The sequence below is a fragment of the Streptomyces sp. NPDC048650 genome, from assembly GCF_043199095.1.
Classification (GTDB): Bacteria; Actinomycetota; Actinomycetes; order Streptomycetales; family Streptomycetaceae; genus Streptomyces.
On record NZ_JBICVM010000001.1, the window covers coordinates 1,068,807 to 1,126,477 of the forward strand.

Annotated in this window: 47 protein-coding genes (2 of these 47 cut by a window edge); 29 read left to right on the top strand and 18 right to left on the bottom strand. The window is 72.1% G+C overall.

Annotated elements, in window-relative coordinates:
- Window positions 1-449 carry the 5' portion of a Scr1 family TA system antitoxin-like transcriptional regulator gene (locus tag ACGFML_RS04905; RefSeq protein ID WP_393540005.1) on the bottom strand. It extends 376 nt beyond the left edge of the window, so the window shows 449 of its 825 coding nt (coding positions 1-449); the start codon lies at window positions 447-449; the stop codon falls past the left edge of the window.
- 112 nt (window positions 450-561) lie between these two features.
- Between ACGFML_RS04905 and ACGFML_RS04910 the strand changes: the two genes are divergently transcribed.
- On the top strand, window positions 562-996 hold the full coding sequence (locus ACGFML_RS04910) for an ATP-binding protein (RefSeq protein WP_393540007.1): 435 nt from the start codon (window positions 562-564) through the stop codon (window positions 994-996).
- 64 nt (window positions 997-1,060) lie between these two features.
- Here the strand turns inward: ACGFML_RS04910 and ACGFML_RS04915 are convergent, their stop codons facing one another.
- Window positions 1,061-2,011 (bottom strand): DMT family transporter, encoded by a 951-nt coding sequence (locus tag ACGFML_RS04915; protein WP_393540010.1) that lies wholly within the window; start codon window positions 2,009-2,011, stop codon window positions 1,061-1,063.
- Between the two features lie 720 nt (window positions 2,012-2,731).
- Between ACGFML_RS04915 and ACGFML_RS04920 the strand changes: the two genes are divergently transcribed.
- From ACGFML_RS04920 to ACGFML_RS04935, 4 genes are all read left to right on the top strand, one after another.
- Complete coding sequence (locus ACGFML_RS04920; RefSeq protein ID WP_393540012.1) at window positions 2,732-4,981, top strand: MMPL family transporter; 2,250 nt, start codon at window positions 2,732-2,734, stop codon at window positions 4,979-4,981.
- Window positions 4,982-5,076: 95 nt separating this feature from the next.
- A complete protein-coding gene (locus ACGFML_RS04925; protein ID WP_393540014.1) occupies window positions 5,077-5,694 on the top strand; it encodes a hypothetical protein in 618 nt (205 codons plus the stop codon).
- A 136-nt stretch (window positions 5,695-5,830) separates the two neighbouring features.
- A complete protein-coding gene (locus tag ACGFML_RS04930; protein WP_393540016.1) occupies window positions 5,831-6,085 on the top strand; it encodes a hypothetical protein in 255 nt (84 codons plus the stop codon).
- Between the two features lie 74 nt (window positions 6,086-6,159).
- Entirely contained in the window at window positions 6,160-9,243 is a 3,084-nt protein-coding gene (locus tag ACGFML_RS04935; protein WP_393540423.1) for an AAA family ATPase, read from the top strand.
- Between the two features lie 60 nt (window positions 9,244-9,303).
- Here the strand turns inward: ACGFML_RS04935 and ACGFML_RS04940 are convergent, their stop codons facing one another.
- From ACGFML_RS04940 to ACGFML_RS04950, 3 genes are all read right to left on the bottom strand, one after another.
- Window positions 9,304-9,489, bottom strand: coding sequence for a DUF6191 domain-containing protein (locus tag ACGFML_RS04940; protein WP_393540018.1), 186 nt, complete (start codon window positions 9,487-9,489; stop codon window positions 9,304-9,306).
- A gap of 86 nt (window positions 9,490-9,575) precedes the next feature.
- The gene (locus ACGFML_RS04945; protein ID WP_393540019.1) at window positions 9,576-10,760 is read right to left on the bottom strand and encodes a PQQ-dependent sugar dehydrogenase; all 1,185 of its coding nucleotides are present in this window, start codon (window positions 10,758-10,760) and stop codon (window positions 9,576-9,578) included.
- Between the two features lie 75 nt (window positions 10,761-10,835).
- A complete protein-coding gene (locus ACGFML_RS04950; RefSeq protein WP_393540021.1) occupies window positions 10,836-11,873 on the bottom strand; it encodes an aldo/keto reductase in 1,038 nt (345 codons plus the stop codon).
- Between the two features lie 90 nt (window positions 11,874-11,963).
- Between ACGFML_RS04950 and ACGFML_RS04955 the strand changes: the two genes are divergently transcribed.
- The 7 genes from ACGFML_RS04955 to ACGFML_RS04985 all read left to right on the top strand — a co-directional run bounded on the left by ACGFML_RS04955 (window position 11,964) and on the right by ACGFML_RS04985 (window position 23,134).
- Window positions 11,964-12,941 (top strand): 2-hydroxyacid dehydrogenase, encoded by a 978-nt coding sequence (locus ACGFML_RS04955; RefSeq protein ID WP_393540023.1) that lies wholly within the window; start codon window positions 11,964-11,966, stop codon window positions 12,939-12,941.
- A gap of 291 nt (window positions 12,942-13,232) precedes the next feature.
- On the top strand, window positions 13,233-16,169 hold the full coding sequence (locus ACGFML_RS04960; RefSeq protein ID WP_393540024.1) for a putative bifunctional diguanylate cyclase/phosphodiesterase: 2,937 nt from the start codon (window positions 13,233-13,235) through the stop codon (window positions 16,167-16,169).
- A 210-nt stretch (window positions 16,170-16,379) separates the two neighbouring features.
- Window positions 16,380-18,239 (top strand): acetolactate synthase large subunit, encoded by a 1,860-nt coding sequence (locus tag ACGFML_RS04965; RefSeq protein WP_393540026.1) that lies wholly within the window; start codon window positions 16,380-16,382, stop codon window positions 18,237-18,239.
- 41 nt (window positions 18,240-18,280) lie between these two features.
- Complete coding sequence (ilvN, locus tag ACGFML_RS04970) at window positions 18,281-18,805, top strand: acetolactate synthase small subunit (RefSeq protein ID WP_393540028.1); 525 nt, start codon at window positions 18,281-18,283, stop codon at window positions 18,803-18,805.
- A 112-nt stretch (window positions 18,806-18,917) separates the two neighbouring features.
- Entirely contained in the window at window positions 18,918-19,916 is a 999-nt protein-coding gene (gene ilvC / locus ACGFML_RS04975) for a ketol-acid reductoisomerase (protein WP_393540031.1), read from the top strand.
- A 281-nt stretch (window positions 19,917-20,197) separates the two neighbouring features.
- Window positions 20,198-21,787 (top strand): phosphoglycerate dehydrogenase, encoded by a 1,590-nt coding sequence (gene serA / locus ACGFML_RS04980; protein ID WP_393540033.1) that lies wholly within the window; start codon window positions 20,198-20,200, stop codon window positions 21,785-21,787.
- A 300-nt stretch (window positions 21,788-22,087) separates the two neighbouring features.
- On the top strand, window positions 22,088-23,134 hold the full coding sequence (locus ACGFML_RS04985) for a PRC and DUF2382 domain-containing protein (protein ID WP_393540035.1): 1,047 nt from the start codon (window positions 22,088-22,090) through the stop codon (window positions 23,132-23,134).
- A gap of 699 nt (window positions 23,135-23,833) precedes the next feature.
- Here the strand turns inward: ACGFML_RS04985 and ACGFML_RS04990 are convergent.
- Window positions 23,834-25,162: a PucR family transcriptional regulator gene (locus ACGFML_RS04990; RefSeq protein WP_393540037.1), complete on the bottom strand. Its 1,329-nt coding sequence runs from the start codon at window positions 25,160-25,162 to the stop codon at window positions 23,834-23,836.
- A 203-nt stretch (window positions 25,163-25,365) separates the two neighbouring features.
- On the opposite strand from ACGFML_RS04990, the gene ACGFML_RS04995 reads away from it, so the two are divergent.
- Window positions 25,366-26,292, top strand: a complete 927-nt coding sequence (locus ACGFML_RS04995; protein WP_393540039.1) for a proline dehydrogenase family protein — start codon at window positions 25,366-25,368, stop codon at window positions 26,290-26,292.
- A gap of 111 nt (window positions 26,293-26,403) precedes the next feature.
- Window positions 26,404-28,035 (top strand): L-glutamate gamma-semialdehyde dehydrogenase, encoded by a 1,632-nt coding sequence (pruA, locus tag ACGFML_RS05000; protein WP_393540041.1) that lies wholly within the window; start codon window positions 26,404-26,406, stop codon window positions 28,033-28,035.
- A gap of 70 nt (window positions 28,036-28,105) precedes the next feature.
- Here the strand turns inward: pruA and ACGFML_RS05005 are convergent, their stop codons facing one another.
- From ACGFML_RS05005 to ACGFML_RS05020, 4 genes are read right to left on the bottom strand one after another with little or no spacing between them, the layout of a single operon-like run.
- A complete protein-coding gene (locus ACGFML_RS05005; RefSeq protein ID WP_393540043.1) occupies window positions 28,106-28,444 on the bottom strand; it encodes a Uma2 family endonuclease in 339 nt (112 codons plus the stop codon).
- Window positions 28,445-28,466: 22 nt separating this feature from the next.
- A complete protein-coding gene (locus ACGFML_RS05010; RefSeq protein WP_393540044.1) occupies window positions 28,467-29,942 on the bottom strand; it encodes a lysophospholipid acyltransferase family protein in 1,476 nt (491 codons plus the stop codon).
- On the bottom strand, window positions 29,939-30,802 hold the full coding sequence (locus ACGFML_RS05015; protein WP_393540425.1) for a phosphatidate cytidylyltransferase: 864 nt from the start codon (window positions 30,800-30,802) through the stop codon (window positions 29,939-29,941). Before ACGFML_RS05015 ends, ACGFML_RS05010 begins: the two co-directional genes overlap by 4 nt.
- 35 nt (window positions 30,803-30,837) lie before the next feature.
- On the bottom strand, window positions 30,838-31,446 hold the full coding sequence (locus ACGFML_RS05020) for a phosphatidate cytidylyltransferase (RefSeq protein WP_393540047.1): 609 nt from the start codon (window positions 31,444-31,446) through the stop codon (window positions 30,838-30,840).
- Between the two features lie 349 nt (window positions 31,447-31,795).
- Here ACGFML_RS05020 and ACGFML_RS05025 point away from each other — a divergent pair, with 349 nt between their 5' ends.
- Window positions 31,796-31,927 carry a hypothetical protein gene (locus ACGFML_RS05025; RefSeq protein WP_393540049.1) on the top strand — a complete coding sequence of 44 codons (132 nt, stop codon included), beginning with the start codon at window positions 31,796-31,798 and terminating at the stop codon, window positions 31,925-31,927.
- A 36-nt stretch (window positions 31,928-31,963) separates the two neighbouring features.
- Here ACGFML_RS05025 and ACGFML_RS05030 read toward each other — a convergent pair whose 3' ends face one another.
- Window positions 31,964-33,559, bottom strand: a complete 1,596-nt coding sequence (locus ACGFML_RS05030; RefSeq protein ID WP_393540051.1) for a fibronectin type III domain-containing protein — start codon at window positions 33,557-33,559, stop codon at window positions 31,964-31,966.
- A gap of 128 nt (window positions 33,560-33,687) precedes the next feature.
- Between ACGFML_RS05030 and ACGFML_RS05035 the strand changes: the two genes are divergently transcribed.
- Both ACGFML_RS05035 and ACGFML_RS05040 read left to right on the top strand, forming a co-directional pair.
- Window positions 33,688-34,728 carry a 3-isopropylmalate dehydrogenase gene (locus tag ACGFML_RS05035; RefSeq protein WP_393540053.1) on the top strand — a complete coding sequence of 347 codons (1,041 nt, stop codon included), beginning with the start codon at window positions 33,688-33,690 and terminating at the stop codon, window positions 34,726-34,728.
- Window positions 34,729-35,082: 354 nt separating this feature from the next.
- The gene (locus ACGFML_RS05040; RefSeq protein ID WP_393540055.1) at window positions 35,083-36,171 is read left to right on the top strand and encodes a branched-chain amino acid aminotransferase; all 1,089 of its coding nucleotides are present in this window, start codon (window positions 35,083-35,085) and stop codon (window positions 36,169-36,171) included.
- A gap of 71 nt (window positions 36,172-36,242) precedes the next feature.
- Here the strand turns inward: ACGFML_RS05040 and ACGFML_RS05045 are convergent, their stop codons facing one another.
- Entirely contained in the window at window positions 36,243-37,688 is a 1,446-nt protein-coding gene (locus ACGFML_RS05045) for a cytosine permease (protein WP_393540057.1), read from the bottom strand.
- Window positions 37,689-38,015: 327 nt separating this feature from the next.
- Between ACGFML_RS05045 and ureA the strand changes: the two genes are divergently transcribed.
- The 7 genes from ureA (at window position 38,016) to cimA (ending at window position 46,171) form a co-directional block, all read left to right on the top strand.
- A complete protein-coding gene (gene ureA / locus ACGFML_RS05050; RefSeq protein WP_393540059.1) occupies window positions 38,016-38,732 on the top strand; it encodes an urease subunit gamma in 717 nt (238 codons plus the stop codon).
- Window positions 38,729-40,420: an urease subunit alpha gene (locus ACGFML_RS05055; RefSeq protein ID WP_393540061.1), complete on the top strand. Its 1,692-nt coding sequence runs from the start codon at window positions 38,729-38,731 to the stop codon at window positions 40,418-40,420. Before ureA ends, ACGFML_RS05055 begins: the two co-directional genes overlap by 4 nt.
- A gap of 71 nt (window positions 40,421-40,491) precedes the next feature.
- Window positions 40,492-41,532: an agmatine/peptidylarginine deiminase gene (locus ACGFML_RS05060; RefSeq protein ID WP_393540063.1), complete on the top strand. Its 1,041-nt coding sequence runs from the start codon at window positions 40,492-40,494 to the stop codon at window positions 41,530-41,532.
- Between the two features lie 35 nt (window positions 41,533-41,567).
- Complete coding sequence (locus ACGFML_RS05065; protein ID WP_393540065.1) at window positions 41,568-42,200, top strand: TetR/AcrR family transcriptional regulator; 633 nt, start codon at window positions 41,568-41,570, stop codon at window positions 42,198-42,200.
- A 157-nt stretch (window positions 42,201-42,357) separates the two neighbouring features.
- Window positions 42,358-42,696 (top strand): hypothetical protein, encoded by a 339-nt coding sequence (locus ACGFML_RS05070; protein WP_393540067.1) that lies wholly within the window; start codon window positions 42,358-42,360, stop codon window positions 42,694-42,696.
- 230 nt (window positions 42,697-42,926) lie between these two features.
- Window positions 42,927-44,255, top strand: a complete 1,329-nt coding sequence (locus ACGFML_RS05075; RefSeq protein ID WP_393540069.1) for an MFS transporter — start codon at window positions 42,927-42,929, stop codon at window positions 44,253-44,255.
- A 305-nt stretch (window positions 44,256-44,560) separates the two neighbouring features.
- A complete protein-coding gene (gene cimA, locus ACGFML_RS05080) occupies window positions 44,561-46,171 on the top strand; it encodes a citramalate synthase (RefSeq protein WP_393540071.1) in 1,611 nt (536 codons plus the stop codon).
- A gap of 75 nt (window positions 46,172-46,246) precedes the next feature.
- On the opposite strand, the gene ACGFML_RS05085 is transcribed toward cimA, so the two are convergent.
- The gene (locus ACGFML_RS05085) at window positions 46,247-46,867 is read right to left on the bottom strand and encodes a YceI family protein (RefSeq protein WP_393540073.1); all 621 of its coding nucleotides are present in this window, start codon (window positions 46,865-46,867) and stop codon (window positions 46,247-46,249) included.
- A 244-nt stretch (window positions 46,868-47,111) separates the two neighbouring features.
- On the opposite strand from ACGFML_RS05085, the gene ACGFML_RS05090 reads away from it, so the two are divergent.
- The 4 genes from ACGFML_RS05090 to ACGFML_RS05105 all read left to right on the top strand — a co-directional run bounded on the left by ACGFML_RS05090 (window position 47,112) and on the right by ACGFML_RS05105 (window position 52,447).
- Window positions 47,112-49,535, top strand: a complete 2,424-nt coding sequence (locus ACGFML_RS05090) for a polysaccharide lyase 8 family protein (RefSeq protein ID WP_393540075.1) — start codon at window positions 47,112-47,114, stop codon at window positions 49,533-49,535.
- 187 nt (window positions 49,536-49,722) lie between these two features.
- Window positions 49,723-51,306 (top strand): acyl-CoA carboxylase subunit beta, encoded by a 1,584-nt coding sequence (locus ACGFML_RS05095; protein WP_393540077.1) that lies wholly within the window; start codon window positions 49,723-49,725, stop codon window positions 51,304-51,306.
- Window positions 51,307-51,360: 54 nt separating this feature from the next.
- Window positions 51,361-51,561, top strand: a complete 201-nt coding sequence (locus ACGFML_RS05100) for an acyl-CoA carboxylase epsilon subunit (RefSeq protein WP_393540079.1) — start codon at window positions 51,361-51,363, stop codon at window positions 51,559-51,561.
- A 226-nt stretch (window positions 51,562-51,787) separates the two neighbouring features.
- A complete protein-coding gene (locus tag ACGFML_RS05105; RefSeq protein WP_393540081.1) occupies window positions 51,788-52,447 on the top strand; it encodes a DUF4360 domain-containing protein in 660 nt (219 codons plus the stop codon).
- 47 nt (window positions 52,448-52,494) lie between these two features.
- Here ACGFML_RS05105 and ACGFML_RS05110 read toward each other — a convergent pair whose 3' ends face one another.
- Complete coding sequence (locus tag ACGFML_RS05110) at window positions 52,495-53,775, bottom strand: MFS transporter (RefSeq protein ID WP_393540082.1); 1,281 nt, start codon at window positions 53,773-53,775, stop codon at window positions 52,495-52,497.
- 206 nt (window positions 53,776-53,981) lie between these two features.
- On the opposite strand from ACGFML_RS05110, the gene ACGFML_RS05115 reads away from it, so the two are divergent.
- Window positions 53,982-55,754: a dihydroxyacetone kinase family protein gene (locus tag ACGFML_RS05115; RefSeq protein WP_393540085.1), complete on the top strand. Its 1,773-nt coding sequence runs from the start codon at window positions 53,982-53,984 to the stop codon at window positions 55,752-55,754.
- 112 nt (window positions 55,755-55,866) lie between these two features.
- Here ACGFML_RS05115 and ACGFML_RS05120 read toward each other — a convergent pair whose 3' ends face one another.
- The 4 genes from ACGFML_RS05120 to ACGFML_RS05135 form a co-directional block, all read right to left on the bottom strand.
- Window positions 55,867-56,445, bottom strand: coding sequence for an ATP/GTP-binding protein (locus ACGFML_RS05120; RefSeq protein WP_073760799.1), 579 nt, complete (start codon window positions 56,443-56,445; stop codon window positions 55,867-55,869).
- On the bottom strand, window positions 56,426-57,040 hold the full coding sequence (locus tag ACGFML_RS05125; protein WP_393540087.1) for a DUF742 domain-containing protein: 615 nt from the start codon (window positions 57,038-57,040) through the stop codon (window positions 56,426-56,428). Before ACGFML_RS05125 ends, ACGFML_RS05120 begins: the two co-directional genes overlap by 20 nt.
- Before the next feature lie 84 nt (window positions 57,041-57,124).
- Window positions 57,125-57,538, bottom strand: a complete 414-nt coding sequence (locus ACGFML_RS05130; RefSeq protein ID WP_136742879.1) for a roadblock/LC7 domain-containing protein — start codon at window positions 57,536-57,538, stop codon at window positions 57,125-57,127.
- A 10-nt stretch (window positions 57,539-57,548) separates the two neighbouring features.
- Window positions 57,549-57,671: the final stretch of a nitrate- and nitrite sensing domain-containing protein gene (locus tag ACGFML_RS05135; protein ID WP_393540089.1), read on the bottom strand. It continues 3,000 nt past the right edge of the window; only the last 123 of its 3,123 coding nucleotides appear in the window; its start codon lies off the right edge, out of view — the gene reads right to left on this strand; the stop codon is at window positions 57,549-57,551.

Consider the following 57,671-nt stretch of genomic DNA (forward strand, 5'->3'; position numbering starts at 1 on the left):
AGCTTCTGTCGGCTGATCCGCGCGGAGACCCACTCCTCGGCCTGGTCCTCGTCCAGTGGCGGATAGAGGGAGTCGAAGGTTGCTCGTGCGTACTGCTCGGTCTGCAGCAGACCAGGCACCACCTGATTTTCGTACGACAGCAGCGTCAGCGCCTCCTCCTCGTGCTCCACCAGGCCCTGAACGAACGCGGGCAGCTTCTCCCGCTCGGGCACCTTCGCCACCGCGACCGCCAACGCCCCTTTGGTGTCGAGAAGTTCGTCCAACGTCTCGGCCAGGTCGATCTTCAGTGGTCTGCGGCCCTGCTCGATGGAGCCGATGGTGTCCTCATGGAGGCCCACCCGCTCGGCCAGGCCGGGCTGGGTGATGCGGGCGGCCTTCCGGAAGTGACTCAGTTGGGCGCCGATCACATGCCAGGACGTGATCCTCTTCGGTTTGTTCGCCGGGTGCATGCCGGTTGCCTTCCCCCCGTCGTGACGGCCTGATGCGGCGGGAAGTCGTACATCGCATCTGTACGACCTCACACTGTGGCTCAGTGTAGTGACGCACTGTGACAGTGCTGTCATGCAAATGGAGATTCAGGCCGTGTGCATCCGTGCCGCGTTCTACCGGCGCGAGCGCCGATCCGTGCCGTTGGCCAGGGAGTTCGCCCGTAACGCGCTCGCCGACTGGGGTATTCGGAGGCGTGCGGACGACGTTCTGCTGTGTGTGAGCGAACTGGCCACCAACGCCCTGCTGCACGGCGTTCCGCCGGGGCGCGGTTACCGGCTGTGGCTGGCGATGGGTGCGGAGGACGGGCTGCTGCGCGTCGAGGTGCACGACAGTGGGGGAGGGGAGCCGCGGGCTCTGGCGCCGTACGACGGTGAAGAGGGCGAGTCCGGGCGCGGGTTGCTGCTGGTGGCCGCGCTCGCCGATGCGTGGGGCGTCGGCGAGCGCGTACCGGGGAAGGTCGTGTGGTGCGAGTTCCGCGGTGACCGCGAGGGTTACGGCGGGCCGTGAACGTGCGGGCCGACCGCGTTCGACCAGGCGTTGCCGCTCGCCGCGTCCCAGTCGGCCGACCAGGTCATGGCGCCTTCGCCACGGGGGCCGGCGGCGCCGTGGCCCGCCGGCCCCACGTCGTGCCGATGAGTACGAGGACCGCCCCGGCCGCGCCGAGCGGTCCGGGCCGGTCCCCGCCGGCGGCGACACCGATCACGGCGGCCCAGAGCGGCTCCGTACCCAGCAGCAGGCTCACGCGGGACGGCGAGGTCCGGCGGACCGCCCACATCTGAACGAAGAACGCGAAGAGCGTGCACATCAGCGCCAGGTAGAGGAGCGCCGTCCACTGCTGAGGGGAGTAGGCGGCCGCGACGTCCACAGGTGAGACGCCGGCGAACGGCGACGCGAGCGCGAACACGGCGATGGCGCCGGCGAATTGGACGACGGTCAGCGCTCCGGAGTCGGTCGAACGGACCGACCTGATGCGGCTCATGGCCATGACGTGCACCGTGCGCGCGACGGCCGCGAGCAGCATCAGCAGGTCGCCGGACGACGGGGCGGTGAACCCCGACCCCTGGGTCAGCAGGGCCACGCCGGTCACCGACAGTGCCGCCGCGCCGACGAACGCCCCGGTGGGGCGGGTGCGGGTCGCCACGGCCTCGGTGAGCGGGGTGAAGATCATGGTCAGGCTGATGATGAGGCCCGCGTTGGTCGCCGAGGTGTGCACCACCCCGTAGGTCTCCAGCACCAGCACGGCCGACAGGAGCATGCCAAGGAAGGCGCCGGCGCCGACCTCCCGGCGGTTCAGCCGGGTGATCCCGCGGCCCGCGACCGCCGCCATCACCGGTGTGGCCACCAGGAACCGCAGCAGGAGCAGGGCGATGACGGTGGTACCGGTGGCCAGTTCCTTGGCGGCCAGATAGCTGGAACCCCAGACAACCGCCACCAGGACGACGGGTATGTCGATCAGCCAGAGGGGGCGGCTTCCGAGGGGGCGGTTGCCGGGGCGTGCGGTGCGCGGAGGGGCGGTGGTCATGGTGGTGGGGGGTCCTTGTCCGACGAGTGAAGCCGTTCGGTGGAAGCCGTTCGGTCGAGGCCGTTCGGTCGAGGCCGATCGAGGGAGACCGATCGAGGGAGACCGATCGAGGGAGACCGATCGATGGGGTCGATCGAGGGAGGCTGTTCGATGTGTGGCGGCCGGATCCCGGCGGGCGGGGACCGATCGGCGACGCTGCCGGCGGCCACCAGGACGTCCCGGTGCACGGGGGCTACCGGATCCGCCGGGGGCAGTGGGGTGACGAGCCTACTGATCATGAACGAGGCGGCCGGACGGCGGGGCGGTTGTGTCGGTGGTTGTGTCGGTGATTGCGTCGGTGGTCATGGCGGTGGTCATGTCGGTGGTCAACCGCGGGGGCACCGCTCTCACGGTCACCCTCGAGCCGCCGACCCGCACCGGTAGGGGGCACGTGGAGAACGGCGAGGAGTCCGTTACCAGGCGATGATCCCGTTATGCTGCGGTAGTTTCGTTTAGTCGAATTGCCATGCAATTCACCGGAGATAATGGGCCTGTTGCCGCGTCGGCCCCTTTGTGGGGAAGTCCACAAAGGGGCCTATGGATCTTTTCGGGCTGGCACGCTGCTCGGCGAGGCGGGCCCGCCGGAGAACCGTGTGGCCCCCGTCCCCGTACATCCGCGCTCGGCACCACCCGTCCCCGGGAGTTATCGACGCCCAACCCGGGAAGCAGACGACGAGGTCCGTGACCGCTCTGGCTCGGTGGTGCCTCAGGCGCCGCATCGTGGTGATCGTCCTCTGGCTCGCCGCCTTCGCGGGTGTCGCGACTGCCGCGGGCGTGCTGGGCTCCGCCTACTCGACCGACTACGACGTGCCCGGAACCGAGTCCGGCCGCGCCGCCGCCCTGATGGCGAAGGCGTTCCCCGGGCAGTCCGGGGACACCGACACCATCGTCTGGCACACGGACACGGGGCCGGTACGGGCCGCCCCGGTCCGCAAGCGGATGCACCACACACTGCGGGAGGTCGCCGCACTGCCGGGAGTCTCCGAGGTGCACGGCCCCTACGGCCGCTCCGGCGACGGCTCCCGGCAGCGCCGGATCAGCCCGGACGGGCGCACCGCATACGCCTCCCTCGTCTTCGACCGGCCGACCGACCAACTGGCGGCGGCCCAGGTCGAGAAGGTCGTCGACACCGCGCGGGCCGCCGCCGGCGACGGCCTCCAGGTGGAGCTGGGCGGCGCCGGGATCGCGCTCACCGAGGCGCCGCGCGCCCAGCTCCCCGAAATCGTCGGGCTGTGCGTGGCGGCCGTGGTGCTCTTCCTCGCCTTCGGCTCGCTCGCCGCGACGCTGCTGCCGATCATCACCGCGCTGGCCGCCGTCGGCACCGCCTCGGCCGGCATCGCCCTGCTCGGCCACGCCATGACCGTGGCCGACTTCGCGCCCATGCTGGGCATGCTCATCGGCCTCGGCGTCGGCATCGACTACGCGCTGTTCATCGTCACCCGGCACCGCAAGGGACTGCGCGCGGGGCTGTCCGTCCAGGAGGCCGCCGAACGGGCCGTGTCGGTGTCCGGGCGCGCCGTCGTCTTCGCGGGCGCCACCGTCTGCATCGCGCTGCTCGGCATGCTGATCCTGCGGCTGAGCTTCCTCAACGGCGTGGCCCTCGCCGCCTCCCTCACCGTCGTGCTGACCGTCGCCGCCTCCGTCACCCTGCTGCCCGCGCTGCTCTCCCTGATCGGGATGCGGGCGCTCGGGCGGCGCGAGCGCCGGCGGCTGGCCGAGCGCGGCCCGTGGCCCGAGCAACCGACCGGTATCGCCGCCCGCTGGTCCGCCTTCGTCGAGCGGCACCCCAAACTGCTGGGGGTGACCGCGGCCGCCGTCATGGCCGCCCTCGCGCTGCCCACCTTCGGTCTCCACCTCGGCACCTCCGACCAGGGCAACAACCCGGCCGCCTCGACGACCCGCAAGGCGTACGACCTGCTGGCGGGCGGCGCCCACGGGGACGGCTTCGGGCCCGGCTTCAACGGCCCGCTGACCCTGGTCGCCGGCCTGGACGGCCCCCGGGACCGGCTGGCCTTCGACGCACTGCCGCACCGCCTGCGGGACACACCCGGTGTCGCCCAGGTGGGCGCCCCGGAATTCGACGGCGGTCGCACCACCGGCGTGATCACGGTCGTACCGACCGGCTCCCCCCAGTCCCGGCAGACCTCGGACCTGGTGCAACGGCTGCGCGACGACGTCCTGCCGCGGGCCGCGGACGGGACGACGATGCGGGTCCACGTCGGCGGGATCACCGCCGGTTACGACGACTTCGCCGCCGTCATCATCGGCAAACTGCCGCTCTTCGTCGGCGTCGTCATCGCGCTCGGCTCGCTCCTGCTGCTGCTCGCCTTCCGGAGCATCGGCATCCCCCTCAAGGCCGCCCTGATGAACGTCGCGGCCGTCGCCTCGTCGTTCGGCATCGTCGTCGCGGTCTTCCAGTGGGGGTGGGGCAGCGAACTGCTCGGACTGGGCAGCCCCGGCCCGATCGAGCCGTTCCTACCGGTGATCATGGTCTCCGTGCTCTTCGGGCTGTCCATGGACTACCAGGTGTTCCTGGTGTCGCGGATGTACGAGGAGTGGCGGCTGACGCACGACAACCGCCGGGCGGTCCGGGTCGGCCTCGCCGAGACCGGCCGGGTGATCAACTCGGCGGCGGTCATCATGATCGCGGTGTTCGCGGCGTTCGTCCTCAGCGGCGACCGGATCATCGCGATGTTCGGGATCGGACTGGCCACGGCCGTCGCCCTGGACGCCTTCGTGCTCCGTACGCTGCTGGTCCCCGCCCTGATGCACCTGCTCGGCGGCGCCAACTGGTGGCTGCCCGCCCGGCTGGACCGCCGACTGCCCCGGATCAGCATCGAACCCCCGCCGATCGGACCCTCGACGGAAGACAACGATCCGGTTGCGCTCCCCGGACCCGGCGAGGGGGACCATTCGCTGGTCAGGGCGTAGGAGGCGGAGCACGTCAAGGGCGTGTCACGGTGTGCCGCCCGCCCGGTGGCCCCGCTCTCATCGGACTCTCATACGCGGCACCTACGGTCGCGCCCATGGGAACGACGACTACGGACAAGCGCACCGACGACGAGACCGCCCCGGAGGCGGACGCGGCCCGGAAGACCGAGACCGAAACCGTCAGCGACGAGAACACCGCACCGCAGGACACGGACCCGGCCGAGACCGACGGCACGACCGCTGAGCGGGACGAGGACTCGGCCGCCGACGGCAGCGAGGACACCGGGGAAGCCGGACGACCCGCCGGCATCGCCGCCGGTGCCGGAGCCGTGGTGGCCGCGGGGCTCGGCCTCGCCTCCGTCACCGGCACCTGGCTCGGCACGACGCTGGCCGAGCGGGCGAATCTGCTGGGCCAGATCAAGCTCCAGTCGGGCAAGGCCCAGGCCGCCGAGCAGATCTCCGCCGTCTACGGTGCCTCCTGGCACACCAACGCCCTGGTCAACGGCGTCATCGCACTGCTGGCCGCGATCACCGCCGCGGTGGTGCTGACCCGCCACAACGCCACCTGGGTGCGGGCCGTCGCCTGGGGCGGGCTGGCGCTCGGTGTGCTGGGCATCCTGATCTCCGCGGGCATGTACCTCGACCTGTTCGCGAGCATGCCCACCGTCCCTAAGGCCCCCGCCGGAGCGGGAGCCGGCCCCTCGGCTCCGTAAGGCCACCCACCCGGCTCCTCTCAGCACGTACGCGTACCGCGGGCGGTACCTAAGGAACTCCTGAGGCCGCAGCGCGGGGTTTCTGAGCACCGGCCGGCCCGGAGATCGGGAACTCTCCCGATGTGGCGGACCCCCCTTGGCGACGAGGCTTGAGCACATCGACAAGCCGTCGAGACACCACCTCATCGCCGCCAGGGGAGAGACCATGTACCGCTCCGAGCTGGAGATCCGCGTCCGTTACGAAGAGCTGCGCCGCGAGGCCGACCGGCAGCGTCTGATCCGGCAGGCGGTCGAGGGACATGCCGCGGCCGGTTCCGGTCAGCACGAACCCGAAGGGCGGGTGAGTGCCAAGCGGGGCCGGTGGGCGCGGGTACGCCGCGCCCACGCCTGACACTCCGGCACCGCGCGCACCGGGCCGGGCGATCCGGAATGAAACACAGTGCCGGACCGCCCGGCCCCTGTGCGATGCTCAGCAGCGTGGAGACCAGGTCCGTCAGTCCCGTGTTCGTCGGCCGTACGGCCGAACTCGCCGCGCTCCGCGAGGCCCTCGCCCGACTCGCGGCGTCCGGTGCCCCCCAGGCGGTGCTCATCGGTGGCGAGGCGGGCGTCGGCAAGACCCGCCTGATCGAGGAGTTCACCGACTCCGCCCGCGCCCAGGGCGCCCTCGTCGCCCTGGGCGGCTGCATCGAGATCGGCTCCGAGGGCCTGCCGTACGCACCGTTCTCCGCGATCCTGCACACCCTCAACGCGCATCTGCCCGACGAACTGGCCGCCGCCGTCGCCGGCCAGGAGGGGGAACTCGCCCGCATCCTGCCCGAACTGGGCGAGACCGCGGGCGAGACGCACGACGAGGAGATCGGCCGGGCCCGCCTCTTCGAGCTCACCGCCCGCCTCCTGGAGCGCCTCGCCGCACAGCGCAGCCTGGTCATCGTCATCGAGGACCTGCACTGGGCCGACCGCTCCACCCGCGAACTCCTGGCCTACCTCCTGCGGGCGCTGCACGACGCCGACGTCCTCCTGGTGGCCACCTACCGCTCCGACGACATCCACCGCCGCCACCCGCTGCGCCCCTTCCTCGCCGAGATCGACCGGATGCGGACGGTCCGCCGGGTCGAGCTGGCCCGCTTCAACCGCGCCGAGGTCCGCTCCCAGCTCGCCGGAATCCACGGCACCGAGCCCGAAGAAGCCACCGTCGACCACGTCTTCAAGCGCTCCGAGGGCAACGCCTTCTTCGTCGAGGAGCTCGCCCGCAGCCTCGTCGACGGCTGTCTGCACGGCCTCAGCGATCCGCTGCGCGACCTGCTGCTGGTGCGCGTCGAGGCGCTGCCCGAGGACGCCCAGCGAGTCGTGCGCATCGCCTCCGAGGGCGGCTCCACGGTCGAACACGAACTCCTCGCCGCCGTCAGCGAGATGTCCGAGGACGGCCTCATCGAGGCGCTGCGGGCCGCCGTCGGCAGCAACACCCTCGTCCCCACCCAGGACGGCACGGGCTACCGCTTCCGGCACGCCCTGGTCCGCGAGGCCGTCGTCGACGATCTGCTCCCCGGCGAGCGGACCCGCCTCAACCGCCGCTACGCCCAGGCCCTGGAGGCCAACCCCTCCCTGGTGCGCGCCGACGCCTGCGCCGCCCGCCTGGCCAGCTACTGGTACAAGGCCCACGACGCCGCCAAGGCGCTGCCCGCCGTCCTCGCCGCCTCCGTCCAGGCCCGCCGCCGTCACGCGTACGCCGAACAGCTGCGGCTCCTGGACCGCGCCCTGGAACTGTGGGACGACGCGCCCATGGAGGTCCGCCAGGGAGTGCGCCCGGTCGACTACGCCGAGGCGTACCCCGCCTGCGGCTGCGACGACGACGCACTGCGCTTCCTCGACCTGCTCGCCGAGATCGCGGTGGCCGCCCGGCTGTCCGGCGACGGCGAGCGCGCCTTCACCATCACCAAGCGGGCCCTGCGCTCGCTGCGCGACCAGAACGACCCCCTGCGCGAGGCGTGGTTCCTGGTGCAGCGCTCCCGGCTGTGCCAGGGCACCGGCCGCGGCGACGGCTGGGCGGACCTGGGCAAGGCGCAGGACCTGATGCGCGGCCTGCCGCCGTCCTCCGTGCACGCCGCCGTCATGGCCGGGGTGGCCAGCTGGGCGGTGCTGCACGAACCGGGCCCGGGCACCTTCGCCACCGCCGAACGGGCGGTGGAACTGGCCATGCTCGTCGGCGACGAGGAGGCCGAGCTCAATTCCCGGCTGACGCTGGCGGGGCTGCGGATCGACGGCGGCGAGATCGACGACGGCCTCGCCGACTTCCGCCAGGCCCTCGAAGTGGCCGTGGAGCGCGGCTACTTCGCCGTCATCGGCCGCGGACACATCAACCTCCCCTCCGCCCTGGAAGGCGTCGGCCGCTCCCGAGAGGCCGTCGAGGTCACCGACCGGGGCGTCGAACTGACCACCCGCTACGGCCTGAAGGACACCACCAGCTGGGTGGCCGGCAACCGCGCCGAATCGTTGCAGTCGCTGGGCCGCTGGGAGGAGGCCGCAGGGGCCGCCGCCGAGGCCCGCCGGCTGTCCCAGAGCCCCCGCTCCACGGCCCTGGCCGTCAGCCGGCTCACCCACCTCGCCCTGGACCGGGGCGAACTCGCCGACGCCGAGCGCGAACTGACCGTCGCCCGGGAGAACTACGGCACCCACGACCCCCAGCCCCAGCACGCCATCCCCATGGCGCGGCACGCCCTGCGCATCGCCACCGCCCAGGGCCGGCTCCTCGACGCCCGGGGCATCCTCCAGCAGACCCTGGACGCCGGCTTCCCGCCCGGCACCCAGCGCTACGCCTGGCCGCTGCTCTGGTCCGCCTCGGTCGCCGAGTCGGACGCCCGCGGACTGCCCGCCGCCGAGCCCGGCCGGCCCGCGGTGCTCGCCCGCATCCGGGACGCCGCCAAGAAGCTGCCCCGCCTCACCCCGGTCTGGGACGCCTTCGGTCTCGCGGTCGAGGCCGAACTGCGCCGCGCCGAGGGCCGCGAGGCGCCGGACGCCTGGGCCGCGACGGTCGGCGCCTTCGAGCCCCTGGAGCGCCCGCACGAGCTGGCCTGGGCGTGCTACCGCTGGGCCGAATCGCTGCTGCACGGCGCCGAACGGGCCACCGCCGGGCTGGCGGGCCGCACCCCGCGCGAGGCCGCCGTGCTCCTCCTCGCCCAGGCCCACACCGCGGCCGCCGCGATGGGTGCCCGGCCCCTGTCCGGCGAGGTGGAACTCCTCGCCCAGCGCGCCCGCATCCCCCTGCCCGGCCCGACCGAGGCCGCCGCCCCGGCCCCGAGCGCGGCGCCCTCCGCACCGGCAGGCGCCGCCCCCGCCGACTCCCTCGGCCTGACCCCGCGCGAACGCGACGTCCTGCGCCTGGTCGCCGACGGCCGCAGCAACCGCCAGATAGCCGACACGCTGTTCATCTCACCAAAGACCGCCAGCGTCCATGTCTCCAACATCCTCGCCAAACTCGGCGTCTCCGGCCGCGGCGAGGCGGGAGCGGTGGCCCACCGGCTGCGGCTCTTCGGGGAACCGACGACCCGCTGACGCCGCGGGGCCCCGGCGGGCGGCGCCCACCGGGGCCCGGATCGGCCCGCGGCGTCCGGTTCAGTCCGCGGCGTCCGGCGCCGGCCGCGGACGCGGCCGGACGACGACGGTCCCGGACGACAGGTCTATCGGGCCCTGCCCGGGATCGCCGTCCCCGACGTCGTCGACGACGAGCGACATCCTCTGCCGCTCCTCGTCGGTGTGCTTGCGGCCGGGCGCGAACAGTTCCTCGGCGACGTTGAACAACGTGCCCCCTCTCGGAAAGCCCCGTCCCCCGGTTCCCGAGTGTAGGCAGGGCAGTCGAAAAAGGGTTCAGTTCGCCCGGACGGGGATCAGCTCACCTTCAGACGGAGAATCCGGTCATCGCCCTTACGGGGCCGCCCCCGCCCGTCGGTGTTGCTGGTGACCAGCCACAACGATCCGTCGCCCGCCGCGACGACGGTCCGCAGTCGCCCGTACTTCTCCGTCAGGTAGGGCTGCGGCGCCGCCACCGGCCGGGTGCCGTTCAGCGGGATCCGCCACAGCCGCTCGCCGCGCAGCGACGCCATCCACACCGAGCCCTTGGCGTACGCGATGCCGCTGGGCGAGGCGTCCGCGGTCCGCCACGCCTCGACCGGGTCCACGAATCCGGCGCGGCCCTCGCCCCCCTTGGCCTTGCCCTCCACCTCCGGCCAGCCGTAGTTCCGGCCCGGCTCGACGAGGTTGAGCTCGTCCCAGGTGTCCTGCCCGAACTCCGAGGCCCACAGCCGCTTGTCGTCGTCCCAGGCGAGGCCCTGCACATTGCGGTGGCCGTAGTCGTAGACCACCGAATCCGCCCGGGGGTTGCCGTGCACCGGTTCGCCGTCCGGCGTCATCCGCAGGATCTTGCCGCCGAGCGAGTCCTTGTCCTGGGCCAGCCCGGTGTCACCGGTCTCGCCGGTGCCGGCGTAGAGCATCTTGTCCGGGCCGAAGGCGATCCGGCCGCCGTTGTGGATCCGGCCCTTGGGGATGCCCCGCAGGATCGTGTCGGGCGCGCCGAGCTGATCGCCCTCGGGGCGCTTCTCGTCGTAGATCAGCCGCGCGATGCGGTTGTCGGACGCGGTGGTGAAATACGCGTACACCTCGTGGTCCGCCCCGAACGTCGGGGACACCGCGATCCCCAGCAGCCCGCCCTCACCGCCGGGGTCCACCCCCGCCACCGAGCCCAGTTCCGTGGTCTTCCCGTCGTCCGCCGCCACCCGGACGATCTTCCCGGTGTCGCGGGAGGCGACGAGCAGATCGCCGCCCGGCAGCACCGCCACGCCCCAGGGCGACTTCAGCCCCGTGGTCAAGGTGGCGACCACCTTCGCCGACCCCTTGGCGGGCGGGGCGGTGGCCGACGGCGTCGCGCGCGGCGACGCGGGCGCGCCGGAGCCCTTGCCCTTGGAGGTGGCGGTGGAACCTCCGCCGCCCCCGGCCGGCGCGCCACCGGAGGAGCACCCCGCCGCCAGAAGCAGCGAGGCGACGGCCAACAGGGCGGTCTGGGAACGGCGTTGCACGGCAGGAGTCCTCTCGTCGGCGGGCGGGACAAGCAGACCACACCGCGGCGGGTGGGACTCCGGGCGGCGCGCCCCTCAGTACCAGGACCCGCGGGCGGGCGGCAGTCCCGCGATCTCCGCCAGGTCCTCCCCACTCAGCACCAGCTCCGCCGCATGGGCGTTCTGGGCCGCCCAGCGTTCCTTCTTGGTGCCCGGTACGGGGACCACATGGCGGCCCTGGGCCAGCACCCAGGCCAGCGCCACCTGCCCGGGCGTCGCGCCGTAGCGGGCGCCGATCCGCCGCAGCCCCGCCACCACCGGCTGGTTGGCCGCCATCATCTCGGCGGTGAAGCGGGGGTGGCGGGCCCGTGCGTCCTCCGGTTCGAAGCCCTGGCCCGGAGTGAGGGTGCCGGTCAGATAGCCGTTGCCCAGTGGCATCGCCGCCAGGAAGCCCACGCCCCGGGACTCGCACCACGGCAGCAGTTCCTCCAGCGCCTCCGGCGACCACACCGAAAGCTCCGCCTGCACGCTGCTGACCGGGAACACCTGCTGGATGCGCTCCAGCTGGCGCAGCGTGCCGTCATGCATCCGTGACGCCGCCCGACGCCCGGCGCCGCCCCGGTGGGCGATTCGGCTCGCACGGGGCGGCCGTACCGCCCGCGCGCCCACCGCACACAGGCCCAGGGACCGCACCTTCCCCATCGCCACCAGCTCCGCCATCGCGCCCCAGGTCTCCTCTATGGGCACCTCCGGGTCGGCCCGGTGGAGCTGGTAGAGATCGATCCGGTCGGTACCCAGGCGGCGCAGCGACGCGTCACAGGCGCGTTTGACGTAGCCGGGGCGCCCGTTGGCGACGATGTGCTGCTCGCCGACCAGCAGGCCGCACTTGGTCGAGACGAAGGCGTCCTGGCGCCGCTGGCGGAGCGCCCGGCCGACCAGCAGCTCGTTGGTGAAGGGGCCGTACATGTCGGCGGTGTCCAGCAGGCTGCAGCCCCGGTCGAGCGCGGCGTGCACGGCGCGCAGCGAACCCTCCCCGCTGCGCTGCGACGCGGTGTACCCCCAGCTCATCGGCATACAGCCCAGTCCGATAGCACCCACTTCGAGGGCCGCCGCACCGATTGTCCTGCGCTCCACCTGGTCGTGCCTCCGTCCCCTCGCCCCCCGATCAAGGGCCTCGACCAAACTAACGTCTGAACCAAACGCCTCTTCGCATAGCCTCTGACCATGGCATCAGCACACCGGCGCACCGGCGCGAGGGACGTCTGGCTCCCCATCCCGCCCGACGAGATCGACGGCCTCCCCGAGGGCTTCCGCTACCGCCACTGGGACGCGGGGCCCAACTGGCCCGCCGACCCGGCCGAGTGCGTCTTCTATGCCGTCCCCTACATGAAGGGCGCCGAGGTCTGCCTGCGCCCGCTGCCGCTGATGCGCCGGGTCGAGGCCGTGCAGACACTGACCGCGGGAATCGAGCACATGCTGCCCGGGCTGTCCTCGATGCCGTCCGGCGTCGAACTGTGCAACGCCCGGGGGCTGCACGACGCCAGTACGGCCGAGCTCGCGCTCACCCTGACGCTGGCGGCACTGCGCGACATCCCCGGGTTCGTCCGCGGCCAGGACGCCGAGGAGTGGCGGGCGGGTTTCCAGCCGGCGCTGGCCGACAGGTCCGTCCTCATTGTGGGCTATGGTTCGATCGGCAGTGCCATCGAAGACCGGCTCACTCCTTTCGAGTGCGCGCGGGTGACGCGCCTCGCACGCACCGCTCGTGACACCGTGCGCGGTCCCGTGCACCCACTCTCCGAACTGTCCGCCCTCCTGCCCGACGCGGACGTCGTCATCCTGGCCACGCCGCTCACCGAAGAGACCCGTGGCCTGGTGGGACGCGATTTCCTGGCCCGGATGAAGGACGGCGCACTCCTGGTGAACGTCGCCCGCGGCGCGATCGTCGACACCGCGGCGCTGCTCGCCGAATCGGCGTCCGGACGGCTGCGCGCGGCACTTGATGTCACCGATCCCGAACCGCTGCCCGCCGGGCATCCGCTGTGGCACGCTCCCGGCGTGCTCATCACTCCACACGTCGGTGGCCCCAGCTCTGCCTTCCTGCCCCGTGCGAAGCGGCTCCTGCGCGACCAGTTGACGCTTTTCGCGGCCGGGGAGCCGCTGCGGAACGTCGTGGCCACCGCCGGCGGAGAGGGTTGCGGGTAGCTGTACGAGGCCGTACGACTGCATGGAGTGTTCACAATTCACAGATAGTCACGCTGCGTAGAGACCCTATGTCCCTGAGTGACCGACTGGTGTATCGTCCGGATTGGGGACGGCGCCGGGGATGTGTGCGGCGCGGTGCGAAGGATCCGGAACTCGAGGGGGGCGACGGGCGATGTACAGCCGATGGGCGAATCGCGAGACGCACGGTCCACGAGCGCCAGAGGGAATAGTGCTGGACCCCCAGGTGCACCGATCGCGATGTGGTCGCGCACGGGCGAGCGGGAGAGTGCGGTGAGCGCCCCGGGGGCGGTGCTCGCCCGACCGCCGGTCCCCGCCGGCGGTCCGCCGAGCGTGGTGCCGCAGATCGCCCTGGCGGTCGTCTGCGGCGGCTATGCCGTCGGCGCCGCGCTCGGCTGGGGGTCGCGCGAAGTCTCGCTGTTCATGGGGGACTTCGGCCTCAGCATCGCCGCCCTGGTGGCGGCCGTCTCCTGCGGACTGTACGCCCGCCGGCACCACAGCCGCTTCCGGCCGGCGTGGATTCTCTTCGCCGCCTCCTCCGGGATGGCCGGCCTCGGCAACGGCGTATGGGGCTGGTACGAAGTCGTACTGCGGGCCCCGGTGCCCAGCCCGTCCCTCGCCGACTTCTGCTTCCTGCTGTTCGCGCCGCCGGCCATCGTCGGCCTGCTGGTGCTCGCCAAGCGGCCGGTCACCAGGGCCGGTTGGGTCTGCCTCGGACTGGACTCCTGGCTGATCGCCGGCTCGCTGCTCACCCTCTCCTGGAGCCTCGCGCTCGCCCACACCACCCACTTCGCCAGCGTCGCCCGGGGCGCGCTGTCGCTGGCCTATCCGCTGCTGGACATCGTGTTGGTGAGCATGGTGCTCGCACTGCACTTCCGGCGCTCGTCGGTGCACCGCTCGGCGATCAACACCGCCATCGCGGCTCTGGCGCTGACGGTCCTGTGCGACGCCCTCTTCAGCTCGCCGATGCTGCGTGACCACTACCGCTCCGGCCAGATCCTGGACGCCGGCTGGTTCGCCGGCTCGATACTCCTCGCGTACGCGCCGTGGGTCGCCCGCCGCACGGCCGGGGCCGACGAAGGCCCCCAGCGCACCGCCGACGACCTCCAGCGCGCAGCGCGCCGCGTCCAGCCGCCCGGCAGCCGCCCCATCGCAGGCTCGCTCGCCGCGCTGACCCCGTATCTCGCCGCCGCCGTCTGCACGCTGGGCATCCTCACCAACGTCCTGGACGGCCGGCGGCTCGACCGTGTGGTGCTCTTCACCGGCTGCACGGTCGTGCTGGCACTGGTCGTCCGTCAGGGCATCATGCTGCTCGACAACATCACGCTCACCCAGGAACTCGCCCAGAAGGAGAACCACTTCCGCTCCCTGGTGCAGGGCTCCAGCGACGTCATCATGATCGCCGCACCGACCGGTGTGCTGCGTTATGTCAGCCCTGCGGCGGCGGGCGTCTACGGCCGCGACGCGGAGGAGCTGGTCGGCTCCGAGCTGGCCTCGCTGATCCATCCCGAGGACCTGGGGCGGGTGGTGCACGAGGTGCGCAGGTTCCTCGCGGCCTCTCCCGACAAGGAACCGACCACCCGCATCGAGTGCCGCTTCCGGGCCGGCGAGCGGCGCTCCGGCGGCGACGGCTGGCTGAACGTCGAGTCCACGGTCAACCGCCATCACGGCGGCCTGATCTTCAACTCGCGGGACGTCACCGAACGGGTCCGCCTCCAGGCCCAGCTCCAGCACAACGCCTCGCACGACGCGCTCACCGACCTGCCCAACCGCGCGCTGTTCACCGAGCGGGTCAGCAAGGCCGTCACCGGCCGCCGCGCCAGCGACCACGACACCGCCGTGCTCTACATCGACCTCGACGGCTTCAAGCAGGTCAACGACACTATCGGGCACCAGGCGGGCGACGAACTCCTGGTGCAGGCCGCCCGCCGGCTCGGCGACTCGGTGCGCTCGGGGGACATAGCGGCGCGGCTCGGCGGCGACGAGTTCGCCGCGCTGATCACCGGCGACGGCACCACCGACCACGCCGCCCGGGAGTTCCGCGTCCATGAGATCGCCGACCGGCTGCGGATCACACTCTCCGAGCCGTACCGCATCGACGGCCGGGACGTCCGCGTCGCGGCCAGCATCGGCGTCGCCTTCGCCGACCCGGGCGTCTCCCCGTCCGCGCTGCTGCGCAACGCCGACATGGCGATGTACCGCGCCAAGCAGGCCGGCAAGGGCCGGGTGGAGATGTACGCCCCGCAGATGCAGGCCGAGGTGGTGCAGCGCGCCGAACTCGCCAGCAAGCTGCGCACCGCGCTGCACGACGGCGAGTTCGCGCTGCTGCACCAGCCGGTGGTGGAGCTGTCCAGCGGCAAGGTCACCGCGGTGGCCGCGCACGCCCGCTGGCGCTCCGCCGAGGGCATTCTGTTCACCCCCGCCGAGTTCCTCCGCGTCGGCGACCGCGGCCGCCGGATGGAGGACGGCGAGCGCGCCGCCGAGCTGAGCCGCTGGCAGCTGGCGGCGGCCGTCGAGCAGGCCGCGGCCCGGCAGTGCGCGGGGCACACGGTGCCGGTCGCCATTCGGCTGACCGCCCGCCGCCTGCTGGCCGGCGACCGCAACGGGCTGTCCCCCCAGGCCGTCGAGGCGCTGCTGACCCGGCACGACCTGCCCGCGGGCGCACTCGTCGTGGAAGTGGCCGAAAGTGACCCCCGCGTCCCGCTGGACGAGCTGGAGCGCCGCCTGGTAGCGCTGCGCCGGGTGGGCGTACGGATCGCCCTGGACGGATTCGGCAGCGGATACGCCGCGATGAGCGCGCTGCGCCGGCTCCCGATCGACGTCCTGCGCCTCGACCGCGGCCTGGTCGACGGCGTGGTGGAGTCGCCCCGCCTGCACAAGATCACCGCCGGGCTGCTGCGGATCGCCGCCGATCTGGGCATGCAGTCCGTCGCCGACGGCGTCGATCTGCCCGAACAGGTCCTGGCACTGCACGCCATGGGGTGCACTCACGGTCAGGGCCTGGCCTTCGCCGGCCCGCTGGACGAACACCGGCTGCGGCGCGCCCTGGAGCGCGGCAGCTACCCGGTGCCCGACCTCACGGCGGAGGGCCGTGCGGTGGTGCTCAGCGGCAGCGGAGTGCCCGCCCGTCGGGGCGGTGCGACGGGTCCGGATTCGCTCGCGCATCCGCCATTGCGCTCAAATAGTGAGACCTCCGTCCCACCCACTTGACACTCGGTGCACGGCGGGGGGAGGGTCAGTGCCATGCGCACCCGAATTCTCGTACTTGGAAAGCGCGTCGGCTGAAAGCTTGGGCCCCTGACGATGCCCAGCGAACCGCTCCGACGCGCTCCCCTCGCTTGCCATTAGGCACGGGGGGTTTTTTGTTGCACAGCTACTCACAAATCCCGTCAAAACCCTCAGCTTCGAGAAGAGACGCAGATGACCGAGCAGGCCTCCGGGGCCCACCATCCGCAGCCGCGGGCCCGTAACGCCGGCGGACCGCAGCAGCCCGCCGCCGTCGAGCACGTCACGGGCGCGCAGTCCCTGATTCGTTCGCTGGAGGAGGTCGGGGCCGACACCGTGTTCGGTATCCCCGGCGGTGCGATCCTTCCCGCGTACGACCCGATGATGGACTCCTCGAAGGTCCGCCACGTCCTGGTCCGTCACGAGCAGGGCGCCGGTCACGCCGCCACGGGATACGCGCAGGCCACCGGCAAGGTCGGCGTGTGCATGGCCACCTCGGGGCCGGGTGCCACCAACCTCGTCACCCCGATCGCCGACGCCCACATGGACTCCGTCCCGCTGGTCGCGATCACCGGTCAGGTCGCCTCCAAGGCGATCGGCACGGACGCCTTCCAGGAGGCGGACATCTGCGGCATCACGATGCCGATCACCAAGCACAACTTCCTGGTCACCGACCCGGCCGAGATCCCCCGGACGATCGCCGAGGCGTTCCACATCGCCTCCACCGGCCGCCCCGGCCCGGTCCTGGTCGACATCGCCAAGGACGCCCTCCAGGCACGGACCGTCTTCAGCTGGCCGCCGCACACGGAGCTGCCCGGCTACCGCCCGGTGACCAAGCCGCACGCCAAGCAGATCCGCGAGGCCGCCCGGCTGATCGTCGAGTCCAAGCGCCCGGTCCTCTACGTCGGCGGCGGCGTGCTCAAGGCCGGCGCCACCGCCGAGCTCAAGGTGCTCGCCGAGCTGACCGGAGCGCCGGTCACCACCACCCTGATGGCGCTCGGTTCCTTCCCCGACAGCCACCCGCAGCACGTCGGCATGCCGGGCATGCACGGCGCCGTCACCGCGGTCACCGCGTTGCAGAAGTCCGACCTGCTGATCACCCTCGGCGCCCGTTTCGACGACCGCGTCACCGGCAAGCTGGACTCCTTCGCGCCGTACGCCAAGGTCGTGCACGCCGACATCGACCCGGCGGAGATCGGCAAGAACCGTGTCGCGGACGTGCCGATCGTCGGCGACGCCCGCGAGGTCATCGCCGACCTCGTCGTCGCCGTCCAGGCCGAGCACGACGCCGGCCACAAGGGCGACTACAGCGCCTGGTGGAAGGACCTCAACCGCTGGCGCGAGACCTACCCGCTGGGCTACGACCTGCCGGAGGACGGCAGTCTCTCCCCGCAGCAGGTCATCCAGCGGATCGGCGAACTGGCCCCCGACGACACCATCTACGCGGCGGGCGTCGGCCAGCACCAGATGTGGGCCGCCCACTTCATCAACTACGAGCGGCCCGCCACCTGGCTGAACTCCGGTGGCGCCGGGACGATGGGCTACGCGGTCCCCGCCGCGATGGGCGCCAAGGCCGGGCAGCCCGACCGCGCGGTCTGGGCGATCGACGGCGACGGCTGCTTCCAGATGACCAATCAGGAGCTGGTCACCTGCGCGCTGAACAACATCCCGATCAAGGTCGCGATCATCAACAACGGCGCGCTGGGCATGGTCCGCCAGTGGCAGACCCTGTTCTACAACCAGCGCTACTCCAACACCGTGCTGCACAGCGGCCCGGAGGCGGACGGCAAGCAGCCGAGCGCCGGCACCCGGGTCCCGGACTTCGTGAAGCTGTCCGAAGCGATGGGCTGTGTCGCGATGCGCTGCGAGGACCCGGCCGAGCTGGACGCGGTCATCGCCAAGGCCAATGCCATCAACGACCGCCCGGTGGTGATCGACTTCATCGTCCACGAGGACGCCCAGGTGTGGCCGATGGTCGCCGCCGGCACCTCCAACGACGAGGTCATGGCCGCCCGGGGCGTGCGTCCCGACTTCGGCGACAACGAAGACGACTGAACCCAGGACGTCACGGACGCACGGAAGAAGAGAGAAGACGAATGTCCAAGCACACGCTCTCCGTCCTGGTGGAGAACACCCCCGGCATCCTGGCCCGGATCGCCGCCCTGTTCTCCCGCCGCGGCTTCAACATCGACTCCCTCGCGGTCGGTGTCACCGAGCACCCCGACATCTCCCGCATCACCATCGTGGTCAGCGTCGAGTCGCTGCCGCTGGAGCAGGTCACCAAGCAGCTCAACAAGCTCGTCAACGTCCTGAAGATCGTCGAGCTGGAGCCGGGTGCGGCCATCCAGCGCGAGCTGGTCCTGGTCAAGGTCCGCGCCGACAACGAGACCCGCTCGCAGATCGTCGAGATCGTCCAGCTCTTCCGCGCCAAGACGGTGGACGTCTCCCCGGACGCGGTCACGATCGAGGCCACCGGATCCAGCGACAAGCTGGAGGCGATGCTCAAGATGCTGGAGCCGTTCGGCATCAAGGAACTGGTGCAGTCCGGCACCATCGCCATAGGCCGTGGCGCCCGGTCCATCACGGACCGCTCGCTGCGCGCACTGGACCGTACGGCCTGACGCCCCCGGTCCGGCGTCGTCCGCCAGGACCGTATGGCGAGACCCCGCAACCTTCCCCACCCCGCCCGACGTACTGTGTGGGCACCCCGCTAGATCCAAGGAGATACCCGAAGTGGCCGAGCTTTTCTACGACGACGATGCCGACCTGTCCATCATCCAGAACCGCAAGGTCGCGGTCATCGGGTACGGAAGCCAGGGCCACGCCCACGCGCTCTCCCTGCGCGACTCCGGCGTCGACGTGCGGGTCGGTCTGCACGAGGGCTCGAAGTCCAAGGCCAAGGCCGAGGAGCAGGGCCTGCGTGTGGTGACGCCCGCCGAGGCGGCCGAAGAGGCCGACGTCATCATGATCCTCATCCCGGACCCGATCCAGGCCAAGGTCTACGAGGAGTCCGTCAAGGACCACCTCAAGGACGGCGACGCGCTGTTCTTCGCCCACGGCTTCAACGTCCGCTTCGGCTTCATCAAGGTCCCGGCCGGCGTGGACGTCGCCCTGGTCGCCCCCAAGGGCCCGGGCCACCTGGTGCGCCGTCAGTACGAAGAGGGCCGCGGCGTCCCGGCGATCGCCGCCGTCGAGCAGGACGCCTCCGGCAACGCGTTCGCCCTGGCGCTCTCGTACGCCAAGGCCATCGGCGGCACCCGTGCGGGTGTCATCAAGACCACCTTCACCGAGGAGACCGAGACCGACCTGTTCGGTGAGCAGGCCGTCCTGTGCGGTGGCGCCTCGGCGCTGGTCAAGGCCGGTTTCGAGACTCTGGTCGAGGCGGGCTACCAGCCCGAGATCGCGTACTTCGAGTGCCTCCACGAGCTCAAGCTGATCGTGGACCTGATGTACGAGGGCGGCCTGGAGAAGATGCGCTGGTCGGTCTCCGAGACCGCCGAGTGGGGCGACTACGTCACCGGCCCGCGCGTCGTCACCGACGCCACCAAGGCCGAGATGAAGAAGGTCCTCGGCGAGATCCAGGACGGCACCTTCGCCAACAACTGGATGGCGGAGTACAACGCCGGTCTGCCGAAGTACAACGAGTACAAGAAGGCGGACGAGGGCCACCTGCTGGAGACCACCGGCAAGAAGCTGCGCAAGCTGATGAGCTGGGTCGACGACGAGGCGTGAGTCCGCGGGACAGGGGGTCGCGGCGCAGTTCGCGGCCCCCTCGTCCGTACCCGCCGCGGCCCGTTCGGGAAGAGCGCGCCGCCGCATTGTCCACCGCGTAGAACCCCGCACGGGTGATCCTTCCGCTTCGGCGCAGGCCGCGTCCCCACGCGCCACTACACTCGAACCAACAAGCGCGTCAGGCTCACAACGTCGTGCGTCTTCCACGCGGCTTTCCCCCTTCACCGCCTTCGGCCGTCGGGACGGCCGTCCGCGAAGGACTAGTGAGGACTGAAGACCACGTGAGCTCGAAACCCGTCGTACTGATCGCCGAAGAGCTGTCGCCCGCCACCGTCGATGCCCTCGGGCCCGACTTCGAGATCCGGCACTGCAACGGCGCTGACCGCGCCGAGCTGCTGCCCGCGATCGCCGACGTCGACGCCGTCCTCGTGCGCAGCGCGACGAAGGTCGACGCCGAGGCCATCGCCGCCGCCAAGAAGCTGAAGGTCGTCGCCCGCGCGGGCGTGGGCCTGGACAACGTCGACGTCTCCGCCGCCACCAAGGCCGGCGTGATGGTCGTCAACGCCCCGACCTCCAACATCGTCACCGCCGCCGAGCTCGCCTGCGGTCTGCTGGTCGCCACGGCCCGCAACATCCCGCAGGCCAACACCGCCCTGAAGAACGGCGAGTGGAAGCGCAGCAAGTACACCGGCGTCGAGCTGAGCGAGAAGACCCTCGGCGTCGTCGGCCTCGGCCGCATCGGTGTCCTGGTCGCCCAGCGGATGTCGGCCTTCGGGATGAAGGTCGTCGCCTACGACCCCTACGTCCAGCCGGCCCGCGCCGCGCAGATGGGCGTCAAGCTCCTCACCCTCGACGAGCTGCTGGAGGTCGCGGACTTCATCACCGTCCACCTCCCCAAGACGCCCGAGACGGTCGGTCTGATCGGCGACGAGGCGCTGCACAAGGTCAAGCCGTCGGTCCGGATCGTCAACGCCGCGCGCGGCGGAATCGTCGACGAGGCCGCGCTGGCCAGCGCGCTCAAGGAGGGCCGGGTCGCCGGCGCGGGCCTGGACGTCTACACCACCGAGCCCTGCACGGACTCGCCGCTCTTCGAGTTCGACCAGGTCGTCGCGACCCCGCACCTCGGCGCCTCGACGGGTGAGGCCCAGGAGAAGGCCGGTATCTCGGTCGCCAAGTCGGTGCGCCTGGCGCTCGCCGGTGAGCTGGTGCCGGACGCGGTCAACGTCCAGGGCGGTGTGATCGCCGAGGACGTCAAGCCGGGGCTGCCGCTGGCCGAGCGGCTGGGCCGGATCTTCACCGCGCTGGCCGGCGAGGTCGCCATGCGCCTCGACGTCGAGGTGTACGGCGAGATCACCCAGCACGACGTGAAGGTGCTCGAACTCTCCGCGCTCAAGGGTGTGTTCGAGGACGTCGTGGACGAGACGGTGTCGTACGTCAACGCCCCGCTGTTCGCGCAGGAGCGCGGCGTCGAGGTGCGGCTGACGACCAGCAGCGAGTCGCCCGAGCACCGCAACGTCGTGACGGTGCGCGGCACGCTCGCGGGCGGCGACGAGGTGTCGATCTCCGGCACGCTCGCCGGGCACAAGAACATCCAGAAGGTCGTCGCCGTCGGGGAGCACTCCATCGACCTGGCGCTCGCCGACCACATGGCGTTCCTGCGCTACAGCGACCGCCCCGGTGTCGTGGGCACCGTCGGCAAGATCCTGGGCGAGGCGGGCATCAACATCGGCAACATGCAGGTCTCGCGGGCCGATGTCGGCGGCGAGGCGCTGGTCGCGCTGACCGTCGACGACACGATTCCGGCCGCTGTGCTCAGCGAGATCGCGGAGGAGATCGGCGCAACCTCGGTGCGTGCCGTCAACCTCGGCTGATCCACGAGTCTTCGCAGGTCATTGGGCCCGGGCCCCGCATGTGCGGGGCCCGGGCCCAATCGTGTGAAAGGGCGGGGCCATTGGAGGGACGGGCCGCCCGTCATTCGTGGTGTCGTCAGCGTTCACCCGAATGGCGTAGTCCTGGTGCATTTGCCCCCGGCGGCGCGCGGGGCGTCAGGGGCGTCCTGGCGCCGTCGGGCCAGGCGTTCCGCGGCCGTCCCGAGTCGCTCCGGGGGGCTTCGGGGCGCGCAATGGGAACTGCGCGTGCCCCTGGTGGCGCGTGCGGAAGGAGAGAACCCCATGAATGCACCGCTGGGTGACACCCCTCAGGATCTGACCGGCCTGACCGTGGTCGATATCCAGGGCTCCAAGGTGGGCACCGTGCAGCAGGTATACCGCGACGATGCCACCAACGCCCCCGAGTGGATCACGGTGCGCACCGGGCTGTTCGGCATGAAGGAGACCTTCCTGCCGCTTGCCGGGGCGCGGCGGGCGGGCGGCGAACTGCATGTTCCGCACGCCAAGGACACGATCAAGGAAGCGCCGAGGATCGACGCCGAAGGCCATCTCGATCCCTCCGAGGAGGCACGCCTCTACCGGCACTACGGACTGACCCGGCCGGACAACCCCACCTCCCGCTCGGACACCGTGATGTCCGCCGGACCGACCGGAACCAACCCGGCCGGCACCACCCAGGGCGGTCCGTCCGCGAAGTCCCCGGACCCCGCCGTGACGCCCACGGGCAATCCCACCCGTACCCGGGCCGCCGCGGCTCCCGGGGCGATCGGGGAGACCACGGGGCGCGGTCGCACGGAGCCCACCGAGCGGCCGATGGCGGGTGCCGGCGCGGGAGCCGGTGCCGGGGCCGGGGCGATGGCGATGTCGCGCGGCCGCGACGACGAGGACATCACGGGCCTCAAGGGGCAGACACCGGAGATCCTCCTCTCCGAGGAACGGATGCAGATCTCCACCGAGGAGCACGAGACCGGCCGCGCCCACCTGCGCAAACACGTGGTCACCACGGAGGAGCACCGCACGATCCCGGTGACGCACGAAGAGGTGCGGATGGTCCGGGAGCGGATCACCGAGGAGGACCGCGCACTGGGCCGGACCGCTCCGCGGATCGGTGACGGCGAGGTCGAGGTCGTCCTGCACGAGCAGCAGCCGGTGGTCAGCAAGAAGACCGTGGCGGTCGAGCGGGTCCGGTTGGAGACCGAGCGGGTGACCGAGCAGAAGGAGATCACCGCCGATCTGCGCAAGGAGGAGCTGGATTTCGACGACGGTCTGGGGACGAAGGGGAACCTGAAGGGTGACAGGAAGGGCCAGGGGCCGGACCGGCTGAGGTGACCGAGGAGCGGGGCGCCGGACGGGGGAGCGGCGGAGGCCGGGGCCGCACCGTCCGGCCTCCGCCCGCCGCCGGTGGGGTACGCCCGCCGCCGCGGTGTACGCCCGTGTGCGACGGGCGGTGTACGTCCGGCTAAGGCGCGCACCACCGCCCGCGACATCGTGGCCGCGTCCGGCGCCGACCTCGCCTCCATCGGATACCACCACGGTTCCCAGGACGCCCTGATGTCGGGCGGTCATCGCCTCCAGCGGGGAACGGGGCGCGGGGTGGGCGAGCTGCCCGCCGTCGCGGAGTCGGCGGATCCGCTGGAACGCTTCGCCGGCGCCTGGGGCCAGGTCCTCCGACGCATCGGCAGCGAACGGGAGTTCATCGCCGCGCAGGTGGAGGTGCTCGGGCTGCTGCCGTGCGCCGCCGGGCTGCGCGAGGTGATCGCCGAGGTGCTGCCGGAGGGCGGGCGAGGGCCTCGTCGCCCGCTTCGAAGGGGTGCCGGACACCGAGGTCGGCGCGGCGGCGGCCCGGGTCGTCGGCTCCTTCTACCAGGCCCTGCTCACCGGCCTCACGGTTCGGTCCCTGGTGCAGCCGGAGGCGATGCCGTCCGGCCGCGATCCGGCGGAGGCGCTGCGGCGGGTGACGGCGGGCGAGGCCCTGGGGCCGGAGCCGGCGACGCGCGCCCGACCTGAGGGTGACGAGCCCGCCAGGGCTCACAGTCGCGCGGCCTTGAGTGCCATGTGCAGCAGCAGCCGGTCCGAGCCCTCGGCCAGGTCCAGGCCGGTGAGCTTCTCCACCCGGCCCAGGCGGTAGTAGAGCGTCTGGCGGTGGATGCCCAGGGCCTGGGCGGTGCGGCCGGCCTGGCCCGCGCAGTCGAGGAACACCTCGGCGGTGCGGGCCAGTTCGAGGTGCGCGGGCGCCAGCAGCGGTTCGGCGACGGCGTCCGGGCCGGTGGCGGGCAGCGCGGTCAGCAGGCGGTACGCGCCGATGGTGTCCCACTGGGCGACCGGGCCCAGCCGCGGCTCGGCGCGGGCCGCGCGGGCCGCGTCCAGGGCCTGCTGCCAGGAGCCCGACAGATCGGTCAACTCCGTTGTGCCGGTGCCGATTCCGGCGGCGCCCGGCCGGGGCGGCGGGATACGGCCCGCGGCGCCGCCCTGCGGCCGGGCGGCGGCCGGTGCGGCGCCGACGCGAGGGGAGCGCAGCAGCTGCTCGGCCACCGTATGCGCCGCGGCGAGGGAGCCGGGGGAGCGCAGGCGTACCAGCGCGGCCAGGGCGGGGGACGCACGGTGTGGGCGGGCGGGGGGCGTGGGGCCGGTGCGGTCGGGGTCCGCGGCCGTCCCCGGGCCCTCGGCCGTGCCCCGCGCGCCGTGGTCGGCGGGCAGCGTACAGGCCGCGAGCAGCCCCGGCAGGCTGGGCAGCGGCGCCGCGTCGGCGCCCGTCGTGTCCCAGGGCAGTACCGCGACCATGGTGAGCGGTGAGCCCGGCGAGAAGCGCAGGGTGTCCCGCAGGGCGTCGCGCAACGCCGTCTCGGCGGCGCCCCGCGCCCCGGGTCCGGTGGCCAGCAACTCCCTCAGCAGGTCGCCCAGTTCGGATCCGGCGCTGGCCTCGTCCGCCAGCAGGGCGCCGATCCGGGCGGCGGTCTCCATCGCCTGCGCGATCCGCGGGTCGGGGGGCGTGCCGCGGCCGCCCAGCTCCAGGTCGGTCAGGTGGCCGTCGTCCAGCAGCCAGACGTAGCCGTGCACGATGCCGCGGTGGCGTACGGGCAGACAGATCCGGCCGCGGAAGACCCCGGCGGCCGGGTCCGGTGGAATGCGCAGCGCCGTCCTGGCCCGCGCGATCCCGAACGCCTCGAACCAGGCCCGGACCGCCGCAGTCGACCGGCGCTGCAGGATCGACCGGGTACGCACCGGGTCCATGACCTCGTCGTCGTCGCCTTCGTGCGCGCCGAACGCGATCAGCCCGAAATCCCGGTCCTCCAGCGTCGCCGGCGCGCCGAGCGCCGCCGAGATCTCGTCAACGAGCTGCTGGTAGTCGCCTCGCATCCGCCGCCGGGCTCCTCTCGTGTCCACATCGTGCCCTGCACCATTCTCATACATCTGTCTGAGATCCTGACCACGAAGGCGTGACAGCTGTCGATGGCCGGAAGATGGCGAGATCCTTAAGTTTCAGGTGGCTCATCTTGCCGCTGCGCCGCCGCTACGGTGCCCGCCCCGGCATTTGTCATCCTGAACCGTGGAGGTGCCCCATGCTGGGTCCCGTGCTTCTCGCCGCCGCGCGCAGCGACAGCATCCGCCGCGTCGTCGCGGCAGCTCCGGTCACCCGCCCTGTGGTGGACCGCTTCGTCGCTGGTGAGCGGCTGGCCGAGTCCATGGCGGTGGTCCGATCGCTGGCCGCGCGCGGCCTGGAGGTCACTCTCGACCATCTCGGCGAGGACATCACCGACCCGGCCGAGGCGCTGCGCAACCGCGACGCCTACCTTCAGCTGACGGCGGCGCTCAAGGAGCAGGGGCTCGGCGTCAAGGCCGAGATGTCGGTCAAGCTCTCGGCGTTCGGTCAGGCGCTGCCCGGCGGCCACGAGCTGGCGCTGAAGAACGTCACGCCGGTGGTCGAGGCCGCCGCCGAGGCCGGTACGACGGTGACCCTCGACATGGAGGACCACACCACCGTCGACTCCACCCTCGCCATCCTCGCCGAGCTGCGTGCGCGTTTCCCGCAGACCGGCGCGGTGGTGCAGTCCTACCTCTTCCGTACCGAGGACGACTGCCACGCGCTCGCCGGGGAAGGCTCCCGGGTGCGGCTGGTCAAGGGCGCGTACAAAGAGCCCGCGACCGTGGCCTTCCAGGACAAGCGGGAGGTCGACAAGGCCTACGTACGCTGCTTGAAGATCCTCATGGCGGGGCAGGGCTACCCGATGATCGGGTCCCACGACCCGCGGATGGTCGCCATCGGCCAGGAGCTGGCGCACCGCAACGGCCGCAAGCCCGGCGACTTCGAATTCCAGATGCTGTACGGCATCCGCGAGGCCGAGCAGCAGCGCCTGGTGGCCGAGGGTCACCGGATGCGGGTCTACATCCCGTACGGCACCGACTGGTACGGCTACTTCATGCGCCGCCTCGCCGAGCGCCCCGCGAACCTGGGATTTTTCCTCAGGTCGCTCGCCACCCGGGGCTGATCGCCCCACCGTGGCGGGTCCGGGTGGATGCTGGAAGCCCGGCCACCCGCCGACCACCGAACGAACACCGACGTCGCTACAGCGAACTACAGCGAAGGAGACACGGCCGCCATGGACGCTGTGACCCAGGTCCCCGTGCCGGTTAACGAGCCGGTTCACACCTACGCCCCCGGCAGCGCCGAGCGCAGCCGCCTGGAGGCCAAGCTCAAGGAGCTGGCCGACAACCCGATCGAGCTGCCGATGACCATCGGCGGCGAGCGGCGGATGGGCGCGGGCGAGCGTTTCGACGTCGTCCAGCCCCACCACCACGCCGCGCGGCTCGGCACCTTCGGCACCGCCACCGTCAAGGACGCCCAGGACGCGGTGGACGCCGCGCTGGCCGCCGCCCCCGCCTGGCGTGCGCTGTCCTTCGACGATCGCGCCGCGATCATCCTCAAGGCCGCGGACCTGCTCGCCGGCCCCTGGCGCGAGACGCTGGCCGCCGCCACCATGCTCGGCCAGTCCAAGACCGCCCAGCAGGCCGAGATCGACACCCCCTGCGAGCTGATCGACTTCTGGCGCTTCAACGTGCACTTCGCGCGCCAGATCCTCGCCGAGCAGCCCCCGGCGAACTCCCCGGGTGTGTGGAACCGCTCCGACCACCGCCCCCTCGAGGGCTTCGTCTACGCGATCACGCCCTTCAACTTCACCGCGATCGCCGGCAACCTGCCGACCGCCCCCGCCCTCATGGGCAACGTGGTCGTCTGGAAGCCGTCCCCGACCCAGACCTACGCCGCCGTGCTGCTGATGCAGCTGCTGGAGGAGGCCGGGCTGCCCAAGGGCGTCATCAACCTCGTCACCGGCGACGGCAAGGACGTCTCCGAGGTGGCCCTCACCCACCCGGACCTGGCGGGCATCCACTTCACCGGTTCGACCAAGACCTTCCAGTACCTCTGGAAGACGGTCGGTACCCACATCGAGAACTACAAGACGTACCCGCGGCTGGTCGGTGAGACCGGCGGCAAGGACTTCATCGTCGCCCACCCCTCGGCCGACCGCGCCGTGCTGAAGACCGCCATGACCCGCGGTGCCTTCGAGTTCCAGGGCCAGAAGTGCTCCGCCGCCTCCCGCGCCTACGTTCCGGCCTCCCTGTGGAACGCCGGTCTGAAGGAGGAGTTCGCGGCCGAGGTCGAGTCCCTGACCATGGGCGACGTCTCGGACCTGTCGAACTTCATGGGCGCGGTCATCGACGAGCGCTCGTTCGCCAAGAACAAGGCGGCGATCGACCGCGCCAAGGCCGACCCGACCGTCGAGGTCGTGGCCGGCGGCAGGTACGACGACAGCGAGGGCTACTTCGTCCGCCCGACGGTCCTGGTCTCCACCGACCCGGAGAACGAGATCTTCAAGGACGAGTACTTCGGCCCGATCCTGGGCGTCCACGTCTACGACGACGCCGACTACGACGCCATGCTGGAGCAGATGGAGTCCGCCTCGGCCTACGGCCTGACCGGCTGCGTCATCGCCCAGGACCGCGCCGAAGCGGCCCGCACCTGTGAGGTGCTCCGCTTCGCGGCCGGCAACTTCTACATCAACGACAAGCCCACCGGCGCCGTGGTCGGCCAGCAGCCCTTCGGCGGCGGCCGTGCCTCCGGCACCAACGACAAGGCGGGCGCCAAGCAGAACCTGATGCGCTGGACCTCCACGCGCTCCATCAAGGAGACGCTGGTCCCGCCGACGGACTACCGCTACCCGCACATGGGCTGAGGCTCCGCGCGTAACGCGGCGGCCCGGCACTCCTCTTGGGGGTGCCGGGCCGCCGGTGTGTTTGCCCGGGTCAGCCGGAGGTGCGGGGTGGGCCGGTGATCGTCTCGCCGATGGTGAAGCCCTTGGCGGGGCCTTCGGGGATGGTGACTTCGGTGCCGTACGGCCTCCGAGTCGAGTCGCCGTGGTTCGCTTCTTCGGGAGAGGAGGAGGTGAGCACGGTGACGTGTCCGTTGTCGTCGTAGTCGTCGATGACGACGTAGACCGGGATACCGGCGCGGGCGTAGGCGCGGCGCCTGCGGACGCGGTCGTGCTGCTTGTCGTCGCCGGGTGAGGCGACCTCGACGATGAGGGCTACGCAGCGAGCGTCGAGGCCGAGACCGTCAGCGGTGATGAACTCGTCGTCGTCCATCGTTCGCCCGTTCGTATGACCATCAGCTCCAGCCCGCAATGATCACCCCCAACCCCACCGCAAAGCCACCCCCCAACAGCGCCAGATACCCCACATACCGCCGCCGCCACGGCCGCGCCACCGCCCCCAGTGCAGCGAAGGCGAGGCCCACCGTCAGGGTTCGGCTCCCGCGCGCCTCGGCCGAGGCGAGGAGCCAGTCGGGGGCGGGGATGCGGGCGCGGCCCGCTTCGGCGGCGTAGACCTTGTACGGGATGCCGTCCCAGGGCTGGTGGCGAACGGCCTCGGCGCCCTCGTCCGCGAGCTGCCGGGAGACCTCGGCGCGCATCCGGTCCGTGGTGAGCGGGGCGGGCAAGTGGGCGCCACCGGCGGCGAGTTGGAGGGCCAGCAGGCCGCCCGCGAGGCTGCCGCCCAGCGCCGCGAGGGAGAGGCGCAGACCGGCGCGGGGCGCGGCCACGCAGGCGACGGCGAGGAAGAGTTCCGGCATCAGCGGCCAGCTCAGCGCCTCGGCGAAGGCCCAGCCGAAGGTGAGCGGCAGGCCCCGGCGGGAGGCGACGACGGCCGCGGTGCGGCGGCGGAGCCGGGAGTCCGCCAGGCCGTGCGCGGCCGCGCGGTCGGTCAGGCACTGCACGGCGTCGCGGGCGGTGGCCGGGGCGACGGGGCCGTACAGGGGGGCGCCGATCTGGACGCGGACGAGGGTACGGCGGAGTCGGCCGTGCTTGGGGAGCAGGCGGTCGGTGCCCGCCAGGCCCACCGGGACGAGGGGGACACCGGCCCGCTGGGCCAGGAGCAGCGCGCCCCGGCGGAACTCGCCGACTGCGCCGTCCCGGCCGCGGGTGCCCTCGGGGAAGAGGACCACGGCCCGGCCGGCCCGCAACGCACCGGCCGTGCCCAGCAGATCGTCGAGGCCGCCGCCGGTACGCCGTACGGGGAACCCCGCGGCGAGGTGGCGGCAGATGCGGCGGCGCCACGGGGTGGCGAACCAGTAGTCGGCGGCCGCGGCGATCAGCGGGGCGTGCCGGGCGTCGAGGGCGGCGAGCAGGGCCGCGGTGTCGGCGTGCGAGGAGTGGTTCGCGACGACCACGCAGCCGCCGCGCGGCAGCCGACCCTGCCGGACGACGCCGCCGGTGAGGGTGAGGGCGACGGTCCACAGCGCCCGGCGCAGCCACGCGGCGGTGGTGGCGGGCAGGCCCGGGCGGGGGATCCGCTGTCCGGCGGGGCGCGAAGGGCGCAGCGGGAACGGGGCCTGCCCGGGGTGCTGCGGACGGAGGCGGCGGGGGCGCCGGGCGGGACCGACCGGGTGGTGGGTGCGCAGGCCACGCAGCGCTCGACGCTCGGCGCGCAGCGCGCGGCGGCGCCGGACCGGGCGGGAGGGCCCGCCCCGGCCGCCGGGCACCCGGCCCCGCCCGCGCGTGCCGCGGTGGCCGTCGGCCGGCCGCGAAGGTCCGCCGGACCGACCGGTGATCCGTCCCGTCATCCCGTCCCGAAGGCCGTACCTCACAGCGTCACCACCATCGCCAGCGGCACCGCCACCAGCAGCGAGTCGATGCGGTCCAGCAGCCCGCCGAAGCCCGGCAGCCAGCTCCCGGCGTCCTTCACCCCGGCCTCCCGCTTGACCATGGATTCGAGCAGGTCGCCCAGGACGCACCCGGCCAGCACCGCGCCCCACAGCCACGGCGTGAACGCCCCGACGGCCGCCAGTGCCCCGGCCGTGCCCGCCGCGGCGCCCAGCACTCCGGCCCAGGTCTTGTGGGGGGAGAGCGGCGACAGCGGGCGGGCCAGTGCGCCTCGTCGCCCCAGGGCCGTGCCGCCGCACCAGGCCCCCACGTCGCCGAGCGCGACCGCCACGCCCACCGCGACGGCGGTGCCGCCGAGCAGTACGAGGCCGGTGAGGGCGACGGGGATCCAGAGCAGGCCGAAGAGGGAGCGGGCGGCGCGGGCCGCACCCGCCGTGTGGTCGCCGGACAGCAGCGCCGGCAGCGCGGCGGCGAGCAGCAGCACGGCCATCAGCCGCAGATCCAGCCACTGCGGGCGCAACCAGGCGAGCAGCGGGAGGACGACGGCCGCGGCGGCGAGCACCCGGCGTTCGGCGCCTACCGCCCCGCCGGGCGCCAGTCGCGCGTACTCCCCGACGGCGATCAGACCGAGGCCGACGGCCAGCACCGCCGCGCCCGCCTCGCCGAAGAACAGCGGACCCAGGAAGACCGGGGCGGCCAGCGCCCAGGTGCGCCAGCGGCGGCGCAGTTCGCGCCGCATCCGCACCCGGGCGGGCAGCGCCGCGACGGCGACGCCGCCCAGCCCCAGCACCCCGCCGACCACCGGGGCGACCCGGCCGACGGCCTCGCCGCCGGTCAGCAGCAGGCCACCGGCACCGCCCAGCGGCCCCACGAACGCGCTCACCGGGCCACCTCGGCCGCCGGCCGGGCGTCCGATGCGCCCAACTCCCGCCAGAGCCACACCAGTCGAAGCCCCGCGGTCAGCGCGGAGCCGGCGGCCAGCACGACCAGGACCGGCAGCGCCCACCCCGTCGCGGCGGCCACCGCCGCCAGCAGGCAGCGCTCGGTCTTCCCGACCGGTCCGCCGTTGCGGCGCGGCGCCCCGGCCGCGGCGCCCGCCAGCGCGACCCAGGAGGGCAGCGTCGCGGCCAGCGCGGCGAGGGCCACCAGCCACAGCGGGGCGAGCGCGAGGAAACCGGCGAGCACCAGGAGGTCGGCGGCCCGGTCGCCGAGTTCGTTGAGCACCGAGCCGCGCCGGGTGCAGCGTCCGGTGTCGCGGGCCAGGGCGCCGTCGAGATTGGCGAAGGCCAGCCGGGCGGCCAGCAGGGCCGTGACCGGGAGGGCGGCGAGCGGGGCCGGCAGCCAGGCGAGCGCCGCCGCGGCGCCCGCGGCGGCGAGCACACCGGCGGCGGTCAGGGCGTCGGGCGAGACCTCGTGGCGGGCCAGCGCGGCGCGGACCCCGCCGAGCCGGGCCGCGTACCAGGGCTTGAGTGCGTACAGGCCGTTCATGGGGCCACTCTCGCCGCGCGGTGGGCGCCCGCGGCACGGTGTGCCTACTCAGGTGCGCTACTCAATCGGGCCAATGCGGCCTGAGTACCGCGGACCGGGCGGGCGGACGGCCGGACCGCCGTGGCGTCCGTCTCAGATAGTAGGAAGCCCAAGTAATTGTGCAGACATCACGGCCCGGCTGTCCTAGCTTTGTAGGAGCCGAACGTATCGCTCCATCGAGCGAGGCGGATGCGGCCCGGTGCGCCAGCGCAGGTGACCCCTGCCGCGCCGCGGCCCCCGCCCTTCCGGCCCGTGTCTGCATCGACGCACCCCTCATTGTTCCGGGGCTTTGGCATTGGAGACGTGAATCATGGCCGAGACCGCCGTCCGCAGGACCCGTCACTCCGTCCGCACGACCAGCGAAGCCGACCGCCGGGCCGCCGCGGCCGCCCTCCAGCGCGCGCTCGACCGCCGCGACAACGGCGGCTCGACCGGGCACTGATGTCCTGGGCGCACCACGGCGCGCCCAGGACACCCCCTAGCGCGTCACCTCGAAGTGGTCCACGCGCTCGCCCGACTCGGCGAGCGCGGTGACCTTCATCCGGGGGCGGCGCCCCGGCTCGACCTCGACCGCGAGGAACGAGAAGCCGGTGTAGCGCACCCGCGACCACTCCACCGTGTCCACCGCCTTGGTGCGGTCCTTGGTCCAGTGGTACGTCTTCACCTCGTCGAGGTCCTTGACGTGGCCCTCGTAGCTGTCCGGTACGGGGAAGTCGTACAGCGCCCTGCCCGCGCCGCCCGCGGTGACGTAGACGATGCCCTCGCGGGAGGAGTCGACGTGCTCGCCGATCGGCACCTTCTTGGAGACCCGGCCGCCCTTGATGGCGTCGGTGCGCTCGTAGACGTGGTTGTGGCCGTTGACCACCAGGTCCACCCCGTGCTTCTCGAAGAGCGGCAGCCAGGCATCGCGCACCCCGCCGTCCGAGGCGTGCGAGTTGGTGGTGGAGAAGGCGCAGTGGTGGAAGAAGACGACGATGAAGTCGATCCCGTCCGCGGCGCGCAGCTCCGCCAGCCGGCGGTCCAGCCAGCGGGTCTGCCGGCCGTCGGTGTAGCCCTGGTTGGCGGGGATCTCGTACGAGACGTCGTTGGCGTCCAGCGCGACGACACCGACGTTGCCGTAGGTGAAGGAGTAGACGCCGGGGGCGTTCTTCGCGTCCGGGCCGTTGCCGGGCAGCGTCCAGCGGGCGTTCTGGCCGCCGTAGCCGTTGGGGGAGTACCAGGCCTCCATGTCGTGGTTGCCGGTCGTCACCATCCACGGCACGGACTTGGCCACCGACTCGGTCTGGGCGAGGAACTGGTCCCAGACGCGGGCGTCGTAGGTGTCGTGCTCGGAGCCCTGGCCGTCCGGGTCGGCGTAGCAGATGTCGCCCGCGTGCAGGTGGAAGGACGGGTCCTGCCCCAGGATCAGCTGGTCGTTGGCGAGCGCGTGGTAGCTGACGCCCTGGTCGCCGAAGGCGGTGAAGGTGAACTTCTGCGCGCGGGCCGGGGCGGTACGGAAGGTACCGACGGTGCCGAAGTGCCGCGGGTCGGCGGGGTCGAACCCGTCGTGGCCGACGCCGTAGTAGTACGTCGTGCCCGGGCGCAGCCCGTCCAGCGCGGCGTGCAGGTAGTACTGCTCGACGGCCGGGAGCTTCGCGGACAGCGACGGGGTGTGCAGATCGCGCACCTCGGCCTCGATCTTGCGGCCCAGGTCCCACGGCTTGAGTCCCACCCGCAGATACGGCCGCCGGACCGCGAGCGGCACCTGCCAGGCCACCCGCATCTGCGTCCTGGGGTCGGCGCCGAAGGACAGGTGCCGGCCGAACGGCGCGACCAGCGAGCCGTCGACGGCGCCGGTGGCGTGCGGGGCGAGGAGCGCGGGGGAGGCGGCCTGGGCGGAGCCGGCCAGCAGCCCGGAGCCCGCCACCGCGCCCGCGGTGGCGGCCGACGTCCGCAGCAGGCCGCGGCGGGTCAGCTTGGTGCGCAGGTACTCGTGCTGCTCGGGCATGCTCATCCGGCCCGCGAGCCGCTCCGGTATCCCGACGCGGGGAAGGTGTGAGGGCTGGGGGCCGGACCCCCGGGAAGTGGCAGTCATGCGTCGAACCTCGCAGCGCGAGCCGTCCACAGTGGGGCGCGCAGGTGAACGGCAGCTGACCGGTCCCCCACCTGTCCGTATGACGGACGTTACGTGTCAATCAATGGGACGGAGAGTAGGGTCCAGACATGTCTCGCAGCATTCGCCTCGCAGTGATCCCCGGTGACGGTATCGGCCAGGAAGTCGTGGCCCAGGGCCTGAAGGTCCTGACGTCGGTACTCCCGCAGGACGTCAAGCTGGAAACCAAGGAGTACGACCTCGGGGCCAAGCGATGGCACGAGACCGGTGACACCCTTCCGGACGCGGAGCTGGATTCGCTCAAGCAGCACGACGCCATCCTGCTCGGCGCGATCGGCGACCCGTCGGTGCCCTCCGGCGTGCTGGAGCGCGGACTGCTGCTCAAGCTCCGGTTCGCCTTCGACCACTTCGTCAACCTGCGTCCGTCGAAGCTCTTCCCGAACACCGCGACCCCGCTCGCCGGCCGCCCCGAGATCGACTTCGTGGTGGTGCGCGAGGGCACCGAGGGCCCGTACACCGGGAACGGCGGTTCCCTGCGGACCGGCACCCCGGCCGAGGTCGCCACCGAGGTCAGCCTCAACACCGCCTACGGTGTGGAGCGCGTGGTCCGGGACGCGTACGAGCGGGCCAACGCCCGCCCGCGCAAGAAGCTGACGCTGGTCCACAAGAACAACGTCCTGGTCTACGCCGGTCACATGTGGAAGAACATCTTCGACAGGGTCGGTCGGGAGTACCCCGAGGTCACCACGGACTACCTGCACGTCGACGCCGCGACGATCTTCTTCGTCACCCAGCCCGAGCGGTTCGACGTCATCGTCACCGACAACCTCTTCGGCGACATCCTCACCGACCTCGCCGCGGCCGTCACCGGCGGTATCGGCCTGGCCGCCTCCGGGAACATCAACCCGACCGGCGAGTTCCCCTCGATGTTCGAGCCGGTGCACGGCTCCGCCCCGGACATCGCGGGCACCGGCAAGGCCGACCCGACGGCGACGATCCTCTCCGTCGCGCTGCTGCTGCGCCACCTCGGCTTCGAGCAGCAGGCCGCCCGCATCGAGGAGGCCGTCGCGGCCGACCTGGAGACCCGGGACGGCACCGCCCGCAGCACGGACGAGATCGGCGACGCCCTCGCCGCACGCGTAGCGGGCTGAGGCCCGCAGCAGCGCACCGAGCAGTACGGACAGCGCCGGGCCCCACGGGGGGTCCGGCGCTGTCCGTTCTCTCTCCCCGTCCGCTCTCCCGCGACCCCGCCCCGCGTGCCCCGCCGCGGTCCGCCCTGTGCCACCGCCGGGAGGGATGCGACCATCGGACCCGGAGACCGCGCACACGTTACGGTCGGCGGACACCTTTACGGCGGCGGACACCCCCGAGCGATAATCGGACGAGGGGCCGCCGTCCGCGAGGAAACTCGGACGTCCCAGTAACGACCGGTACGTCAAGAGACCGTCGTACGCGGCCGCCACCAGCCGCACCGGTGCGGAACACGCAGTGAAGGACATGTATTCATGACGACGCCTACGATCGAGCTCAAGCCCTCCTCGCACCCGCTGTCCGACGCGGAGCGGGAAAAGATCCTCGCCGGCCCCGGCTTCGGCCGTTACTTCACCGACCACATGGTGACGATCAAGTGGACGGAAGGCCGGGGATGGCACGACGGCCAGCTCGTGCCGTACGGGCCGCTCGCCCTCGACCCGGCGACCAACGTGCTGCACTACGCGCAGGAGATCTTCGAGGGCCTCAAGGCATACCGTCAGCCCGACGGCTCCGTCGCCTCTTTCCGGCCCGACGCCAACGCCCGGCGCTTCCAGGCCTCCGCGCGCCGGCTGGCCATGCCGGAGCTGCCCGTCGAGACCTTCATCGAGGCCTGTGACCTGCTCGTCCAGCAGGACAAGGCATGGGTGCCCGCGCACGGCGGCGAGGAGTCGCTCTACCTGCGCCCGTTCATGATCGCGACCGAGGTCGGCCTGGGCGTGAAGCCCGCCAACGAGTACCTCTTCGTCGTCATCGCCTCGCCCGCCGGCGCCTACTTCGCCGGCGGCGTCAAGCCCGTCTCCATCTGGCTGTCCGAGAACCGCGTGCGCGCCGTGCCCGGCGGCATGGGCGACGCCAAGACCGGCGGCAACTACGCCGCGTCGCTGCTCGCCCAGGCCGAGGCCGCCGCGCAGGGCTGCGACCAGGTCGCCTACCTCGACGCCGTGGAGCACAAGTGGGTCGAGGAGCTCGGCGGCATGAACCTCTACTTCGTGTACGGCGACAAGATCGTCACGCCCACGCTGACCGGCTCCCTGCTCGCCGGCGTCACCCGTGACTCGCTGCTGTCCGTCGCCCGTGACCTGGGCTTCGCGTCACAGGAGGCCCGGGTCTCGATCGACCAGTGGCGCGCCGACAGCGAGAACGGCACGCTCACCGAGGTCTTCGCCTGCGGTACCGCCGCCGTCATCACCCCGGTCGGCACGGTCAAGACCGCGGGCGGCGAGTGGATCCAGTCCGGCGGCGAGCCCGGCAAGGTCACCCTCGAGCTGCGCAACGCGCTCCTGGACATCCAGCGCGGCGTCGCCGAGGACCGGCACGGCTGGATGCACCCGCTCGGCTGAGCCCTGCACCGGTGCACGACGGAGGCCGCCCCACGCGATGCGGGGGCGGCCTCCGTCGTTACCGCGTCGGCTCAGCCGACCTCCGCGGGTGCCTCCGGAACGGTGGTGCCCGTGGCGGCGCGCAGGGCCGGGACGGGCCGCGGCTGCCGGGCGCTCAGGGCCAGGTAGGCGGCGCCCGCCACGAGCAGGGCGAGCAGGAAGCTGACGTCGATGCCGCCCGTGTAGGCCAGCAGCGGTCCCTGGTAGAAGGACGTGTCCACGCCCATCAGGCCCACCGCGGAGCCGAGCACCCAGGCGACGGTGGCCTGGACGTTCCAGCCCGCCCGGTACCAGTAGACGCCGCCGCGCGTGCCCCGGTTGTAGACCTGGAGGGACTCCGGGTCGTAGGTGCCCCGACAGCGCGCGAAGCCGATCACGGTGATGACCGCCCACGGGGTGCCGATGGCCGTCATCAGGAGGACGAAGGACGTCATCGCGTCCTGCGCCTCCCACAGGAAGTGGCCGAAGTAGACCAGCGCGGTGGACAGGCCGGCGACGACATAGGTGGCCTGGGTACGGGTGGCGCGCGGCAGGATCGCGTCCAGGTCCAGGCCCATGCTGTAGAGCATCAGGCCGGAGTTGCCCACCGAGCCGGCCGAGGCGTTGACCAGCAGGAAGATCAGGTACCAGAACGGCGCGCCGGCCACCAGCGGGCCCGCGTAGTCGCTGCCGGCGCCGACCGCGAGCGCGCTGAAGGTGCCGAAGAGCTGGGGCACCAGCAGACCGATCACCAGGCCCAGGTACGTGGCCGCGAAGACCTTCTTCGAGCTGTGGCGGCGCGGCGAGATGTAGCGGCTGTAGTCGCCGAGCAGGGTGATGAAGGCGATCGGGCCACTGAGACCGGCGGAGACCGCGGCCAGCAGCCAGGTCTGCCAGAAGCCGCCGAGCGCGTACGAGGTGCCGGGCACGGGGGCCGTGGTGAAGTGGGGCGCGAACGCGACCAGGCCGATCGCGAGCACGACGGTCAGGCCGATGGAGAGCACCTTGCTCATCCGCAGCAGCACCTTGTAGCCGTACACCGCGCCCACGGCGGTGGCGCCGGCCAGCACCGCGTAGACGAGGGCGTACGAGGCGCCGCCGGTCGGCAGGCCGATCAGGCGGTGCAGGGCGCCGACCATGGCGTCGCCGCCGACCCACAGGGTCAGCGCGGTGTAGCCGAGCGAGAGCAGCAGGCCGATGACCGAGCCGATGAGCCGGCCGCGCACGCCGAAGTGGGCGCCACTGCTGGTGGAGAGGTTGGTGGCGCTGCGCAGGGAGACCAGCGCGAGCGGGGCGGTCAGCACGGCGCCGACGAGGGTGCCGGCCGCCAGGGAGCTCACCGAGCCCCAGAAGCCCAGCCCGAAGGAGACCGGGAGCCAGCCGAAGATCACCACGCCGAGTGCGAGGTTCGAGCCGAGCAGGATGGAGATGAGGTCGCGCGGACCGCTGGTGCGTTCCTCGTCCGGGATCGTGTCGACTCCGCGTTGTTCGATCGGCATGAGGGCTCCCCTGAGAGGCCGGAACAGTGTGATTTCAGTGCTCGGTGGCTGCTTGTGCAGTGCTCCATGAGCGGTGCACGCCCGGTGTTGCGGGCGATCCGATGAGGTGCTTCGCGATCACGGTGGGTGGTGATCCCTGTGGTGCTCTCGTCGGGAGATCGCTGTGTGGATCCTTGAGCGGCGTTCTCTTCGATCCGCCGAACATCTTTGACTTAGAGCAGCGCTCAATGTGACTCATGAGGGCGCCCCAGGTCAATGCTTCCCTCTTGACTTTCTGCGAGTTAGAGTGGTGCTCTAATCGAGTCATCGAGCTGGAGGTGCGACGGGATGCGGCTGACCCCCACGGAACGCGACCGGCTGCTGCTCTTCAACGCGGCACAGCTGGCGCGCTCGCGCCGCTCCCGCGGACTGAAGCTGAATGTGCCCGAGGCGACCGCGTTGATCGCGGACACAGTCTGCGAGGCGGCGCGGGACGGGCGCCGCCTCGCTCAGGCCATCGAGGCCGGCCGAAAGGTGCTGGGCCCGGACGATGTGCTGCCGGGCGTCGCCGATGTGGTCGGCGACGTCATGGTCGAGGCCGTCTTCGACGACGGCTCCCGCCTCGCGGTGGTCACCGACCCGATCCGCTGCGGCGCACCCGAGGGCGAGCCGGCCGGCGAGGCGGACGAGAGCGCCGTCCCCGGCGCGGTGCTCCCCGGCCCGGCCGACCCGGAGCCGGTACCGGTGGTGACGCTGAGCGTGCACAACACCGCGAGCGTGCCGATCAGCGTCACCTCCCACTTCCACTTCTTCGAGGCGAACCCGCGGCTGGACTTCGACCGTGCCGCGGCCTACGGAATGCGGCTGTGCGTCCCGGCCGGCTCGTCCGAGCGCTTCGACCCGGGCGGCACCCACGAGGTCGGCCTGGTGCCGATCGGCGGCGACCGGATCGCGATCGGGTTCGCCGGACTGGTCGACGGCCCGCTGGACGCGCCGGGAGCGAAGACGGAAGCGCTGCGGCGGGCCGCCGCCTGCGGCTACCTGGGAGCGGAGGAGCAGGTATGAGTCACATGGACCCCCAGGAGTACGCGGCGGTGCACGGCCCGCGGGCCGGTGACCGGGTCGTCCTCGGCGATACGGGCCTGGTCGTCCGCGTCGAGTCCGACTCGCAGAAGCACGGCGACGAGTTCCTGGCCGGCTTCGGCAAGACCGCCCGCGACGGACTGCACCTCAAGGCCGCGTCGCTGCGCGAGACCTGCGATGTGGTGATCAGCAACGTCCTGGTCATCGACGCCGTCCAGGGCATCCGCAAGACGTCCATCGGCATCCGCGAGGGCCGGATCCACGCGATCGGCCGGGCCGGCAACCCCGACACCCTCGAGGGCGTCGAGGTCGTCGTCGGCACCGGCACGTCCATCGTCTCCGGCGAGGGCATGATCGCCACCGCGGGCGCCGTCGACACCCACGTCCATCTGCTCTCGCCGCGCGTCATGGAAGCCTCGCTGGCCTCCGGCGTGACCACCGTCATCGGCCAGGAGTTCGGCCCCGTGTGGGGCGTCGGCGTCAACTCCCCCTGGGCGCTCGGGCACGCCTTCAGCGCCTTCGACGCCTGGCCGGTCAACATCGGCTTCCTGGGCCGCGGCTCCTCCTCCGGCGAGGCCCCGCTGGTCGAGGCGCTGGCCGAGGGCGGCGCCCTGGGCTTCAAGGTGCACGAGGACATGGGCGCGCACGCCCGCGCCCTGGACACCGCGCTGCGCGTCGCCGAGGAACACGACGTCCAGGTGGCGCTGCACAGCGACGGCCTCAATGAATGCCTCTCCGTCGAGGACACCCTGCGCGTCCTGGACGGCCGCACCATCCACGCCTTCCACATCGAGGGCTGCGGCGGCGGGCACGTCCCCAACGTCCTGAAGATGGCCGGCGTCCCCAACGTCATCGGCTCCTCCACCAACCCCACCCTCCCCTTCGGGCGGGACGCGGTCGCCGAGCACTACGGCATGATCGTCTCGGTCCACGACCTCAAGACCGACCTGCCGGGCGACGCCGCCATGGCCCGCGACCGCATCCGGGCCGGCACGATGGGCGCCGAGGACGTGCTGCACGACCTCGGGGCGATCGGCATCACCTCCTCGGACGCCCAGGGCATGGGCCGCGCCGGCGAGACCGTACGCCGTACCTTCGCGATGGCCGGCAAGATGAAGGCCGAGCTCGGGCCCATGGCGGGCGACGGCGCCCACGACGACAACGCCCGGGTGCTGCGCTACGTCGCCAAGCTCACCGTCAACCCCGCCATCGCCCACGGCCTCTCGCACGAGATCGGATCGATCGAGGTCGGCAAGATGGCCGACATCGTGCTCTGGTCGCCGCAGTACTTCGGCGCCAAGCCGCAGCTGGTACTGAAGTCCGGCTTCCCCGCCTACGGCGTCACCGGCGACCCGAACGCCGCCACCGACACCTGCGAACCCCTGGTGCTCGGCCCGCAGTTCGGCGCGCACGGCGCCACCCCCGCCGAGATCTCCGTCGCCTTCGTCGCGCGCGCCGCGGCCGAGGGCGGCATGGACGGCATGCCCACCCGCCGCCGCCGCGTCGCCGTCCGCGGCACCCGCGGCATCGGCCCCGCCGACCTCGTCCACAACTCCCGCGTCGGACAGGTACAGGTGGACGGGGCCAGCGGACTGGTCACCCTGGACGGCGACCCGATGCGCTCCGACCCGGCCGACACCGTCTCGCTGTCGCGCCTGTACTTCCTGTGACCGCGCCGGCTGCGACGCGTCGCAGCCGGCGGGCCCCGCTCCCCGCCCCGCTCACCACGAGGACCTCCAAGATGAACACTCCCGTCGCCGACGGCTTCGCCATGCCCCCGGAGTGGGCACCGCACGAGCGCACCTGGATGGCCTGGCCCGGCCCCAACTTCACCTTCGGTGAGGAGGGCGACGAGACGCTGGCCGAGGCCCGCACGGCATGGGCCGCCGTCGCCCGCGCGGTCCGCCGGTACGAGCCGGTCACCGTCGTCGCGGGACCCGGCCAGCTCCAGGGCGCCCGCGCGCTGCTCGGCGACGGCATCGAGCTGGTCGAGCGGCCGCTGAACGACGCCTGGATGCGCGACATCGGCCCCACCTTCCTCACCGACGGCAAGGGCAATCTCGCCGCCGCCGACTGGGTCTTCAACGGCTGGGGCGCCCAGGAGTGGGCCCGCTGGGAGCGCGACGAGAAGATAGCCGAGCAGGTCGCGGGCCTGGCCGGCGCCCGCCGCTACGCCACCTCGCTGGTCAACGAGGGCGGCGGCATCCACGTCGACGGCGAGGGCACGGTCCTGCTGACCGAGACCGTTCAGCTCGACCCGGGCCGCAACCCGGACCGGTCCAAGGAGGAGGTCGAGGCCGAGATCCACGCGTACCTCGGCACCACCAAGGCGATCTGGCTGCCGCGCGGGCTGGCCGCCGACTACGGTCAGTTCGGCACCCGCGGCCACGTCGACATCGTCGCCGCGTTCGCCCGCCCCGGCGTCGTGATGGTCCACACCCAGCCGAACCCGGACCACCCCGACCACGCGATCTGCAACGAGATCGTCAAGCTGCTGCGCTCGTCCACCGACGCCGAGGGCCGCCGGCTGGAGGTCGTCGAGATCCCCGCACCGACCGTCATCGAGGAAAACGGCGAGCTGGTCGACTACTCCTACATCAACCACCTGCAGTGCAACGACGGCATCGTGCTGTGCGCCTTCGACGACCCGCGCGACGAGGAAGCGGCCGCCATCTTCCGCCGGCTCTTCCCCGGGCGGACCGTGACCCTGGTGGACGCCCGTACGATCTTCGCAGCGGGTGGCGGTATCCACTGCATCACCCAGCAGCAGCCCAAGGTCTGAGCCACCCCAGACCCCACCGTCCCCGGAGGTCCCCCGTGCCCGGTCCCGCACCAGCGCGTCGTCCCCGGCGGCGGCTCAACCAGCCCCGTGAACAGGTGCTCGCCGCGGCGATGGCCACCATCGCCGCGGAGGGGCTGGACCGGCTGACCATGGCGGGCCTGGGCCGCGAGGTCGGCATGAGCAGCGGCCACATCCTGTACTACTTCGGTACGAAGGACGAACTGCTGCTGCAGACCCTCCAGTGGAGCGAGGAGCAGCTCGGCGCCGAGCGCCGGGCCGCCCTCTCCCGCCGCGTCCCGGCCCGCGAACGCCTGGACGCCCTCGTCGACCTCTACCTCCCCGGCGGCCACCGCGACCCGCGCTGGACGCTGTGGCTGGAGGTCTGGAACCGCTCCCAGAGCGCCGACGAGGAAACCCGCGAACGCCAGCTCGACCTGGAGCTCGCCTGGCACCGTGACCTGGTGGCCCTCCTCGTCGAAGGCACCTCCAAGGGCGAATTCCGCCCCGTGGACCCCGAGCGCTTCGCCACCCGCACCCGGGCCCTCCTCGACGGCTTCGGCACCCATCTGGTGGTGGGACTGCCGGGCACCGACCGGGCGGTCGTCCGGATGCACGTGGCGGAGTTCCTGGACGAGTCGCTGCATCCGTCCGGTGGGCAAAACCCTTGATGTGCAAGGGAGTTGCCCGTCGCGCGGCAGATCGGATTCGCTGCGGCGCACCCCTTGATCGGTCGATCTTCGTCCCCTAGCGTCACTCGAACGCGCGTGCCGACCGAACCACGCACGCGCCGGTTCCAACGAGGGAAACGAGGGGAAGAGCGACGTGATGTCATTCAAGAGGACTCCGCGCGCGGTCGTGGCCGTGCTGGGCGTCACCGTGCTGCTGGGCCTGACCGGGCCGGCGGCCACCGCCAGTGCCGCGAGCCCGGCCGGCGGCCGGGTCTCGGCCCAGAAGACCAAATGCGGCGTGCACACCGGCGGCAGCGCCGGACTCTACTACCACAACTGCTCGAAGAAGTACTGGCACAAGGTGCAGGTCGATCACATCATGGCGCCGGACCTCTACCCGTGCGTCAAGCCGGGCAAGGACGAGTTCCTGGGCACCGTCGCCCCGCTCCCGACGAAGGTGCGCGGCGCCAAGTACCTGGGACACTGCAAGCCCTGACCTCCGTCACGGCGCGAAGGAGCGGGTGCGGCCCCGGGGCGGCGCCCGCTCCTTCGCCGGTCGGCCCGTTTCCCCAGGTCTCGAGGTACGCAACGTACGCAATGACGCGTGATCGTTGTCGGCCGTCCTCTTGCCAGCCGCGGCCTCGATCGGCGACGGTGATCGCTGGTCGGCCTGATGGTCGCGGAAACGAGGAGGCCGGCGTGGCACAGCGCCCAGGGGAGACGGAAATGAGCGGTGACACCGCCAACTGGCGGAAGATCTGGGTGGGTTCGGCCGGGAACATGGTCGAGTGGTTCGACTGGTTCGTCTACTCCAGCTTCGCGGTGTACTTCGCGGGCTCCTTCTTCCCGGCGGGGAACGCCACCGCGCAGCTGTTCAACACCATGGCCATCTTCGCCGTGGGGTTCATCATGCGGCCCATCGGAGGCTGGCTGCTGGGTCGGGTCGGTGACCGCCGCGGACGCAAGGCCGCGCTGACGCTCACCGTCACCCTGATGTCGGCCTCGGCGGTCCTGATCGCCGTCGCCCCGACCTACGCGGTGGCCGGTTACGGCGGCGTCGCCGTGCTGCTGATCGCCCGTCTGCTCCAGGGCCTGTCGGTCGGCGGCGAGTACGCGGCGAGCGCGACCTATCTGACCGAGGCGTCCGCCGAGGGCAAGCGCGGCTTCGCCTCCAGCTTCCAGTACGTATCGATGACCGCGGGCCAACTGATCGGTCTCGGGCTGCTGATCGTGCTGCAGCACACTCTGTCCGATGACGCGCTGCACGGCTGGGGCTGGCGCATCCCCTTCATCATCGGTGCGCTGGGCGCGGCCGTCGTCTTCTATCTGCGGCGCAGCATGCTGGAGACCGAAGTCTTCGCCGAGGCGGGCGAGACCGTCGGGGGCGGCGCGGGGGAGGAGGCCGGGCGCGGCACCCTCAAGGCGCTGTGGCAGCACAAGCGGGAGGCGTTCCTGGTCATCGCCCTGACCATGGGCGGCACCGTCGCGTACTACACGTACACCACCTATCTGACCAAGTACCTCTCGGGGACCGCGGGCCTGCCCAAGCAGACCGCGACCCTGGTCAGCTTCTGCGCGCTGTTCGTGTTCATGTGCCTTCAGCCGCTCGCCGGTGCGCTCTCGGACCGGATCGGCCGGCGCCCGCTGCTGATCACCTTCGCGGTCGGCGGCACCTTCCTGACCGTGCCGATCATGTCGCTGCTCAAGCACGCCGGCAGCTTCTGGCCGGCGTTCGGCCTGGCGATGCTCGCGCTGGTGATCGTCACCGGCTACACCTCGATCAATGCCTGTGTGAAGGCCGAACTGTTCCCCACCGGGGTGCGCGCGCTCGGCGTCGCCCTCCCCTACGCGATCGCCAACGCCCTCTTCGGCGGCACGGCGGAGCCGCTCGCGCTGCGGCTCAAGCAGTCCGGCCTGGAATCCGCCTTCCCCTGGTACGTGGCCGGCTGTGCCGCCGTCTCGCTGGTCGTCTACCTGACGATGCGCGAGACGCGCGACATCGACCTCCACCGGGTCGGCAAGGACACCGATTCCGCGCGCGTGCTCGCATCCTGAGACGGGCGGCGGCACGGGGGCGGCGGTGTGCCAGACTGCCCCCGTGCTCTCGTTCGCCATGATTATTGGCAGCAGGCGCGCCGGTCCGCAGTGACCGCCCCGTACGAACCGAGTACGGCGCGGCCATCGTCGTCCCAGACCCGCGCGCAGACCTCTCGCACCCGCGAGAGGTTTTTTCGTTTCCGGCCCACCCGTCACCGGAGGCGGAGCGCGAGGGACCATGGAGGGACGGTGGAACCGGTCTCCCCTGGCCTCCGGCATGGGGGACCCCAGGTAGACCGAGACCCGACAGGAGCCAGACCAGCATGACGGACGTACCCGAACACGCCGTGTCCGACGAATTCCATGTGTTCGACACGACGCTGCGCGACGGCGCGCAGCGCGAGGGCATCAACCTGACCGTCGGCGACAAGCTGACCATCGCCCGGCACCTGGACGACTTCGGCGTGGGCTTCATCGAGGGCGGCTGGCCCGGCGCCAACCCCCGCGACACCGAGTTCTTCGAGCGGGCCCGTACGGAGATCGACTTCCGGCACGCCCGGCTCGTCGCGTTCGGCGCCACGCGCAAGGCGGGTGCCCGTGTCGAGGACGATCCGCAGGTGGCCGCGCTGCTGGACTCCCAGGCCCCGGTCGTCACGCTGGTCGCCAAGTCCCATGTCGGCCATGTGGAACTGGCGCTGCGCACCACCCCCGAGGAGAACCTCGCGATGGTCCGGGACACCGTCGCGTATCTGCGCGAGCAGGGCCGCCGGGTCTTCCTCGACTGCGAGCACTTCTTCGACGGCTATGCGCTGGACCCGGTCTATGCCAAGCAGGTCGTGCGCACCGCGAGCGAGGCCGGCGCCGACGTCGTCGTCCTCTGCGACACCAACGGCGGGATGCTGCCCGCGCAGATCACCGCCGTCGTACGGACCGTCCTCGCGGACACCGGGGCGCGGCTGGGCATCCACGCGCAGGACGACACCGGCTGCGCCGTCGCCAACACCCTGGCCGCCGTGGACGCGGGCGCCACCCATGTGCAGTGCACCGCCAACGGCTACGGCGAGCGGGTCGGCAACTCCAACCTCTTCCCGGTCGTCGCCGCCCTGGAGCTCAAGTACGGGCGCCGGGTCCTGCCCGAGGGCAAGCTCGCCGAGACGACCCGGATCTCGCACGCCGTCGCCGAGGTCGTGAACCTCACCCCCTCCACCCACCAGCCCTACGTCGGCGTCTCCGCGTTCGCCCACAAGGCCGGGCTGCACGCCTCCGCCATCAAGGTCGACCCGGACCTCTACCAGCACATCGACCCGGCGCTGGTCGGCAACACCATGCGGATGCTGGTCTCCGACATGGCCGGCCGGGCCTCCATCGAGCTCAAGGGCAAGGAGCTCGGCATCGACCTGAGCGGCGACCGCGCGCTGGTCGGCCGGGTCGTGGATCGGGTCAAGGAGCGGGAGCTGGCGGGCTATACCTACGAGGCCGCCGACGCGTCGTTCGAGCTGATGCTGCGCGAGGAGGTGGGGGGCAAGGCACTGCGCTACTTCACCGTCGAGTCCTGGCGGGCGATCGTCGAGGACCGGCCCGACGGCACGCACGCCAACGAGGCGACCGTGAAGCTGTGGGCCAAGGGCGAGCGGATCGTCGCCACCGCCGAGGGCAACGGCCCGGTCAACGCGCTGGACCGGGCGCTGCGGGTGGGCCTGGAGCGGATCTATCCGCAGCTCGCCCACATGGAGCTGGTCGACTACAAGGTCCGCATCCTGGAGGGCACCCAGGGCACCGGTTCCATCACGCGGGTGCTCGTCTCCACCGGTGACGGACAGGGCGAGTGGTCGACGGTCGGGGTGGCGGAGAACGTGATCGCGGCGTCGTGGCAGGCGCTGGACGATGCGTATGCGTACGGACTGCTGCGGGCCGGAGTCGAGCCGCAGGGCTAGGGCCTGTCGTTTCGCCGCAGACGAACGCGAGGGCCCCGGCGCACCCGCCGGGGCCCTCGCGTTCGCGGTGTGCGGTCAGGCCTTGACCGCGGAGACGTCGAAGGTGAGCTTCGCCTTGTCGCTGACCATCACGCCGCCGGTCTCCAGCGCGGCGTTCCAGGTCAGGCCCCACTCGGAGCGCAGAATCTCGGCGTGGCCCTCGAAGCCGACCCGTTCGGCGCCGTAGACGTCGGTGGCGGAGCCGTTGAACTCCAGGTCGATGGTGAGCGGCTTGGTGACGTCCTTGATGGTCAGGTCGCCGGTGATACGGAAGCGGTCGCCGGCCACCTGCTCGGCGGCGGTGCTGCGGAAGGTCATCAGCGGAAAGGCCTCGGCGTCGAAGAAGTCGGAGCCGCGCAGATGGCCGTCGCGGTCCGCGATGCCGGTGTCGATGCTCGCGATCTTGATGTCGAGAGCGGCGGTGGAGCGGGTCGGGTCGGCGCCGTCGAGGTGGAGGGCGCCCTCGTACTCGCCGAACGCGCCGCGGACGTTGGTGACCATCGCGTGCCGGACCGTGAAGCCGATGCTGCTGTGCGCCGGGTCGATGGTGTAGTCACCGGTCAGCGCGGCGAGGGCCGGGTCCGCCTCAAGGACGGCAGCGGGGGCAGTGGTGCCGGCGGGGGCGGCGTTGCGCTTGGTGCGGGTGAACAGAGCCATGGCTCCTCCTCGGGGACGGTGCGCCGCGGTACGGCACGAAGGTTTTGTTTAATGTTCAACGAGATCGAGCGTAGCACCTTTAGTTCAATATTCAACCTACTGTCGGGGAGGGCGTCCTTCCGGGCGGGCTGCACGCGCCGTTCCGGCACGGTCATTGCCGCCGCCCGAGCGGCCGTGCTACACCGGCGGGAACTCCCAAGTGCGCAGCGCCACAGTCCAGTTGACGCCGTGGAGAGGACCGCCCGTGCCGACTGTCCCCGCTTCGTCCGCCTGGTCCCGCCGAGGATTCCTCACCGCCTCCACGGCGGGCGCGCTGGGCCTCTCCCTCGGCGCCGGGCCCGGGTACGCCGCCGCTGCCCCGGCCGCCCGGGACACCTACGCGGCGCTCCGCGCCCGCTGGGTCGGTCTCACCCTCGGCGCCGGCTTCGACCCCGCCGCGGCCCCGTACGCCGCCGCCCTCCAGGAGACCGGTCGCCTCGCCGCGGCGTACCGCGCGAGCATCCACCCCACCGACCGCTCACTGTGGCCGGACTGCCCCTACGACCCCCCGTCCGGCATCACCCGCAGCTACGGCCGACTCCACACCATGGCCCAGGCGTACGCCCAGCCCGGCACCGGCGCCGAGGGCGACGCGGACCTCGCCGCCGACGTCGTCGCCGGCCTCGCCCACCTCGACGCCACCGTCTACAACCCCCGCACCGCGCGCTACGGCAACTGGTGGGAGTGGCAGATCGGCACCCCCGGACTCCTCCTCGACACCATCGCGATCCTCGACGACCGGCCGGCGGGCGGCGGACTTCCCGACGCGCAGCGCGAGGGGCACCTCGCCGCCGTCGACCACTTCGTCCCGGACGCGATGCTCGGCGACTACTCCGGGACCAGCACCGGCGCCAACCGCGTCGACCTGTGCCGCGTCGTCGCCCTGCGCGGCGTCCTCGGCCGCGCCCCCGCCAAGATCGCCCTCGCCCGTGACGCCCTCTCGCCGGTCTTCCCCTACGTGACGCAGGGCGACGGCCTCTACGCCGACGGCTCCTTCGTCCAGCACACCTGGGTCGCGTACTCGGGCACTTACGGCTATGTCCTCCTGGACGGCCTGGGCCGGCTCCTCACCCTGCTCGACGGCTCGCCGTGGGCGGTCACCGACCCCGCCCGGCAGATCATCTTCGACAGCGTCGAGCACGCGTATGCGCCCCTGCTCCACAACGGCCTGATGATGGACACCGTCAACGGGCGCGCCGTCAGCCGCGGATATCTGCGCAGCGACGAGCGGCACATCCTGCGCAGCGACCACTTCCACGGGCATGCGCTGATCGCCGCCGTGGCCCTGCTCGGCGACGCCGCGAGCGACGCGGAGCGGGCGCGCTGGCACGGCATGATCAAGGGCTGGATCGCGCGCGACCGCACGCTGCCCGTCCGCACCGACCGGCAGTACGCGGTCGCCGACCTGGCCCGCCTCGCCGCCGTCGCCGACGGCCCCGCGCCCGCCGCGCCCGAACCCGTGGGCCACCGCCTCTTCCCGGCCATGGACCGCGCCGTCCACCGGCGCCCCGGCTGGGCCGCCGGCCTGGCCATGGCCTCCGACCGGATCGCGTACTACGAGAACGGCAACGGGGAGAATCCGCGCGGCTGGCACACCGGCGCCGGGATGCTCCTGTGGTGGGGCGCCGACTTCGGGGGCGACCAGTACACGGACGCCTTCTGGCCCACCGTGGATCCGTACCGGCTGCCCGGCACGACGGCGTCCGCCAAGCGGCTGGCCGACAACGAGGGCGGCGGCTGGGGTGAGCCCAAACCCGCCGCGCGCTGGGTGGGCGGCACCACGGACGGCGAATTCGCCGCCATCGGACAGGACCTCCGCGGCCTGGCCTCGACCCTCACCGCCAAGAAGTCCTGGTTCTGCCTGGCCGACACCGTCGTCTGCCTGGGCGCGGGGATCACCGCCCGCGACGGCGTGCCCGCCGAGACGGTCGTGGACAACCGGGCGCTGGGGGAGCGCGGCACCGCCGTCCTCACCGTCGACGGCGTCCCGCAGCCCGGCACGCTCGGCCGGACCGGCGCCTTCCGTCGCGCGCACTGGGCGCACCTCGCCGGCCACGGCGGCTACGTCTTCCCCGGCGGTGCGCCGCTGACCGTACGCCGCGAGGCGCGCACCGGCTCCTGGCACGACATCAACACCGGCTCCGACCCGACCCCGCTCACCCGCCGCTACCTCACCCTCTGGCACGACCACGGCACCGACCCCACCGACGCCCGCTACGCCTACCTCCTGATGCCGGGCGCAGGCGTGCGCACCCTCGCCGCCCGCGCCGCCGACCGGCACTGGCTGACCGTGCTCGCCAACGACGCCACCCGGCAGGCCGTGACCGTTCACTCGCTCGGCGTAACCGCGGCCAACTTCTGGCGGGCGGGCGCCGCGGGGGAGCTCACCAGCAGCGGCCCGGCGAGCGTCCTGGTACGGGAGCGCCGGCCCGGCCGGACGGCGCTGATCTGCGCCGCGGCCCCCGAGCGCAGCGGCGCGCCGCTGGAGATCGGCTGGGACCGGCCGGTCCGCGCGGTGCCGGCCCACGATCCGGCCGTCGAGGTCCTGGCCACCGCCCCGGCGCTGCGGCTGCGCATCACCCCCGGCACCGCCTGCGCCACCCACACCTGCACGGTCGCCCTGCGCTGACCGGCACGGACGTGGCCCGGCGCGTTTGTCGGCCCCATACAGACACCGGTGGCCCTCCTCACCCGTTCGGCGGCCTCGGTGCACCACCCCTACGGGACGGTTCTGTACTGCCTGCCCACCAAATCGGACTCGACGTTGTACGAAACCAACATCGGTGCGAAGGGGTTCGCCCACGTACCGTCGATACATGACCACTGTCGAAGATGCGCCCGCCGGTACCAACGACGCCCGCGGGCGCGTCGCCGAACTGCACGCCATCCGTGAGCAGGCTCGGCGAGGCCCCAGCGAGCGTGCGACCGAAGCCCAGCGTGCGAAGGGCAAGCTGACCGCCCGCGAGCGGATCGAGCTGCTGCTGGACGAGGGTTCGTTCAACGAGGTCGAGCCGCTGCGGCGGCACCGCGCGACGGGCTTCGGCCTGGAGGCGAAGAAGCCCTACACCGATGGTGTGATCACGGGCTGGGGCACCGTGCACGGCCGGACCGTGTTCGTCTACGCCCACGACTTCCGGATCTTCGGCGGCGCGCTGGGCGAGGCCCACGCCACCAAGATCCACAAGATCATGGACATGGCCATCCAGGCCGGTGCGCCGCTGGTGTCGCTGAACGACGGCGCGGGCGCCCGGATCCAGGAGGGCGTCTCCGCGCTGGCCGGCTACGGCGGCATCTTCCAGCGCAACACCAAGGCGTCCGGTGTCATCCCGCAGATCAGCGTGATGCTCGGCCCCTGCGCCGGCGGCGCCGCCTACAGCCCCGCCCTCACGGACTTCGTCTTCATGGTCCGCGAGACCTCGCAGATGTTCATCACCGGCCCCGACGTGGTCCGCGCGGTGACCGGCGAGGAGATCACCCAGAACGGCCTGGGCGGCGCCGACGTCCACGCCGAGACCTCCGGCGTCTGTCACTTCGCGTACGACGACGAGGCGACCTGCCTGGAGGAGGTCCGCTACCTCCTGTCGCTGCTCCCGTCCAACAACCGGGAGAACCCGCCGACGGTCGACTGCGAGGACCCGGCCGACCGCAGCGGCGACGCCCTCCTGGACCTGGTGCCGGCCGACGGCAACCGCCCGTACGACATGCGCAAGGTCATCGAGGAGATCGTCGACGACGGCGAGTACCTGGAGGTCCACGAGCGCTGGGCGACCAACATCATCTGCGCGCTGTCCCGCCTGGACGGCCGCGTGGTGGGCATCATCGCCAACCAGCCGCAGTCGCTGGCCGGCGTCCTGGACATCGAGGCGTCGGAGAAGGCCGCCCGCTTCGTGCAGATGTGCGACGCCTTCAACATCCCGATCATCACGCTCCTCGACGTCCCCGGCTTCCTCCCGGGCGTCGACCAGGAGCACGGCGGCATCATCCGGCACGGCGCCAAGCTGCTCTACGCCTACTGCAACGCGACCGTCCCCCGGATCTCCATCGTGCTGCGCAAGGCCTACGGCGGCGCCTACATCGTCATGGACTCCCAGTCCATCGGCGCCGACCTGACCTACGCCTGGCCGACGAACGAGATCGCCGTGATGGGCGCCGAGGGCGCGGCCAACGTCATCTTCCGCAAGCAGATCGCCGAGGCGGACGACTCCGAGGCCATGCGGGTGCGCATGGTCAAGGAGTACAAGTCCGAGCTGATGCACCCGTACTACGCGGCCGAGCGCGGCCTGGTGGACGACGTCATCGACCCCGCGAACACCCGCGAGGTGCTGATCCGCTCCCTGCACATGCTGCGCTCCAAGCACGCGGACCTGCCGGCCCGTAAGCACGGCAACCCGCCCCAGTAGTCGCTTTCGCAGTCACCGCCGACCACCACGACGAAGAAGAAGAGAGAGCACGCTGTGAACTCCGCCGATCGACCCATCCGCGTGGAAAAGGGCCAGGCCAGTGAGGAAGAGCTCGCGGCCCTGACCGCCGTTCTCCTGGCCCGCGCCGCCCACCGCCCGGCGGCCGTCGTGGCCGGCCCGCGGCACACCGCCGCCCGCTGGCGCCGGCTGGAGCGCCAGGGCGGCTTCCACGGCGCGACCAGCTGGCAGCGCTGACCCGGCCAGGACGCTCATGGTGCGAGAGGGGCCCGTGGTCACCACGGGCCCCTCAGCCGTTCCTCGGAGCTGCCCACCGCCCGGAAGGCCGAATCAAGGCGTAGGTTCACCCCAACCCTGTGGAGCAGAGCTGTTCACGGGGAGATCCCCGTGCTGGCATGCGCTCGTCATTCCTCTCCTGGAGTTCCCGCACCGCGGGCCCTAGGACGACCGGAAGGAAGTGCCCATGCTCAGCACACTCGGTGCTGGTGCCGCCGTGGCATCCCTGCTCCTCGCCGGATCGGCATCCCCCACCCCGCTCCACCGCGCCGGCGACGAACCGCCGACCGGCAAGATCACCATCACCGTCGCCACGGTCAACGGCTCGGGCTGCAGACCCGGCAGCGCCGCCGTGGCCATCGCGCCCGACAACACCGCCTTCACCGTCACCTACAGCGAATACCTCGCCCAGGCGGGCGGCGACAGCAAGCCCACCGACGCCCGCAAGAACTGCCAGATCGCGCTGAACGTGCACGTCCCGCAGGGCTTCACCTACGCCGTCGCGCGGGCCGACTACCGCGGCTACGCCTCCCTGGCCCCCGGTGCCAAGGGGCTGGAGCAGGCCGGCTACTACTTCCAGGGCCAGCAGGAGACGGCCCGTAAGAGCCACACCTTCAGCGGCCCCTACGACACCAACTGGCAGACGTCGGACGAGACGGATGTCGACGCACTGGTCTACGCCCCGTGCGGGGAGCAGCGCTACTTCAACATCAACACCGAACTGCGGGTGGACACCAGGTCCGCCCGGACCGCGGCCACCAGCTTCATGGCGATGGACTCCACCGACGGCAGCATCAACACCCTCTACCACTTCGCGTGGAAGGAGTGCCCGGCCTCGACCCGGTGACCGCCGGCCGGGGCCCGTACGCGCTGCGTGCGGGCCCCGCGGGGCGGTCAGGCGCCGACGGCCGCGGGCTCGGCCGCCGGTGCCGGGGAGCGCGGCGACTCCCCGGGGAGCGTGAGGTACAGGGTCAGCACCGCCGAGACCACGTACAGCGCGGCGAAGATGATGACCACGCCGCCCGGCCCCAGCGGGCCGAGGAAGAGACTGACGACGGCCGGGCCGACGAACGCCGCGCCGCCCGCGCCCAGGTTGAGCAGCGCCATCGCGCCGCCCTTGTTGTCGGGGGCCAGGGCCGGCACCAGGGCGGAGATCGACACGAACCCCGCGAGCGTGACGCCGTAGAGCATGCCGACCGCGATCGCGACCCAGTAGTGGCTGCCCACGGCCTTGGGGACGAAGTAGAGGGTGAGCGTGGTCACCGCGCAGCCCAGGCCGCCGAAGGTCGCGATCGTGCGGCGCCAGCCGATCCGGTCGCCGATGGCGCCGAACAGGAGATTGCAGAAGACGTTGGTGCCGTAGATGACGGCGAGCAGGGTCAGCCAGCGGCCCTGGCCGAAGCCCAACTCCTTGGAGAAGAAGGTGGGCAGGAAGACCAGGAAGCCGAACTCCGGGGCGGTGTTGATGATGCGCACGACGCAGCCGACGGCGACCTTGGGATGGGTCCAGGCGATGGACAGGCTGGAGAGCAGGGACTGGACCGGCCGGACCCCGGGCGGCGCCAGGCGCGCGTAGCCCGTGCGCTCGCGGACGCCGAGCAGGCAGCAGGCACCGCCGATGGCGATGATGCCGAGGGCGACCCAGAGCGTGCCGAACTCGCCGAACCAGGGGTTGGTCACGCCCGCGACGAGCGAGCCGAGGGTCGGCAGCCCGCCGGTGAAGGCGACGTAGAACCAGCCGACCGCGGTGCCCATCCGCGCGCTGGGCGCGGTGGCGGTGATCCAGACGAGGAAGCCGAAGGCGAAGAGCGGGTAGCCGAAGCCGCGCAGGCCGTAGAAGACCAGCATGAGCGGGTAGTCGTGGGGGCCGAGCGCGAGGGTGAGGTACAGGACGTCGAAGACGATCCAGACGGCCAGGCCCAGTTGCATCACCCGGCGCGGGCCCCACAGGTCCGACAGGGCGCCGGAGAGCCAGGAGGCGAGCATCACGGTGATGCCGTAGGCGGTGATCACGTACGAGGCGTGGATCTCGCTGCCCGCGCCGTGGTCGGCCATGTAGGGCGCGATGAACCCGGACTCCACGCCGTCGCCGACCATGAAGAGCAGCACGCCGAGATAGCCGAGGACCAGGGGCTTGGGGATCCCGATCCGGTCGAGGAGAGTGGGTGGTGCCATGTCGCGCCTCCATGGGGCGGGTGGGCCGCTGCCGGGTGGGTGTGATGCGAGCAGCATGAATCCTGTGAACTTCACATGCAAGGTGTGATGAATGGATTCCTGGGGCGAGAATCTCTCAAGTTGTCTGTGATTTGCGCCGCGAGGGGTGACGGATTTGTGATCTGGGTGTTAAATCCAACAGGGACGAAACAAAGGAGTGTGCCCTGATGACGACCACCCCCGCCGGCCTCGGACACCACCCCGAGACCTTCCGTGAGGACTGGCTGGAGGGCCTGGCCGACGCCTACGCGCGCACGGTCCGCCGGGTCCCGGGCGCCTTCGGCGTCGTCGGCCGCCACGTCCCGCGCCCCGGCAGGGTCGCGGTCGTCACCGGCGGCGGCTCCGGCCACTACCCCGCCTTCGCCGGCCTGGTCGGCCCCGGGCTCGCCGACGCCGCCGCGATCGGCGACGTGTTCGCCAGCCCCAGCGCCGAGCAGGTCTACCGCACCGCACGGGCCGCGGACGGTGGCGCCGGCGTCCTGCTGACCTACGGCAACTACGCGGGCGACGTGATGCACTTCGGCCTCGCCGCCCGCCGCCTCGCCGCCGAGGGCGTCGACACCCGTACCGTGCTGGTGACCGACGACGTGGCCAGCGGCCCACCGCCGGTCGACGGCCAGGACATCGACCCCTCCCGAGACCGGCGCGGCGTGGCCGGCGACTTCTTCGTCTTCAAGGTGGCCGGCGCGGCCGCCGAACGCGGCGACGACCTCGACGCGGTCGCCCGCCTCGCCGCCCGCGCCAACGCCATGACCCGCACCTTCGGCGCCGCCTTCGCCGGCTGCACGCTGCCCGGTGCCCAGCAGCCGCTGTTCACGGTCGGCGCCGGCACGACGGAGCTCGGCATGGGCATCCACGGCGAACCCGGCCTGCGCACCACCCGCGGCCTGACCGCCACCGAACTGGCCGACGAGCTGGTCGACAACCTGCTGGACGAACTCCCGCCGACGCCGGGCGCCGACGGCCGGGTCGCGGTCCTCCTCAACGGCCTGGGCCGGACCAAGTACGAGGAGCTGTTCGTCGTCTACCGGCAGGTCAACCGGCGACTGCGGGCGGCGGGCCTGCGCCCCCACCGCCCCGAGGTCGGCGAGTTCGTGACCTCCTTCGACATGGCCGGCGTCTCCCTGTCCCTGATGCCCCTGGACGACGAACTGGCCGCGCTGTACGACGCCCCCTGCGACACCCCGGCCTTCCGCAGCCTGCCGGGGACGCATCACGAAGCGGACGACCTGCGCGCCGACGCCCCGGCCCCCCGACCGGACCGCCGCGCGGCCGAGAGGACGCCGACCGACCGGCCCGAGGAGGAACCGCCCGCGACGAGGGCGCTGCGCGCCGCCCTGGAACAGGTCGCCCGGCACGAGGACGAGCTGGGGCGGCTGGACGCGGTGGCCGGCGACGGGGACCACGGCATCGGCATCGTCCGGGGACTGCGGGCCGCCGTGGCGGCCGCCCGCGCCGCCGAAACCGGACCGGCCGACGACCCCCGCTCGGCGGGCACGGCACTGCTCGGCGCCGGACTGGCCCTCGCCGACGCCTCCGGCGGCGCCTCGGGTGCCCTCTACGGCGCGCTTCTCGCCGAAACCGGTGCGGTACTCACCAAGGGCGGGCCCGGCCCCTGTGACGCCGCCCTCCTGGCGGACGCCGCCGACGCCGCTCAGCGGGCCGTCACCGCCCTCGGTGGCGCCCGGGTCGGCGACAAGACCCTGCTGGACGCCCTCGACCCGTTCCGCCGCGAACTGCGCGCCCGGGCCGGGGAACCGCTCCCCAAGGCATGGCAGGCCGCCGCGGAGGCCGCCACCCGGGCCGCCGCCGACACCGCCGCGCTCGTCCCCGCCCGCGGCCGCGCCGCCCGGATGGGCGCCCTCGGCCACGGGCACCCGGATGCCGGGGCCACCTCGCTCGCCCTGATCCTCACCGCCGTCGGCGAGACCCTTCGCTGAGGGAGGCGGCCCGGACACGCCGAAGGCCCCCGCACCTGGCAGGTGTGCGGGGGCCTTTCGCGTGGCATGCGGCGCGTGCAGGCACGGGGAGCCCGGACGCGGCCGGCGGCACCTAGCGCAACCGGGCCATCAGCGCGTGCTCGACGAGCGTGATGAGCGCGCTCTTGGCCTCGCTGCGGTGCCGGGCGTCGGTGATGATGATCGGTGCGTCCGGGCCGATCTGCAGGGCCTCGCGCACCTCGTCCGGCGTGTAGGGCTGGTGTCCGTCGAAGCCGTTGAGGGCGATGACGAACGGCAGACCGCTGTTCTCGAAGTAATCGACCGCGGGGAAGCAGTCGGCGAGCCGCCGGGTGTCGACCAGGACGACGGCGCCGATCGCGCCGCGCACCAGGTCGTCCCACATGAACCAGAAGCGGTCCTGACCGGGCGTACCGAAGAGGTACAGGATCAGGTCCTGGTCCAGCGTGATGCGGCCGAAGTCCATCGCCACGGTCGTGGTCGTCTTGTCCGGCGCGTGCGTGAGGTCGTCGATCCCCGCCGAGGCGGAGGTCATCACGGCTTCGGTACGCAGCGGATTGATCTCTGAGACGGCCCCGACGAACGTGGTCTTGCCCACGCCGAAGCCGCCCGCCACCACGATTTTCGCGGAGGTGGTGGAGCGGGCTGCACCGCTAGAGCTTGCGAAGTCCACTGAGCACCCTTTCGAGCAGTGTCACATCTGGCTGTCCGCCGGCGGTCTCGTCCCCGCCGGGCTGATGGATGGCGACGAGTCCGGCCTCCGCCAGGTCGGCGACGAGGATCCGGGCGACGCCGAGGGGGATGGAGAGCAGGGCCGAGATCTCAGCCACTGATTTGATCTCGCGGCAGAGGTGGCAGATGCGCTGGTGCTCCGGCAACTGGCCCTGCAGCCGCGAAGGGTCGGCGGTCGTGCTGACCAGCGCCTCGATGGCGAGCTGGTAGCGCGGCCGGGTCCGGCCTCCGGTCATTGCGTACGGGCGCACGAGCGGGTTGTGCGTACCCCCGGTGGGGGCGGGCTCGGGCGCACGCCGCTGCGGCTGCACCGGCTGGATGCGGGGCGCCTGCGGCTGGTCGTACGGCGACGGCTCGTACGGCTGGGAGCCGTACTGCCGCTGCGGCTGCTGGCGCTGCGGCGGCCGCGGCGGTTCGGGCCGCTGCTGCCTGCGGCTGGGCGCAGACGGAAAGTTGAAGCGGTTGTTATGGGTCTCGCCCTGGTGTCCGGACTCCGGTCCGGAACCGTACGGGTATCCGCTAGGGGGCGTTGCCACGTCTCCTCCTCCAACTTGCCTGTCTGACGCCGGTCGCGCCACCGAACCATAAGGCGCGGTGGCGGGAAACGCACTGCCTGTCTGTTAGTTGAGAAGGCTGCCCTGCAGTTCGGCACGCAGATCGGGCGTCAGCACCGTGCCCGCGCGATCGACCAGTAGGGCCATCTCGTAACCGACGAGGCCGATGTCGCACTCGGGGTGCGCGAGAACGGCCAGCGACGATCCGTCCGACACGGACATGATGAAGAGGAAGCCGCGCTCCATCTCCACCACCGTCTGGTTCACGCTCCCGCCCTCGAAGATGCGGGAGGCGCCGGCAGTCAGCGAGGTCAGCCCGGAGGCCACCGCTGCCAACTGATCGGCTCTGTCACGAGGGAACCCCTCGGACATGGCGAGGAGGAGTCCGTCCGCGGAGACCACGACCGTGTGGGACACCCCAGGGGTGTTGTCCACGAAGTTGGTGATCAACCAGTTCAGATTCTGCGCCGCCTGGCTCATCGGGCTCACACTAACGCTCCTGATCGTAGGTGCTGCCGGGGCCGTAGCCCTGTTGGTCATTCTGGGGTTCCGCGCCCGCGTTGCGTCCCTGCTGGACACCGCGGCGCAGATTGCTCAGCCGGCCACGAACGTC

Bases quoted from the DNA above. Each gene is read 5' to 3' on its own strand.
- ACGFML_RS04910 (WP_393540007.1), top strand. From the start codon at position 562: ATGCAAATGGAGATTCAGGCCGTGTGCATCCGTGCCGCGTTCTACCGG.
- ACGFML_RS04915 (WP_393540010.1), bottom strand. From the start codon at position 2,011: ATGACCACCGCCCCTCCGCGCACCGCACGCCCCGGCAACCGCCCCCTC.
- ACGFML_RS04925 (WP_393540014.1), top strand. From the start codon at position 5,077: ATGGGAACGACGACTACGGACAAGCGCACCGACGACGAGACCGCCCCG.
- ACGFML_RS04935 (WP_393540423.1), top strand. From the start codon at position 6,160: ATGCTCAGCAGCGTGGAGACCAGGTCCGTCAGTCCCGTGTTCGTCGGC.
- ACGFML_RS04955 (WP_393540023.1), top strand. From the start codon at position 11,964: ATGGCATCAGCACACCGGCGCACCGGCGCGAGGGACGTCTGGCTCCCC.
- ACGFML_RS04965 (WP_393540026.1), top strand. From the start codon at position 16,380: ATGACCGAGCAGGCCTCCGGGGCCCACCATCCGCAGCCGCGGGCCCGT.
- ilvN (WP_393540028.1), top strand. From the start codon at position 18,281: ATGTCCAAGCACACGCTCTCCGTCCTGGTGGAGAACACCCCCGGCATC.
- ACGFML_RS04985 (WP_393540035.1), top strand. From the start codon at position 22,088: ATGAATGCACCGCTGGGTGACACCCCTCAGGATCTGACCGGCCTGACC.
- ACGFML_RS04990 (WP_393540037.1), bottom strand. From the start codon at position 25,162: ATGCGAGGCGACTACCAGCAGCTCGTTGACGAGATCTCGGCGGCGCTC.
- ACGFML_RS04995 (WP_393540039.1), top strand. From the start codon at position 25,366: ATGCTGGGTCCCGTGCTTCTCGCCGCCGCGCGCAGCGACAGCATCCGC.
- pruA (WP_393540041.1), top strand. From the start codon at position 26,404: ATGGACGCTGTGACCCAGGTCCCCGTGCCGGTTAACGAGCCGGTTCAC.
- ACGFML_RS05005 (WP_393540043.1), bottom strand. From the start codon at position 28,444: ATGGACGACGACGAGTTCATCACCGCTGACGGTCTCGGCCTCGACGCT.
- ACGFML_RS05020 (WP_393540047.1), bottom strand. From the start codon at position 31,446: ATGAACGGCCTGTACGCACTCAAGCCCTGGTACGCGGCCCGGCTCGGC.
- ACGFML_RS05025 (WP_393540049.1), top strand. From the start codon at position 31,796: ATGGCCGAGACCGCCGTCCGCAGGACCCGTCACTCCGTCCGCACGACC.
- ACGFML_RS05030 (WP_393540051.1), bottom strand. From the start codon at position 33,559: ATGACTGCCACTTCCCGGGGGTCCGGCCCCCAGCCCTCACACCTTCCC.
- ACGFML_RS05035 (WP_393540053.1), top strand. From the start codon at position 33,688: ATGTCTCGCAGCATTCGCCTCGCAGTGATCCCCGGTGACGGTATCGGC.
- ACGFML_RS05040 (WP_393540055.1), top strand. From the start codon at position 35,083: ATGACGACGCCTACGATCGAGCTCAAGCCCTCCTCGCACCCGCTGTCC.
- ACGFML_RS05045 (WP_393540057.1), bottom strand. From the start codon at position 37,688: ATGCCGATCGAACAACGCGGAGTCGACACGATCCCGGACGAGGAACGC.
- ureA (WP_393540059.1), top strand. From the start codon at position 38,016: ATGCGGCTGACCCCCACGGAACGCGACCGGCTGCTGCTCTTCAACGCG.
- ACGFML_RS05055 (WP_393540061.1), top strand. From the start codon at position 38,729: ATGAGTCACATGGACCCCCAGGAGTACGCGGCGGTGCACGGCCCGCGG.
- ACGFML_RS05060 (WP_393540063.1), top strand. From the start codon at position 40,492: ATGAACACTCCCGTCGCCGACGGCTTCGCCATGCCCCCGGAGTGGGCA.
- ACGFML_RS05070 (WP_393540067.1), top strand. From the start codon at position 42,358: ATGTCATTCAAGAGGACTCCGCGCGCGGTCGTGGCCGTGCTGGGCGTC.
- ACGFML_RS05075 (WP_393540069.1), top strand. From the start codon at position 42,927: ATGAGCGGTGACACCGCCAACTGGCGGAAGATCTGGGTGGGTTCGGCC.
- cimA (WP_393540071.1), top strand. From the start codon at position 44,561: ATGACGGACGTACCCGAACACGCCGTGTCCGACGAATTCCATGTGTTC.
- ACGFML_RS05085 (WP_393540073.1), bottom strand. From the start codon at position 46,867: ATGGCTCTGTTCACCCGCACCAAGCGCAACGCCGCCCCCGCCGGCACC.
- ACGFML_RS05095 (WP_393540077.1), top strand. From the start codon at position 49,723: ATGACCACTGTCGAAGATGCGCCCGCCGGTACCAACGACGCCCGCGGG.
- ACGFML_RS05105 (WP_393540081.1), top strand. From the start codon at position 51,788: ATGCTCAGCACACTCGGTGCTGGTGCCGCCGTGGCATCCCTGCTCCTC.
- ACGFML_RS05110 (WP_393540082.1), bottom strand. From the start codon at position 53,775: ATGGCACCACCCACTCTCCTCGACCGGATCGGGATCCCCAAGCCCCTG.
- ACGFML_RS05115 (WP_393540085.1), top strand. From the start codon at position 53,982: ATGACGACCACCCCCGCCGGCCTCGGACACCACCCCGAGACCTTCCGT.
- ACGFML_RS05130 (WP_136742879.1), bottom strand. From the start codon at position 57,538: ATGAGCCAGGCGGCGCAGAATCTGAACTGGTTGATCACCAACTTCGTG.